The organism is Ensifer sp. ENS06, assembly GCF_014852205.1.
Classification (GTDB): Bacteria; Pseudomonadota; Alphaproteobacteria; order Rhizobiales; family Rhizobiaceae; genus Ensifer; species Ensifer adhaerens.
This window is the reverse complement of sequence record NZ_JACVBC010000006.1, coordinates 222,017-277,361: the sequence shown is the minus strand read 5'-3', so window position 1 is coordinate 277,361 and position 55,345 is coordinate 222,017. Positions and strand designations below refer to the sequence as shown.

Sequence of the window (55,345 nt, the reverse complement as noted above, 5' to 3'; positions counted from 1 at the left end):
GTGGTTGGGGCCCGGCGAGCAATCGCCGGGCTTTTCTTTTGGTGATGCTCGGCGCAGCGGTCTATTATTTCAATAGCGTGTCTCTGAGCGACGAGACTTCGGCGCGCAGTCGCTCGAGATCGTCGGGGCCGAGCTTTGTCGCTTCGCCAAGGTTGCGGGGTACGTCGATTGCCTTCTGCCGCAGCGCCTTGCCCATCTCGGTCAATTGTACCCGGACCTGCCGCTCGTCCGCCTTATCGCGCACGCGGGCGATGTAGCCGGCGGCCTCCAGGCGCTTCAGCATCGGGGTCAAAGTGCTCGATTCCAGGAAGAGCCGCTCGCCGAGGCTGCCGACCGTCTGGTCGTCCTTTTCCCACAACAGCACCATCACCAGATATTGCGGATAGGTGAGATCGAGCTCTTCCAGCAGCGGCTTGTAGATGCGCGTGAAGGCGTGGTTTGCGGAATAGACCGCAAAGCACAGGAAACTATCGAGCGCCAGCATTGCCTCATCGCCCTTGGGATCGGTGTCAATCATCGCTTTCTCCTGTCATGCTCTCAAAATAAATCGTTCACGATATAATCGCAAGACATTGACTATAGCGCGGCTACGGTATAAATATTGTGCACGATCTAATCGGTAGCGACATAAATCCACATAAGTCGCGCACGATTTAAACGCTAAGTATTTAACAGCGGTGTGACCGCAGGGAAGAAGGAGCGTTTCCATGAGCAAGGCAATCAGCAAGACCGAAGCCAACGGCATCTCCCGCCGCACGGTTCTCTCGGCCGCCTTTGGCGCTGCCGCCACCGCAGCCGCGGTCAATGCCATGAACACGTCGGCCAAGGCCGCATCCACCACCGCAGCAACCGCCGGCGCCTCCGGCACTAAGGGAGAAAACACCATGGGCAGCCGCATCATCACCCGCGATGGCGTCGAGATCTATTACAAGGACTGGGGTCCGAAGGATGGCCCGGTCGTCGTGCTCAGCCACGGCTGGCCGCTGTCGTCCGACAGCTGGGAGGCGCAGGCCTTCCACCTTGCCGCCAACGGCTTCCGCGTCGTCACCCATGACCGCCGCGGCCACGGCCGCTCGTCGCAGCCGTGGGACGGCAACGACATGGACCACTATGCCGACGACCTCGCGGATCTGATCAACGCGCTCGATCTCAAGGGTGTCTTCCTTGCCGGGTTTTCGACTGGCGGCGGCGAAATCAGCCGCTATATCGGCCGCCACGGCACCAGCCGGATCGCCAGGGCCGGTTTGATCTCGGCCGTGCCGCCGCTGATGGTCAAGACCGACAGGAACCCCGGCGGCCTGCCGAAGGAAGTCTTCGACGGCCTGCAGGCGGCAAGCCTGAAGGATCGCTCGAAGCTCTACCGCGACATCGCGTCCGGTCCGTTCTTCGGCTTCAACCGCCCGGGCGCGATCGCCTCTCAGGGCATGATCGACAGTTTCTGGCTGCAGGGCATGATGGGGGGACACAAGAACACTTATGACTCGATCGTCGCCTTCTCGCAGACCGACTTTACCGAGGACCTGAAGAAGTTCGACGTGCCGACCTTGATCATCCATGGCGACGACGATCAGATCGTGCCGATCGATGCGGCTGCACGGGCCTCGAAGACGCTGGTGCCGCATGCGGAGCTCAAGGTCTATGCCGGCGCACCGCACGGCATTACCGACACCCACAAGGACCAGCTCAACGCCGACCTGCTCGCCTTCGCCAAGGCCTGACATGTCCGAAGCCCGAGAAGAGGCGCCCGCAACGGCGCCTCTTTTTTGCTTTTCGTGATAGGTGTTTCGCTTGTCGAGATAGCTGTCGCGTCGCGCCGTTTCGTGCACTATCTCGCAGCGATTCTGATCCGGAGGCAGGCATGAGCTCGAAACCCCGCATTCTCCTCACCCGTCGTTGGCCGGCGGCGGTGGAGCAGGTGCTTGCCGAACGCTTCGACGTCACCTTGAACGAAGGGGACGTGCCTCTGACGGCTGCAGAACTGGCTGAAGCACTCCGGACCTATGACGCCGTTCTTCCGACAGTTTCTGATCGACTTCCGGCCGACCTCTTCGCCGGTGGCGGCCTCCGCGCGAAGATCCTCGGCAACTATGGCGTCGGCTACAATCACATCGACGTCGCGGCCGCCAAGGCTGCCGACATCGTCGTCACCAACACGCCCGGCGTTCTCACAGATTGCACCGCCGACATCGCCATGACGTTGCTGCTTGCGGTCGCGCGGCGGGCAGGCGAGGGCGAGCGGCAGGTACGGGCCGGCGAATGGAGTGGATGGCGGCCGACCCACATGATCGGCGGCAAGATCACCGGCAAGACGCTCGGCATCATCGGCTTCGGCCGCATCGGCAAGGCCATGGCCAAGCGCTGTCATTTCGGCTTCGACATGGATGTCGTCTTCTACAATCGCTCGCGCATCGACCCGGCCGAGGCAAGCCGCTACGGTGCACGTCAACTCGACACGGTCGAGGACGTATTGAAGGTTGCAGACTTCGTGTCGCTCCATTGCCCCGGCGGCGGCGAAAACCGTCACCTGATCAACGCCGAACGGCTGGCGCTGATGAAAAAGGGCGCCTACCTCGTCAACACGGCGCGGGGTGATGTGATCGACGAGCCGGCGCTGATTGCGGCGCTCGAAAACGGCGTCATCCGCGGCGCCGGGCTCGATGTCTTCGAGGCGGAGCCGAACGTGCCGGAACGTCTGCGCGGGTTGGAAAATGTCGTGCTGCTTCCACATCTCGGCAGTGCCACGGAGGAGACGCGCGTCGCCATGGGCATGAAGGTGGCCGACAATATCACGGCGTTTTTCGACGGTCGCGAACCGCCGGATCGCGTGGCGTAGGCGGCTGCCCGTTTTCTGCGCAAGGCCTGCACGGAAATGCGGCATGCTGACGATTTTCTTTGCAAAACAATAACTTGACTTGTCGTGCCGCGATGCGGACGATAGCGCCAAGATAAGGCGATCGCGCCTATGGGGCGCCGCGTCGAAAATGAAGGACGCCGCTTAGCGGTCTGACATGGACAAGGCAGCACGCATCGCCCCGCAGCGGGCCTGGGGCAAGGGACGGGTGGTCGCCAAGGCGGCGCTCGGCCACAGCCGCATTGCCGAACTCTACCAGGAAGGCTGCGCCAAGATCCGCCTGCCAAAGACCTTCGACACCTCGATGGAGGCAGTGCTCATCAATTCCTCCGGCGGCCTCACCGGCGGCGACCGCATGGTCTGGGAGGTTGCGGCAGGGGCTGGAACGGACGTGACGGTGACGACGCAGGCCTGCGAGAAGATCTATAAGGCGAGCGCCGATACCGTCGAAGTGAAAACGCGCATCGAGGTTGCCGCCGGCGCGCGTGTCGACTGGTTGCCACAGGAGACGATCCTCTTCGACCGTGCCTCGCTGTCGCGCTCGCTGGAGGTGGAGCTTGCTGCCGACGCGACGTTTCTCGCGGTGGAAGCGGTTCTGCTCGGTCGCAAGGCGATGGGCGAGGCGGTTGAAACCGGGCTCTTCCGCGATCGCTGGCGTATCCGCGTCGAGGGCAAGCTGCTGCATGCGGACAATCTGGCGCTATCAGGAGAGGTCGCGCGCCTCAGTCAGCGCAAGGCGGTGCTCGATGGTGGGGCCGCCTTCGCCACGCTGCTCCATGTCGGTCCCGACTGCGAACCCTTGCTGCCGCGTCTTCGGTCGCTCGTCGATGGCGCAGCGTGCGTCGGCATCAGCCATTTTCAGGTCCATGGCCGCGACAAGCTGGTTGCCCGTTTCGTGGCGCCGGATGGCTTCGCGCTCAGAAAAATCCTCATCCCGGTTATTTCGCACTTGCGCATGCAGAAGACTGTGCCGAAAGTCTGGGTTCTCTAGCTCGTTTCACATTTTTATTTGAAACAGTGAAATGATCTAACGCATTGAAACTTTGTAATTCCTGGCGGAAGACCGCTTCGCAGATTTCCAGGAAATTGCTTCACGAACAACCGGTGGCGACGCATGAATCTTACCCCGCGCGAGAAAGACAAACTGCTGATTTCGATGGCGGCCATGGTCGCCCGCAGGCGCCTGGAGCGCGGCGTGAAACTCAACCATCCCGAAGCGATCGCGCTGATCACCGATTTCGTCGTCGAGGGCGCGCGCGACGGGCGCTCGGTTGCCGAACTGATGGAGGCGGGCGCCCAGGTGCTGACGCGCGATCAGGTGATGGAGGGAATCCCCGAGATGATCCACGACATCCAGATCGAGGCGACGTTTCCTGACGGGACCAAGCTCGTCACCGTGCACGAGCCGATCCGCTAAGCGTGAGGTGAGTACGTGGCTTGTTGGCGCAGGGTGCCTGAGGCCTGAACGCGGGATAAAAGCATGCGGCCGGCCGAGGGCGGCTTGAGGAGAAGACCATGATCCCAGGAGAAATCATTGCTGCGGCCGGAGAGATCGAGCTCAATGCCGGTCTCGACACGGCGACGATCGAGGTTGCCAACACCGGCGACCGCCCGATCCAGGTCGGCAGCCACTATCACTTCGCCGAAACCAATGCGGGGCTGCAGTTTGACAGGAAAGCAGCCTACGGCTGCCGGCTCGACATTCCCGCCGGCACGGCCGTGCGGTTCGAGCCGGGCCAGACGCGCCAGGTGACGCTGATACCGCTTTCCGGCAAGCGCGAGGTCTATGGCTTCCGCCAGCAGGTGATGGGCAAGCTATGAGAGTGCTGCCGGTTCTCGGTTTGCTTCTGGTGCTTGCCACCCCGGCGCTCGCCGAGGATGAGCCGGACGTGGATTGCGCGAATGCGATGGCTCAGCCGGATCTGAATGACTGCGCCTACCGGGAATACGAAGCGGCGGACGCGGAACTGAATGCGGTCTACAGGCAGGCGATGACGGCGGCGCAGAAGGTCGACAAGGAGCTGGAAGGCGCCGATATCGGCGCGGTCGAGGCGCTGAAGACGACGCAGCGCGCCTGGATCGGCTATCGGGACGGACAATGCGAGCTGGCCGGTTTCCAGGCCCGTGGCGGCCAGGCCGAGCCGATGCTGGTTTCAGGCTGCCTTGCCCAGCTCACGCAGAAGCGTACCGCCGAACTCAACGAATTTCTCGAAGCTCAAGGGAACTGACCATTGCAGGCTCGCCGCGTCATCATGATCGTGGGCAATGGCGAGGTGCCTGACGGCGCCGGCGCAACGATCGATGCCGCCGATCTCGTCGTGCGCTTCAACGATTGCCGCTCTGTCGGCGCCAGCGGCCACAGGACCGATATCGTCGCGGTCTGCAATACCGGACGCCCGGGGATTTCCATGCTCGGCGGTGGTCGCTGGAAGACGAATGCCGCCGTGCGCCAGGCGCGGGAGATATGGTGCGTTCGCTCCGGCGCGAAGTTTGCCGCCATGCGCGCCGGGCTTGCGGAAACGCATCCGGACCTCGACGATTTCTGCGACGATTACACTGTCGGTTTCGAGAGCTTCGCCCGTTCGACCAACCGCGGCTTTCGCGTCGTCCCGGTCGATGTGCACGACCAGGTGGAGCAGGATCTCGCCGGCTTTTCGCCGGCCCCTTATGTCGTTCCATCGAGCGGGATGATCGTGATTGCCGATGTGCTCGCGCATCTAGCGACACCCGACGACGAGGTCGTTCTTGCCGGCTTCGGCCATGTCGGTTGGGAATGGCATCCCTTCGCCGCCGAGCGCCGCCATGTCGATGCGCTTGCAGCCAGCGGCCGTCTTCGCCGCCTCCATCCCATTTCTACTTCGTCCCAAGGAGCCTGAACCATGCCCTACAAGATGTCGCGCGCGGCCTATGCCAACATGTTCGGCCCGACGGTCGGCGACAAGGTGCGGCTCGCTGACACCGAACTTTTCGTCGAGGTGGAGAAGGACTTCACGACCTATGGCGAGGAGGTGAAGTTCGGTGGCGGCAAGGTCATTCGCGACGGCATGGGGCAGAGCCAGGCGACACGCGCCGAGGGCGCCGTCGACACCGTCATCACCAATGCGCTGATCGTCGATCACTGGGGCATCGTCAAAGCGGATATCGGCCTCAAGGACGGACGCATCGCCGGCATCGGCAAGGCCGGCAACCCGGACACGCAACCGGGCGTCACCGTCATCGTCGGTCCCGGCACGGAGGTCATCGCGGGCGAAGGCAAGATCATCACCGCGGGCGGCATGGACAGCCACATTCATTACATCTGCCCGCAACAGATCGAGGAAGCGCTGGTGAGCGGGCTTACGACCATGCTTGGAGGCGGCGCCGGGCCGGGCCATGGCACGCTCGCCACCACCTGCACCTCCGGTCCCTGGCATCTCGCCCGCATGATCGAGGCGGCCGATGGCTTCCCGATGAACATCGCCTTTGCCGGCAAGGGCAATGCGTCGCGGCCGGGCGCGCTGGTGGAAATGGTGCTCGCTGGCGCCACCTCGCTGAAATTGCATGAGGACTGGGGCTCGACGCCGGCGGCGATCGATTGCTGCCTCGGTGTCGCCGACGAATACGACGTGCAGGTGATGATCCATACGGACACCTTGAACGAGAGCGGCTTCGTCGAGGATACGATCGCGGCGATCAAGGGCCGCACCATCCATGCCTTCCACACGGAAGGGGCCGGCGGCGGCCACGCGCCCGACATCATCAAGATCTGCGGCCAGCCGAACGTCATTCCGTCCTCGACCAACCCGACGCGGCCCTACACCAAGAATACGCTTGCCGAGCATCTGGACATGCTGATGGTCTGCCATCACCTGTCGCCGTCGATCCCCGAGGACATCGCCTTTGCCGAGAGCCGCATCCGCAAGGAAACGATCGCGGCCGAGGACATCCTGCATGATATCGGCGCCTTCTCGATCATCTCGTCTGACAGCCAGGCCATGGGCCGCGTCGGCGAAGTGGCGATCCGCACCTGGCAGACCGCCGACAAGATGAAGCGTCAGCGCGGGCCGCTGCCGCAGGAAACCGGCGACAACGACAATTTCCGGGTGAAGCGCTATATCGCCAAATACACGATCAATCCGGCGATCGCCCACGGCCTCAGCCATGAGATCGGCTCCATCGAGGTCGGCAAGCGCGCCGATCTCGTCCTCTGGAACCCAGCCTTCTTCGGTGTGAAGCCCGACTTCGTGCTTCTCGGCGGCTCGATCGCGATGGCACCCATGGGCGATCCGAATGCCTCCATCCCGACGCCGCAGCCGGTGCACTACCGGCCGATGTTTGCCGCCTACGGCAAGAACCGCACGAGTTCGTCTGTAACCTTCGTGTCGCAGGCCTCGCTCGACGCCGGCCTTGCCGCCAAGCTCGGCGTTGCCAAGCAGCTTGTGGCGGTCCGCAACACCCGTGGCGGCATCGGCAAGGCATCGATGATCCACAACAACCTGCTGCCGCATATCGAGGTCGATCCGGAGACCTATGAGGTGCGCGCCGACGGTGAGCTTCTGACCTGCGAGCCGGCGACGGTCGTGCCGATGGCACAGCGCTATTTCCTGTTCTGAACAAGCAGGGACAGGGAATGAAGCGTGGCCTGAAATGGGCTTTCTTCGGCTTACTGGCGGCGATACTTGCCATCGTTGCCGGAACCTTGCTGCCGCGGCCGCTCCTGCCGGTTTCCGCCTCTGCGGCGGGAGCAGGGGGCACGCGCATCCTTCTGCTTTCCGGCCCGATCCACACGGACATCGCCATACCCCTGACGGACGAGATTCGAGCGCGGTTCGGCTTTGTCGAGGCGGCCGGCGTGCCGCTTGCGCATCCGCAGGCTGAATGGCTGATCTTTGGCTGGGGCGGGCGGGCCTTCTATCTGGAAACGCCGACCTGGTCTGAGCTGAAGCCCGGGCCCGTGTTCAAGGCGCTGACCGTCGACCGCTCGGTGATGCATGTGGATATCGCCGGTCGGATCGTCGAGCCGCGGGCTGCCGTCACCGGCTTCGAGCTGGACGAAGCGGGATACGATCGGCTGCTCGGCTTTATTGCCGAAAGCTTCACCCGCGAGGCCGGAGCTGTCGTTTCGATCGAGGGTTTTTCCTACAATGGCAACGACCGCTTCTTCGAGGCCGGAGGCAGCTTCAACGCGCTTTTCGGCTGCAACACATGGACGGCGCGGGCGTTGCGTGAGGCGGGCTTGCGAACGGGCCTGTGGAACCCGGTCCCGCCAAGCCTCGGGCTGTCGCTGCGGCTCCACAATTGAGCAATGATTGGCAGGCAGTGATTGGCAGGCGGCAGCCATGCGGCCACCGCATGGCTGCCATGCTCGCATGTGAATTGGGGCCTTTCGTGCTGCGTCGCAGCGCAATATCCGATAGGAAGACGGCTGACCTTCCTCGGTTGCCAGCAATCCTCCCAAGACCTGCCGACCGAGAGCTGCGCCAGAGCGGTTTGCGGTTCTCCGCATGTATCCCGCTCTAACTTACAAGAGACGATCACGTTCATGATTTTGGTCGAACCGATCCAAATCATCGTGGTCCAAAGGAGATGACGATGCTTGGCAGAAAAGTACCCGCTGTAACGTTCCGCACCCGCGTTCGCGACGAGGCCGTTGGCGGCTCGAACCCGTTCCGCTGGGAGGACGTGTCCTCCGACGATTACTTCGCAGGCAAGCGCGTCGTGCTGTTCTCGCTGCCGGGCGCGTTTACGCCGACTTGCTCGACCTTCCAGTTGCCCGATTTCGAAAAGCTGACGGCCGATTTCCGCGCCGAGGGCGTTGACGAAATCTACTGCATCTCGGTCAACGACGCTTTCGTCATGAACGCCTGGGGCAAGTCCCAGGGCCTCGAAAACGTCAAGCTGATCCCGGACGGTTCGGGTGAGTTCACCCGCAAGATGGGCATGCTCGTCGCCAAGGACAATCTCGGCTTCGGCATGCGCTCCTGGCGCTACGCTGCCGTCGTCAACAACGGCGTTGTCGAGCAGTGGTTCGAGGAAGAGGGCTATTCCGACAACTGCGACAGCGACCCCTATGGCGTTTCCTCGCCGCAGAACATTCTGGAGACGCTGAAGTCCCAGAAGCTTGCCGCCTGATGGCAGCGACCTATCGTTCCTGATTGGAAAGAGCCCGAAGATCGGATCCGGTCTTCGGGCTTTTTCTTGCGCGGTACAGCCGCCGCAAGCGCCTGAAAAGCCGCACCCGCCGCTGGCGCCAGGGCTTTTTCTTGCTAAAGTAGCCGGCAGAAAAGATATCGAGGGTTCAATGGTTTACATTATCGCCTACCTGACCGCACACCCCGGCAAGGGGGATGAGGTAGTGTCGCTCGCAGCACCGCTGATCGAGGCCACCCGGCGCGAGGCCGGCTGCATCACCTATGATCTCTACCGCAAGCCGGCCGAGCCCGACGCGCTGGTTTTTGTCGAAACCTGGAAGGACAAGGCAGCCGTCGACGCGCATTTCGAGGAACCACATCTGAAGGCCTTTCAGGCGGCGATGGCCGACCTGCTCGTCGAGGCGCGCCTCGAGCTCGTGACGCCGGAAAAGGTCGAGGTTCTCTGACGATGCCCTATCGTTCGACAGAGGTTCTCTCGCCGGGGCCGACCGATATTGCGCCGCTTCATAGCGTGACATTGACGCACGACGCGCGGCATCTGCGCCGCAAGTTGCTGCATCTCGAAAACGACGATGTGGTGATGCTGGATCTCAAGGAAGCGGTTGTGCTTGCCGATGGCGACCTCCTGGTGCTCGAAGGCGGCGGCCATATCCGCATCGCTGCCGCGCCCGAGGCGCTCTACGAGATCCGCCCGCGCGACGCGATGCATCTGATCGAGCTTGCCTGGCATCTCGGCAATCGCCACCTGCCGGCACAGTTCGAAGAGAGCCGCATCCTGATTGCCCGCGATCCGGTGATCCGCCAGATGCTCGAAGGCCTGGGCGCGGCGGTGAACGAGGTTTCGCTGCCTTTCCATCCGCTGCGCGGCGCCTACCATGCCGGCGGCCACAATCATGGCCATAATCATCACCACCATGGCTGAGAGGGTCGACACGCAAGCGCTGCTTCGCCTCGTGACATGGATGTCGCCGGCCTTTCCGGTCGGCGCGTTTTCCTATTCCAGCGGGCTTGAGCAGGCGGTTCACGACCGTCTGGTGAGCGACGCCGGCGAGCTTCGCAACTGGCTGGAGGCGGTCATCTCTCTGGGCTACGGCTGGAACGATGCGCTGCTTCTGGCCGAGAGCTATCGCGCCGTGAACGACCATGCCCGGCTGGCTGCGGCGGCAGAGCTTGCCGAAGCCCTGGCGGGAGGCCGCGAGCGCCATCTGGAAACGATGCTGCAGGGCCAGGCGTTTCTGGCAGCGGCGCGCTCGTGGCCGCATCCGGTTCTCGATGCGCTGCCTGAGAGTGTCGCCTATCCGGTCGCAGTCGGTGCCGTCGCCGGCGCTCATGAAACGGGCCTCGAGCCGGCGCTTGCCGCCTATCTTAACGCCTCTGTCTCGAACGCCGTCTCGGTGGCGATCCGTTGCGGCGTGACCGGCCAGCGCGATGGCGTCGGCATCATTGCAGCACTCGAACCGGTCATCGCGGCGACAGCCGTCAAGGCCGCCGGCGCCTCGCTCGACGATCTCGGCTCGGCCACAATGACAGCGGATATTTCGTCGCTCAGACACGAGAGCCTGCATTCGCGGCTCTTCCGTTCGTAACTCATAGAACTGCGCAATTTCGGACGGAAACTGTCTCACGCTTCCCTGGAATTGCTTCCACCTTGAAAGGATATCCAGATGGCATCGAAGAACGGTCCCCTTCGCGTCGGCATCGGCGGGCCGGTGGGCTCGGGCAAGACGGCGCTGACCGACAAGCTCTGCAAGGCGATGCGGGAGAAGTACTCCGTCGCCGTCGTCACCAACGATATCTACACCAAGGAAGATGCCGAGGCGTTGGTGCGCATGCAGGCGCTGCCCTCCGATCGCATCGTCGGGGTGGAGACCGGTGGCTGCCCGCATACGGCGATCCGCGAGGACGCCACGATCAATCTGCAGGCGATCGCTGATCTCAACCGCCGCATCCCCGATCTCGATGTCGTCTTCATCGAATCCGGCGGTGATAATCTCGCGGCGACCTTTTCGCCTGATCTCGCTGACCTGACGATCTATGTCATCTCGGTCTGCCAGGGCGAGGAAATCCCGCGCAAGGGCGGGCCGGGCATCACCAAATCGGACCTTCTGGTCATCAACAAGAAGGATCTGGCGCCCTATGTCGGGGCCGATCTCGACGTGATGCAGCGGGATGCGACGCGCATGCGGGCGGAAAAGCCCTTCGTCTTTACCGACATGAAGCGCGGCGACGGCATCAACCGGATCGTCGATTTCCTGACGCTGCACGGCGGCCTCTGACGCCGTCCGCTTTTGTTGCTTCTGGCGCCGGCCCCTTCGTCAACGCGTCAGAAGCGCTCCAGCGCCTGCCGGTCATGGATCTCGATGACGCGGCCCTTGACGGTGACGCCGGAGCGGCGAAGGGCCGAGAAGGCGCGCGACAGTGCCTCGGGCGCCAGGCCCAACTTGCCGGCCAGCACATTCTTCTGGAAGGGCAGGCGGAAGGAAAAGTTGGTGATGCCATCGGGGCAATTGCCGAGGATATAGCTCGCGACCCGCTGCGGTGCCGTGAGCAGCCGGTCTTCGGCCAGGCAATCCTCCGCCATTTGTGCGTGCCGGCACAAAAGCTGCATCAGTGCGTCGGCGATCTCGGGCGTCTGTTCGGCCAGCTTGCGAAGCCTGCGGCTGTCGATGCGCGCAAGCATAGTCGTCTCGATCGCCTGGGCGTTGGCGGTGGCGCGGTTGCCAAGGAACATGGCGCTTTCGCCGAAAAGTTCGCCTTTCGGGAAGACGGCGATATCCGCCTCGCGCCCGTCCTTGCCCAGCCGGTAGAGCCGCACCAGACCGGAGAGGACCAAGAAGACTTGGTCCAGTGCCTCGCCCTGGCCAAAGAGGATGTCGTGCTCCTCGTGGGTGGAAACCACGACATCATCGAGAATGGCGCTCGACGCCGCCGCCGGCAGCTTTTCGAAAAAGCAGGAGCCGAGCAGCACCGCCCTGTCGTTCGAGTTCAATCGCAACGTCTTCATCGTACCCGTCCTGAGTAAAATCCAGTGCTAGGGTAGAGGGCTTTGCAGATCGTGGTTTGACCTCGATCAAATAGAAATAACAAAAAGCCCGCGCTTGCAGGGCGCGGGCTTGCTTTAGAATTGTGGCCGCCCAGGGCGGAGAGCCCCTTCGGCGATGACCTACTCGGCAGCGAGCGCTGGGTGGTTGATGACCTTGCCGCCGGACCGTCCCTTGGTCTGGTCCGTTTCCAGCGTCTTCAGCCGGTCTTCCAGGCCTTCGATCGTCTTGCCTTGCTCGTGCACCAGATCCGTGAGGGCCTCGCGGTCGAGCGGCAGGTTTTCCTCGTCCTTCTTGCCGACGAAGCGGCCGAAGATGCGGGCGAGCAGTCGCGAGAGGTCGTCCATGATCAGGAAGAACGACGGCACGATCACGAGGCTCAACACCGTCGAGACGATGATGCCGCCGATCACGGCGATCGCCATCGGGGCGCGGAACGAGCCGCCTTCGCCGACGCCGAGCGCGGAGGGCAACATGCCCGCCGACATGGCGATCGAGGTCATGATGATCGGGCGGGCGCGCTTGCGGCCGGCCTCGATCATGGCGACCTGCCGGTCCATGCCGTGATGCATCATCTCGATACCGAAGTCGACGAGCAGGATGGCGTTCTTCGTGACGATACCCATCAGCATCAGGATGCCGATCAGAACCGGCATGGATAGCGCGTTCTGCGTCAGGATCAGCGCGGCCGCCACGCCGCCGATTGCGAGCGGCAGCGAGAACAGGATCGTGAAGGGCTGGATCACGTCCTTGAACAAGAGGATCAGCACCACCAGCACCAGCATCAGGCCGAGCAGCATGGCGTTGCCGAAGCTCTGCTGCATTTCCGCCTGCACCTCGGCGTCGCCGCTTTCGAGGAACTGCACGGACTTCGGCAGATCGGCCTGGCCGGCGATCTGCTTGAAGCGCTCCGAGGCGGTGTTGAGCGCAACACCGACCGGGAGATCCGCGCCGAGCGATACGACGCGGTTGCGATCGTAGCGCTTGATCGAGCTCGGGCCTTCCGAATAGTTGATGTCGGCAACGCTCGACAGCGGCACGGTGGCGCCGGCGGCGGTCGTGATCTTCAGATTGCGGATCGCGGCGATATCCGTGCGGAAGTCGCGGTTGATCTGCACGCGGATCGGGATCAGCCGCCCGTCGAGGGCGATCTTGGTCAGCGCCGCGTCGATATCGCCGATGGTGGCGACACGGATCACCTCGGAGATCTGCGCGGTGGTGATGCCGAGGCGCGACATCTGCTCGTCCCGCGGACGGATCTGCAGTTCCGGACGGGGAAGGGCGCCATCCGGGCTGACATTGGCCAGCAACGAGTCGCTCCTCAACTTGCCTTCCAGCGTCGCCACAGCCTGATCGAGATCGGCCTCGTTGTTGGAGAGCAGGTTGAAGGAGAGGTCACGCTCACCGCGGTCGTTGAGCTTGATCACCCGCACATCCGGAATGTCACGGACGCGAGCGAAGATTTCCTTCTCGATCTGCGACTGCGGGATGATGCGGCCGGCAGGCGGCATCTTCGGCAGGTACGCGCCGATCACCGGCGTGCGGCCGATGACGTCATTGACGATCTTGTTGACGAGCGACTGGTCGAGCTTCTTGAGAAGCACCGTCACCGTCGCGCGGCGCAGTTCCAGGTCGCCCTTCGGCGAGGCACCGCCGAGTACGAAGATGTTGTCGACGCCTTCGATATCCTTGATCCGATCGTAGATCTCGGTGGTGGTGCGGTCGGTGTCCTCGAGCATGGCGTCCGGCGGCAGCTCGATCGACAGGCTGACGCGCGAGGCGTCTTCCGGCGGCAGGAAGCTGCCGGGCACGAAGAGGACGAGCGCGAAGACAGAGCCGATCGAGAAGACGATGGCCGCAAGCAGCGTCAGGTAGCGGGTGTACCAGTGCTTCGTCGTGGCGACCACGAGGCGCGTATAGTTGCGCATCATGAAGCCGTCCCGGTCATGATGATCACTGCCGGCGTCCGATGGGCGCATCAGATAGGCGGCCATCACAGGCGTGATCAGACGCGCGACGAGCAGCGAGAAGAACACCGCGACGGCGACCGTCAGACCGAACTGGATGAAGTATTGGCCGGGAATGCCCGGCATGAAGGATACGGGCACGAAGACCGCGATGATGGTGAAGGTCGTCGCGATAACGGCAAGGCCGATTTCGTCCGCCGCTTCGATCGAGGCGCGATAGGGCGATTTGCCCATATGGATGTGCCGCTCGATGTTCTCGATCTCGACGATCGCATCGTCGACGAGAATACCGGTTGCGAGCGTCATCGCCAGGAAGCTGACGAGGTTCAGCGAGAAGCCGAGCAGGTCCATGACCCAAAAGGTCGGGATCGCCGACAGCGGCAGGGCCACGGCGGAAATCAGCGTTGCCCGCCAGTTGCGCAGGAAGAGCATGACGACGATGACGGCGAGCAGCGCGCCTTCCATCAGCGTGTGCAGCGCCGCCTCGTAGTTGCCGTAGGTGAAGTAGACGGAATCGTCGACCATCTCGATGGTGACGTCGGGGTTCGCCGCGCGGATCTTTTCGAGCGACTTGGCGACCGTCTCGGCGACGCTGACTTCCGAGGCGCCCTTCGCGCGGAAGACCGCGAAGGTCACGCCGGGGTTGCCGTTGAAGCGCGAGAAGGAACGCGGTTCCTCATAGGTATCGGTGACCGTGCCGAGATCGGACAGGCGCACGAAGCGGCCGCTCGGCACCGAGATCATCGTGTTGGCGAGCTGCTCGACATTGCGGGTATCGCCCAGCGTACGGATCGCCTGCTCGCTGCCGCCGACCTGACCACGGCCGGAGCCGAGGTCCATGTTCATGCGGCGCAGCTGGCCGTTGACGTCGGCGGCGGTGATGCCGAGCGAATTCAGCTTGTCTTCGTTGAGTTCGACCCGGACTTCGCGGTCGGCGCCGCCGTAACGGTCGACGCGGCCGATGCCCTTCTTGCCCTGGATCTCACGCTTGATGACGTCGTCGACGAACCAGGAGAGTTCTTCGAGCGACATGCCCGGCGCGGACACGGAGAAGGTCTGGATCGCCTGGCCCTCGACGTCGACCTTGGAGACGATCGGTTCTTCGATCGAGGTCGGCAGGTCGCTGCGGATACGGTCGATCGCGTCCTTGACGTCCTGCACCGCCTGGGCCGTAGGCACTTCCATGCGGAAAATGACGGCGGTGGTCGAGGTACCGTCGTTGATCGTCGACTGGATATGATCGACGCCGGTGACGCTTGCGACCGCGTCCTCGACTTCCTTGGTGACCTGGGTTTCGAGCTCGGCCGGAGAGGCGCCGCTCTGCGTCACGTTGATCGAGACGATCGGGACGTCGATATTGGGGAAGCGGGTGATCGGCAACGACACGAAGGACTGGTAGCCCAGCACCATCAGGACGACGAAGAAGAGGATCGGAGCGATCGGATTGCGTATGGACCAGGCTGAGAAGTTCATGGTCACGGTTCCTGTCAGTTGGTCGCTGATGCGGCGGACTTGACGGGGTTGATGCGGTCACCGTCGCGGACATAGGCGCCGGCTCTCGCTACCACTTCCTCCCCGGCCTTCAGGCCCTCGAGGACTTCGATAAACTTGCCGTCGGAAATCCCCGTCTTGACCGGCAGGATGCGGATGACGCCGTTTTCGACCTTGCGAACGATGGTGCGGCCGTTCTCATTGGTAACGGCCGTTTGCGGCAGGACCACCGTCTGCTTCTGTTCGGCGGTGATCAGCGCGCTCGCATACATGCCGGCGCGTGCCTTCTCGGTGTCCATCAGGCTGATGAAGACGGTGCCGAGGCGGCTGACGGGATCAACCGTCGGAGCGATCAGGCGGATCTTGCCTTCGACCTTGGTGTTGCCGCCGGCAAGCGTCACGACGGCCGGCTGGCCGACAGCGAGCTTGATGATATCGGCTTCGGCGACGTCGGCTTTCATCTCGATGGCACCGTCGCGGATCATGGCGAAGAGCGGGTCGCTGTTACCGGTGGCGATCGCGCCGACCTTGGCATTCTTGGCCGAGATGACACCTGCGACCGGTGCCTTGACCTCGGTTCGGGCGAGGCGCAGGTCGATGTCGTCGATTTGCGCTTCAGCGACCTTGATGTCGGCACTCGCCACGGCAACGGCCTGTTCGGCCGAAAGCACACGGGCATGCGTCGCGATCGCGAGCGCCCGGACGCGATCGGCCTCGGCCGTCGAGACGGTGCCGTTCTTGGAGAGTTCGGCTGCGCGGTCGCTGACCCGTTTGGCCTCGTCGTTGTTGGCTTTGGTTTCGCTGAGCTGTGCGTTCAACTGGGCAAGCCCGGCCTCGGCCTTGGCAAGCGAGGCTTCGAGTTCGCTCTTTTGCAGGCGAAGCGCGTCGTCGTTGAGGACCACGAGAACACTGCCGGCTTCAACCGTGTCGCCGACATCGACATTGAGCGTGCGGATGGAGAGGCCGTCGACCATCGGGGCGACATAGACCTGCTCGACGGCCTGGATGGTGCCGGTCGCAACCACCCGGTCGCTGATCGACTGGTCGACCGCCGTCGTCACGACGATGGAGGGCAAGCTCGGTGCTGGTTTCGGTTGCGCTGCTTCCTCCGCCCGGGCGAAGGAAAGCGAACCAAGGGTCATCGCAGCGCACACGCTGAGGACAGGCAATACTTTTTGAGCCATCGGCTTCACAGTCCCGGCAATGGAAACAATATCGAGCGGATCTCCGCTTGATGCAGGATCCACGGGCAATCAGGCTATTTTACCGCACCGCCACAAGGTCCCGGCAAAGTGCTCGGGAACAGGAGATGGCGTATTCCTCACTTCGCGCTCCGCGTGCACGGTATCAGACCGTAGACGCGGGCGGAACTGGGACCGGTTACCGCAGGCAAGGCACTGGAAAAAAGACGTCCCCCGTCATGCCTGCCTCCAACAAACATCGTGGCCTATGTAATCTCGGCCTTCGACGCTTACAAGGGTGCACGAAGCGATGGTGCCTCAATATTCCGTTCGTTCTGCGGTTATGGTTGCGATCTTGACACGATCTTGACAATGGCAAGCAAAGGTAGCGCCGTTGTTCGCCGGATTACCACCCCCACGCCCGGTACCCGGCAGCAGCTTGGCGGATGCGAACGACCGCTAAGAAAACGGAAGAGGGCCGCACGATACTGAGCCGTGCGACCCTCTTTTGCGTTGCGGAGACAGGCCTATTTCAGCGCGGCGTCGGTGATCTCATGTGTCCAGGCGCCCTCGGGCTCCTTGGAAATCACGGGATCGGAACCACCCGAAAGCAGCGACTGCACGGTGCGTTTGTAGTCTGCTTCGTCGAGCGAGCCGTTGGAGCCGGCGGTGAGCTTTGCCACTTCGCTCATCATGCGCTTCTGGTGCTTCTCGGTCTGGGCGCCGGTGGAATCGTTTTCAAGAACGATATCGGCGGCCTCGTCCGGGTTCTGCTCGGCATATTTCCAGCCCTTCATCGAGGCGCGGACGAACTTGACCATCTTGTCCTTGAAGGCGGGATCCTTGAGTTTGTCCTCAAGTACGTACAGGCCGTCTTCGAGCGTCGCTACGCCCTGGTCTTCATACTTGAAGGTCACCAGGTCGTCCGTCTTGATGCCGGCGTCGATGACCTGCCAGTACTCGTTATAGGTCATGGTGGAGATGCAGGCGGCCTGCTTCTGGATCAGCGGGTCCACGTTGAAGCCCTGCTTCAGGACGGTCACGCCGTTCGGGCCGCCGTCGGTCGGGATCTTCAGGTGCGCCATCCAGGAGAGGAACGGATACTCGTTGCCGAAGAACCACACGCCCAGCGTCTGACCCTTGAACTTGTCCGGGCTGGTGACGCCGGTTTCCTTCAGGCAGGTCAGCATCATGCCGGATTTCTTGAACGGCTGGGCAATGTTGACGAGCGGCACGCCCTTTTCGCGGGTGGCAAGGGCCGAGGGCATCCAGTCGACGATAACGTCGGCGCCGCCGCCGGCGATCACCTGGGCCGGGGCGATGTCCGGACCGCCGGGCTTGATGTCGACGTCGAGGCCTTCTTCTTCGTAGAAGCCCTTGTCCTTGGCGACGTAGTAGCCGGCAAACTGCGCCTGAGTCACCCACTTCAGCTGCAGCGTCACCTTTTCGGCAGCTTCAGCCTGGAACGCTGCGAGCGAAAAGACGCCTGCGGCGAGAAGCGATGCAAGTCTTTTGTTCATGTCAGTTCCCTCTTGTTTTTACTTCGTTTTATTTAAGTTCTTCAAGCAGGCTCAGGCGCGCCCTCCGCGAATGGAGGGATGCCAGAAGGTGACGGCGCGCTCGATGAGTGCGACCACGCCGTAGAAGGCGGAACCGGCGACCGCCGCAACGGCGATCTCGGCCCAGACCATGTCGACATTCATGCGTCCCACTTCCGTGGAAATCCGGAACCCCATGCCGACGATGGGGGTCCCGAAGAACTCGGCGACGATGGCGCCGATCAGCGCCAGCGTCGAATTGATCTTGAGCGCGGTGAAGATGAACGGCCAGGCGGCCGGCAGGCGTAATTTGACCAGCGTCTGCCACCAGGAGGCGGCGTAGGTGCGCATCAGGTCGCGTTCCATGTGGCTGGCGGCGGCAAGGCCGGCAACCGTGTTCACCAGCATCGGGAAGAAGGTCATGATGACGACGACGGCGACCTTCGACTGCCAGTCGAAGCCGAACCACATGACCATGATCGGCGCTACCCCGATGACGGGAAGGGCCGAGACGAAATTGCCGAGTGGCAGAAGGCCTTTCTGCAGGAAGGGCGAACGGTCGATCAGGATCGCAACGGCGAAGCCGAGGCCGCAGCCGAGCGCATAGCCGATCAACACTGCCTTCAGGAAGGTCTGGCGGAAATCGGCGCCGAGCGTCGGCAGCGAATTGATCAGCTTTTGCCAGATCATCGAGGGTGCCGGCAAAAGCACGGAGGGGACCTGGAAGCCGCGGACGATGCCTTCCCAGAGAACCAGGATGGTGATGCCGAAGATCACCGGTACGGCGAAGCGGGCGGCGCTGTTTGCGGCCGCGCTCTGGAAGTTCTGGCGCACCAGCCATTCGTTGAAGGCCCAGGCGGTGAGCCAGAAGATGATCGCGGCGGCAAGGACGGGAAGGTTCATGGTTTGGCTCCCATGCGCTTCAGGACGGCGGTGTGGGCAAAGCCGACGATCATGACGAGAACGGCCGCAAGGGCTGCCGCCATGAAGAGAGCGGCCCAGATCTGCACCGTCTGGCCATAATAGGAGCCGGCCAGCAGCCGGGCACCAAGACCTGCGACCGCACCGGTCGGCAATTCGCCGACGATGGCGCCGACCAGCGAGATGGCGACGGCAACCTTCAGCGAGGTGAAGAGGTAGGGCATCGACGACGGCCAGCGCAGCTTCCAGAAGGTCTGCGACGGGGAGGCATTGTAGGTGTGCATGAGGTCGAGCTGGATCGTCTCCGGGCTGCGCAGGCCCTTCACCATGCCGACGACGACCGGGAAGAAGGAGAGATAGGTCGAGATCAGTGCCTTCGGCAAAAGTCCGGAAATGCCGATGGCGTTCAATACGACGATGATCATCGGCGCAATCGCGAGGATCGGGATCGTCTGGCTGGCGATGACCCAGGGCATCAGCGAGCGGTCCATGGCGCGGTTGTGGACGATGCCGACTGCCAGGAGGATGCCGAGGGCGGCGCCGATGCCGAAGCCGAGAAGGGTTGCCGAAAGCGTGATCCAGGCGTGGTAGACGAGGCTGCGCTTCGAGGTGATTGCCTTGTTGAAGGTGGTGTCCCAGATCTCGGCGATCACCTGGTGCGGTGCCGGCAGTACCGGACGTTCTTGCGCCATGGTGTTGCGCACGATCTCAGAGAAGCTGATCTCGGTGCCGGCGCGGGCTGCTGTATCACGCTCGAAGGGGGCGTTGAGGAAGACGACCGCGACATACCAGATGGCGATCAGCAGCAGGACGACGGTGCCGACCGGCACCAACTTGTCCCTGAAGAAACTTGGTTCCTGCATCGTCACGCCTTTCCGCTTGCGGGGAACAACATCAGGCCCATTGCGACGATGCCGAGAAGCACGCCGGCGGCCTGCGTGAGGCTCAATCGTTCGCCGAACACGGTGAAGGCGATGACATTGACCATAACGAGCTGCACGATCGCCGACAGCGAGATTGCCAGGCCGAGGCCGCCCTCGCGCATGAGCTTCACCATGATGATGTTGCCGATCACGTAGAGCCCGAGTGCAAGCAAGAGCATGCCGAGGTGGTTGTTGGAGACATAGGCGCGCGAGGCGGTGGCGCCGCCAAGGAAGATCGTCGTCGCCAAGAGCATCCAGAGGCCGAAGGCAAGGTTCATGCCCGCACCTTTCTGCCGCGCCAGCGATAGAGGATATCCGGCAGTTGCTCCTCGTTGTCGCCGTCGGTCCGCCGCACAGCCTCGAAGCCCTGGTGCTCGTAGAAGCGCTGGGCATCACGATTGTGTTCGAAGGTCCATAGGCTCAATTCATCCGGTGACATCGCCTTGGCGCTGTCGATCAGCCGGGCGCCAATGCCTGCGCCACGATGCCACTCATCGATGTAAAGCGCGGTGACGTGGTGGTCGTCAGAGAGGGAAAGGAAGCCGGCGATCTCGCCGTCGTCCTCTGCCAAGAGCACGATGCGTTCGGCAAAGACGGTCTCGGCATAATAGCGTTCGACATCGGCATGCTCGTGCACCCGCGGCATCCAGGCCGTCGCGTCGATCCAGCGGTTGAGAATGCCGGCGCAGGCGGCCATGTCGGTCTGTTCGGCCCGGCGGATGCCGATGCTATTCGTCATAGCTGTGTCCCGCGCGCAGGCCTTCGCGGACGCGATGGGCGATTTCGAGGAACTCGGGCGTTTCGCGAATGCCGAGCGGCCGTTCGCGCGGCAGCGGCGATTCGATCACATCGGTGACGCGGCCGGGGCGGGGGCTCATCACCACGATCTTGGTGGAGAGGTAGACAGCTTCAGGGATCGAATGGGTGACGAAGCAGATCGTCTTGTTGGTGCGGGCCCAGAGCTTCAAGAGCTGTTCGTTGAGGTGGTCGCGAACGATCTCGTCGAGCGCGCCGAAGGGCTCGTCCATCAGAAGCAGGTCGGCATCAAACGCCAGTGCGCGGGCGATGGAGGCGCGCTGCTGCATACCACCGGAGAGCTGCCAGGGATATTTCTTGCCGAAGCCGGAGAGGTTGACGAGGTCGAGCGTGCGCTCGATGCGGGCCTTCTTCTCTTCCTTCGAATAGCCCATGATCTCCAACGGTAGAGCGATGTTGTTTTCGATGGTGCGCCAGGGATAGAGCGCTGCGGCCTGGAAGACGTAGCCATAGGCGCGCTTGTTGCGCGCTTGCTCAGGCGTCATGCCGTTGACGCTGATCGTGCCGGAGGTCGCTTTTTCCAGATCGGCGATCACGCGCAAGAAGGTCGTCTTGCCGCAGCCGGACGGACCGATGAAGGAAACGAAGTCACCCTTGGCGACATCCAGGTTGACGCCGGTCAGTGCATGCACCGGGCCATCGGCGGTTTCGAAAGTCAGGCAGAGGTCCCGGGCCGAAACCACGGATGCGGTATTGGACGTCATCGGCGAATACTCATTCTGGCTGGTCTGTGTCAGACTGCTATCCGGACCGGCAACATGCAATCGCGGATTTGGGTGCGAAGCCGTTTGTTGCTGGTTTTTCAGGGAATTCTGGAGAACGCTCATGTCTCGATCATCCAATCCGGGCTGTCGCGTGGTTCGTCCTGAAGGCGCCGTGGCCGGCCAGCAGGGGCTCAACTATTTCGAGGGCATTGCGGCGGAGACCGTCGGGGCAACCGGGCTCTGCATGCACATCGTCACGATCCCGCCCGGTGCGCGCGCCAAGGCGCATCTGCATGAGAGCCACGAGACGGCGATCTACGTGCTTTCCGGGGAGGCCTGGACCTGGTTTGGCGAGAGGCTTGAGGAGCACGTCGTCGCTAGGGCCGGTGAGATGGTCTACATCCCCGCCGGCATGCCGCATCTGCCGGAGAACCGCTCGAACGCGCCCTGTTCGGCCGTCATCGCGCGCACGGATCCGAACCAGCGCGAAAGCCTCGTGCTGCTGCCCGAGCTCGATCAGTTCGTGCCCGCCTGACGCCGCCCGCGCCGAACTGCCCCGCCATAGTGGTGGGACATGTCCGGTGGGACAGAGCGGCGCGAAGACGTGCAAGCCGCGAAACATGAGGCCTCAAACGCCCGTGGCCGGAATGCCGGTGCGCTGGACGGCGCGGGGGGCGGTGACTTCCTTCCAGTTGGAAAGGGCTGAGCTGACCGCCGGGAAGGGATCGCGGCGGACGAATTCGCCATGGCCTTCGCGGGTCTTGACCGTGCCTTCCTCGATCGCGACGACGCCGCGGGTAAGGGTAAAGCGCGGCAGGCCCTTGACCTCCTTGCCCTCGAAGACGTTGTAGTCGATCGCCGACTGCTGGCTCTTGGCGGAGATCGTCTTGGTGCGCTTCGGATCCCAGACGACGAGATCGGCATCGGCGCCGACGAGGATCGCGCCCTTCTTCGGGTAGATGTTGAGGATCTTGGCGATGTTGGTCGAGGTCACGGCCACGAACTCGTTCATGGTGATGCGGCCGGTGTTGACGCCATGGGTCCACAGCATCGGCATGCGGTCTTCAAGGCCACCGGTGCCGTTCGGGATCTTGGTGAAATCGCCGACGCCGAAGCGCTTCTGCTCGGACGTGAAAGCGCAGTGGTCGGTCGCCACCACCTGCAGCGAGCCCGAGGCAAGGCCGGCCCAGAGACTGTCCTGATGCAGCTTGTTGCGGAAGGGCGGCGACATCACGCGGCGGGCCGCATGGTCCCAGTCCTTGTTGAAATACTCGGTTTCATCGAGCGTCAGATGCTGGATCAACGGTTCGCCGAAGACGCGCATGCCCTTGGAGCGGGCCCGGCGGATCGCCTCGTGCGCCTGCTCACAGGAGGTGTGCACGATGTAGACCGGGCAGCCAGCCATGTCGGCGATCATGATCGCGCGGTTGGTCGCTTCGCCTTCGACCTCGGCCGGGCGCGAATAGGCGTGCGCTTCCGGCCCGTTGTTGCCCTCGGCAAGCAGCTTTGCCTGCAACTGCGCGACGACGTCGCCGTTTTCGGCGTGCACCAAGGGCAGCGCGCCGAGGGCGGCGCAGCGCTGGAACGACGAGAACATCTCGTCGTCATCGACCATCAGTGCGCCCTTGTAGGCCATGAAGTGCTTGAAGGTGTTGATGCCCTTGTCTTTGACGATGGTCTCCATCTCGTTGAAGACCTGCTCGCTCCACCAGGTGATCGCCATGTGGAAGGAATAGTCGCAGTTGGCGCGGGTGGACTTGTTGTCCCACATGGTCAGCGCTTCGAGCAGCGACTGGTTGGGCGAGGGCAGTGCAAAGTCGACCACCATGGTCGTGCCGCCGGCAAGGGCTGCGCGCGTGCCGCTTTCGAAGTCGTCCGAGGAATAGGTGCCCATGAAGGGCATTTCGAGATGGGTATGCGGGTCGATGCCGCCGGGCATGATGTAACAGCCGCTCGCATCGAGCGTTTCGTCGCCCGACAGGTTCGGGCCGATCTCGACGATCTTTCCGCCCTCGATCTTGACGTCCGCCTTGTAGGTCAGGTCGGCCGTGACGATGGTTCCACCCTTGATGACAGTGCTCATGATTGTTCCTCGCGATTGCGCTTCCGGCGGCCAGGCAACCGCCACGAAAAAGGGCGGAACTTTCGTCCCGCCCGCAAACTCATTCGACGATTTCGGCCGTTTCGACGACGGCGTGGAAGAGGACGTCGGCGCCGGCGCTGGCCCACTCCCTGGAGATGTCCTCCGCCTCGTTGTGGCTGAGGCCACCGACGCAGGGGCACATGATCATCGTCGTCGGCGCCACCTTGGCGGCCCAGCAGGCATCATGCCCGGCGCCCGAGATGAGGTTCATGTGGCTGTAGCCGAGATGCTCGGCGGCGTTACGCACGGCGCTGACGAGCTTTGGATCGAAGGTGACCGGCTCGAAATGGCCGATCGCCTCGATGGAACAGCCGACGCCAAGCGCGTCAGTGATCTTCGGTGCCTCGGCCTCGATCTTTGCCCGCATACGGTCGAGCTTGGCCTTGTCCGGCGAGCGGATGTCGACGGTAAAGACCACCTTGCCCGGCAGCACGTTGCGGGAATTGGGCGAGAAGAACACCTGGCCGACGCCGCCGACGGCGCCCGGCTGGTTTTCCATCGCGACGCCCTGGACCATTTCCAGAATGCGGGCCATGGCAAGGCCGGCGTTAACGCGCATGTTCATCGGGGTCGAGCCCGTATGGGCTTCGCGGCCGGTGAGCGTGAACTCCAGCCACCATAGGCCCTGACAGTGGGTGACGACGCCGATGTCCTTGCCCTCGGCTTCGAGGATCGGGCCCTGCTCGATATGGTACTCGAAATAGGCGTGCATCTTGCGGGCGCCGACTTCCTCGTCGCCGACCCAGCCGATGCGTTTCAGTTCGTCGCCGAAGGTCTTTCCTTCGGGATCCTTGCGGCCATAGGCGAAATCCTGACTGTGCACGCCGGCAAAGACGCCCGATGCGAGCATGGCCGGCGCGAAGCGCGCGCCTTCCTCGTTGGTCCAGTTGGTGACGACGACGGGATGCTTGGTCTTGATGCCGAGATCGTTCATCGAGCGAACGACCTCGAGGCCCGAGAGCACGCCGAGCACGCCGTCATACTTGCCGCCGGTCGGCTGGGTATCGAGATGCGAGCCGATATAGACGGGCAGCGCATCCGGGTCGGTGCCGGGCCTTGTGAAGAACATATTGCCCATGGTGTCGACGCCCATGGTGAGGCCGGCCTTTTCGCACCAGGACTGGAACAGCCGGCGCCCTTCGGCGTCCTCGTCGGTCAGCGTCTGGCGGTTGTTGCCGCCCGCGACACCAGGGCCGATCTTGGCCATTTCCATAAGTGAATCCCACAGGCGGTCGGCATTGACGCGCATGTTCTCGCCAGGTGCAGCCACGGCGGTCTCCTCATCTCTTCAGGGCTTTGCCTGGATCGGCGCGCCCTCATGTTCCCGTGGTCAAATCCAGGCTTGGTTTTTTCTGGTGCCCTTCGATCAGCCGTTGCCTTTGGCGGTGAACTGGCTGATAATTTGACCGGTTGGTAAACATTACAACTTCCGTTGCGGCACTCAAGCCGGAAAAACAAAAAAACGAAGTTGTTGCCCAATAAGATGGCGAGGCCGGAAATTGGGCAGCCGGTTCCTGCGCGACGAGCTGCGCAGGCATGGCCAGGGGGAAAGATGGTATTACCGAGAGCGGCCAGGACCCAGAGGCGGACCCGCATACAAGGGGAGAAGGAAGAGCGCATTCTCGAGGCCGCGCTCGAAGTCTTTTCCGCCAACGGTTTCCGCGGCTCGACCGTCGACCAGATTGCCGAAGTGGCGGGAATGTCGAAGCCCAATTTGCTCTATTATTTCCGCACCAAGGAAGCGATGCACCGGGCGCTGATCGACCGGGTGCTCGACACCTGGCTCGACCCCTTGCGGGAGTTCAACGCCGAGGGGAATCCGGTCGCCGAAATCCGCAGCTATATTCGGCGCAAGCTCGAAATGGCCCGTGACTATCCGCGCGAAAGCCGGCTCTTCGCCAACGAGGTGCTGCAGGGCGCGCCGCATATCGAGGACGAGCTCAAGGGGCCCTTGAAGTCGCTGGTCGACGAGAAGGCCGAGGTAATCCGGGCCTGGGCCAAGGCCGGCAAGATCGCCAAATGCGACCCCTATCACCTGATCTTCGCGATCTGGTCCACCACCCAGCACTACGCCGACTTCGACGTGCAGGTGCGCGCCGTGCTCGGCCAGGGCAATGCTGGCGATGGGCGCTTCGAGGATGCGGCGCGCTTCCTCGAACGGCTCTTCGTCGACGGGCTGCAGGTGAGCGAGCAGCCGGCGGCTTGAGCCGCCTTTCAATCTGGCAGCAGCGCCATCAACAGCAGGCCGCAGGCCGTGGTCAGCGCGCCGGCAAGCACCGGCAGGCTGGTCCAGCCATGACCGAGCAGACCCTCGAGCAGGATGATGAAGCTCGGCGTCAGATAGCCGTAGCCAAGCACTTTCGATGCGGGTAGCCGCATCGAGGCGTATTGCAGGAGCAGGAAGGTGATCGCCGTGGTCACAACGGCCAGATAGAGGACGGCGAGCCAGACGACCGGTGGTAGGCTGGCGAAATCGGCCGTGACGAGACCGGCCGCGCCCGGTACCAGCAGCCAGGGCACGGTGAAGACAGCCACCCAGAAGCCGAAGGCGAATGGACTTTCCTCTCGGCCGAACTTGCGGATCAGCGGCACATAGACCGCGTGGCAGACGACGCCGACGAAGAAGATCAATTCGCCCTGGCCGACGTCGAAGGCAAGGATCGCGCCGACATCGGCGCGAAAGATCACCCAGACGGCGCCAAGGGCAGCGATGATGAGCCCGGCGAGCACGCCCGGGCGCGTATGCTGACCGAGCAACACAAACGCGAAGCCGGCGCTCAAGAGCGGCATCAGCGTGAAGACCGCGCCTGTCGAAACAGGGCTGGTGAACTCCAGCGCCTTGAACATCGTCAGCATGTAGACGGCGATCAGCCCGCCGAGGATCACGAAGCGCCACGCTTGCTTGGGAAAGCGAAAGGGAACGCGCGCATAGCCGAAGGTGAGCAGGCCAAGGACGACGACGGTCAACAGATAGCGCCAGAGCGTCAGCGGCCCGGCGCCCATATGTTGGGTGGCAAGGCCGCCGAAGGAAAAGGAGCCGGCGATCAGGACGGCGAAGGTCATCATCGCCAGATGCGCCTTCAGCTTCTCGGCGCCCTTCGCATGAACCTGGTGCGCGGTTTTCGGGGAGACGTCCTGTTTCATGCGGGCTTCCGGATTGGATCGGCGGCGAGGGCGGGAAGGATCTCCACTACTAGATCATTTCAGCGCTTCATTGAAACCGTGAAAAGATCGAAAGCCTTGAAGGTATGCAACTTCGGGCGTGAAAACTGTTTCACGCTTTCAAGGGGTTGCACTACGCGTTCGACGGTGCCGGTTGCAAGGCCGTGGAGATACCGGCTGCATTCCCGACGATCCAGGTTTCGAGCGTCGCCTGCCGGCCGCGCAGGCCGATGTCCAGCCGCTCATGCCCTTCGATCACCAGGCCCGCGCGGTTGACGAGCTCGGCCGAGACGGCCAATTGTACGTCGTGTTCCTTGGCGAGGCCTTCCAGACGGCTCGCCGTGTTGATCGTATCGCCGACCGCGGTCAGCGACGTCGCCTGGCCGTAGCCGATCTCGCCGATGATCGCGGGGCCGGCGTGCAGGCCCATGGCGATGCGCAGCGGCTCGTCGAGTTCGCCGCGGAAGGTCTGGTTCAGCGTCTCGAGGCCCTTGGATATGCGCACTGCGGCGGCAAGCGACTGCCGGCAGGCCTCCGTGTAGGTGCTCTTCAGCCCGAAGATCGCCAATGCGCCGTCGCCGATGAACTTGTCGATGACGCCACCGGAATCCTCGACCGCTTCGCCCACCATCTCGAAGTAGCGGTTGAGCAGGAACACGGTGTCGAAAGGCAGCTTGTGTTCGGCAATGCTGGTGAAGCCGCGCAGGTCGCAGAAGAGCACGGCGATGCGCCGTTCGCGACCTTCGCCGCCCTCGCGGCCGATCTGCTTCTTGATGCCGAGGCTGTCGCTGTCGAGGATCGGCACGACGGTGACGTTGTGGACAGGGCGAAACTGGCAGGCGAGGCGGACATTGTCGGGTGCGCCGATCCGGGTGAGTGTCGCGAGCTCCGCATCCTCGGGTAGCGGCTGGTCTTCAAGCCCCTGGATGATGCGCACCCGGCAGGTCGAGCATCGGCCACGGCCGCCGCAGACCGAGACGTGGGCGATGCCCGCGGCCCTGCTCGCCTCGAGCACGCTGAAGCCGAGATTGACGGTGGCCACCCGACCGTCGGGATAGCGCACGCGAATGCGCCCGCCCTTTGGCATGGCCCGCAGCAGGAACGTGCCGGCGATCAGGCCGCCGAAGCCGAAATAGAGGCCGAGCCGAATATCCTCGAGAAGCGTGAGGTCGAACTGAGGCTTCGAATAGGAACGGTCGCCGTAGCCGCCATGTTCGGCGTAACCGTCCTCGATCGAGCGGGCGCCGCTGACGAAGCCGAGCAGCGCGAAGATCGGCACGAGGATCGCGACCGTGTAGAGCAGGATTTCGTAGCGCGGGAACCAGGCTCGGCCGCGCATCCAGAACCAGGCTCCGAGGCAGCCGTGGCCCCAGACGAGCAGCAGGGCGAGCGATTGTCTCGTGGCATTGACGGAATTCGACCAGAGCATGCGGAGCATGTCCGGATAATCCGCGTCGACCTCGGTGAGAAGTGGCTCGACGCGTGCGGCGGTGACATGACCGATCAAAAGGAAAGGCAGGCTGAGGCCGAAGACGATCTTCAGCGCCTCGCGCGCCGGCATTCTGAGCGTCTGCCGACGATAGATGCTTTCGAGCGCCATGGCGAAATGCAGCAGCAGGGCGCCGTAGAGCAGCACCGTGCCGGGCAGGCTGTGCCAGATGAGATTGAAGCCTTTGCGGGCGGTTTCCATCGCTTCGACGGAGATCAGGCCGAGCGAGTGGTTGAAGAAATGCGCCAGAACGAACGTACCGAGTATGGCCCCGGAGACGAGGTGCATTCGCTTGCGTCGGTTGGCCGAAATGATCGTCAAGCAGCAAGTCCGGCTCTGCCGGAGCTTCGTCCGGCTGCAGTGTCAAAACCGTCGGAGATCGCGTTGCGGCCCTGATCGAGCCCGCGGGGCACCCCGTATGAGTTCTCCCTTATTATCCAGATCGTACGAGCCGACAACTTACCATTTTTACACAATCTGTTTCGTTTTCGTGTCCTGTTCGTTATCGGCGCAGCACGCTATTCAACCGAATCCGGCCGCAGGAACGCGCTCGGGTGCGGGCGGGATCCGCAGAGCCGGGCGAAGCGGTCGCCAATGCCGGCCATTATCCGCACGCCGCCGCCTTCGGACGCAGGAATGCTCCGCGGATCATTGCATCATGGGGGCCAGTCGATCGGCCAGCGTGTCGATCATCAGCCGCAATTTCGGCGGCATGTATTGCGTGCGCGGCCACACGACATGGGCTGCGAAGGAGAGGGCTGGCACATCGGTAAGAATGCGGACGAGCCGTCCTGAGTCGATGTGGCTGCGCACCAGCCAGCACGGCAGCCATGCAAGGCCGAAGCCGTCTGCCGCCGCATCGGCGATCGAGGTCAGGTCGTCCAGTTTCAGCCGTGCCGGCGGCGTCACCTGCCGGGGTACCGCTCCCTTGACCGGGAAGGACCAGGAAAGCGCATCGCTGCTGCGCCGATAGAGGATCGCCTGATGGTGAAGAAGGTCATCGATGCTGCGCGGCGTGCCGTGCCGCTGCAGGTAGGCGGGGGAGGCGCAGACCGTCATGGGCTGGTCGGCAACCTTGCGCGCCATCACATCGGGTTCATCGGGCAGTGGACCCGTGCGAATGGCGAGATCGAAGCCATCCTCGACAAGATCGACCCTGCGGTCGCTGAAATTGACGTCGAGTTCCAGGAGCGGGTGCTGACCCAGCAGTTCCGACAAGAGCGGCATGACGCATTGCCGTCCGAAAACCACGGGCAGGGACATGCGCAGCCGACCTCTGATCTCCTGCTTGCCCGATTCCAGCAGTGCCTCGCCGGCACGAATCTCACCAACGGCTCTGAGACAACTTTCATAATAGAGCTGGCCTTCGGCCGTCAGGCTTTGTGTGCGGGTCGTGCGATGGAAGAGCCGGACGCCAAGTCTTTGTTCGAGCTTGGCAATCGTCTTGCCGACAGCGGAGCGCGAGAGGTTCAGCCGTTCGGCCGCCGCTGAAAATCCACCAGCTTCGACCGCCTCGACGAAGATCGAAATGCCTCCCAATCGCTCCACGATTGTCTCCTTTCAAGAACCAATATGGCGAATTCTTATCGCAACTGGAGAGATAAATTCAACGCTATGCTTCCTCCATCAGATCAATCCAGTGAAAGGAACGGACCATGGCAAGACTGATGAAGGAATGGACGATCGACGCGCTTGGAGCCGAAAACCTCAAAATTACCGAGCGCCGTGTTCCGGAGCCGGGCCCAGGTGAGGTGCTGGTTCGCACGACGGCCGTGTCACTCAATTTTCGTGACAAGCTGGTCCTGGATAACGGCATGGGCATGCCGTTATCCTTCCCCTTCGTGCCGGGCTCCGACATGGCCGGTGTGGTCGAAGCGGTCGGCCGGGGCGTGTCCCGTTTCCAGCCCGGCGATCGGGTCATCTCCGTTTTCGATCCGACCTGGATCGACGGTCAAAAGCCGGGAACGGCTCGTCACCCAACGTCGTTTGCCCTTGGCGGCCTGAACCCGGGTGTCGCGTCGCAATATGTCGCTTTCCCTGAGGACTGGTTCGTCGCAGCACCCGAGAGCCTCGACGACGGCGAGGCGAGCACCTTGCCCTGTGCCGGGGTGACGGCCTGGTTCGCCCTGGTCGAGAAGGGGCATCCCAAGGCCGGCGACCGCGTCGTCGTGCAGGGCACCGGCGGCGTATCGCTGTTCGGGTTGCAGATCGCCAAGGCGCATGGCGCCGAGGTCATCGTCACGTCGGCCAGCCAGGAAAAGCTCGAGCGCGCGCTTGCTCTGGGCGCCGACCATGGCATCAACCGCGTAAAAGAGGATTGGGCGGAGCGGGTTCTTGAGATTACCGGCGATCACGGCGCCGATCATATTCTGGAGATGGCGGGTGGTACCAATCTTGGCAAGTCGCTGCAGGCGGTTGCCGTGCAGGGACGGATATCGGTGATCGGGGTGTTCGAGGGCGCGGAGATCTCGGCGCCGGTCACGCCGGTCCTGCTGAAATCGCCGGTCATCCAGGGCATTGGCGTTGCCCATCGCCGGGCACTCGAGGATTTCACCGTGGCGATCGACCGGACCGCGATCAAGCCAGTCATCGATGCGCGCTATTCGTTCGAACAATTCCGCGAGGCTTTGGCGCATCTCGACCGCGGCCCGTTCGGCAAGGTCGTCGTCGAGTTCTGAGGGCACATGAGAAAACGCCGCCGGATTTGTGGTCCGGCGGCGTTTCGATGAAGTGACGAGATCCGCTACTCAGCGGCCTGGCGGGCCATCGGGTTGTTCGGATGGGTCGTCCAGTTGGCGTAGTTTGGATCGACCGGCTTGCCGGTGCGCTGGTCGAGCGTGCCGGCCGGCAGTTCTTCCATGGTGATGCAGTTTTCGACGGGACAGACGTTGACGCAGAGATTGCAGCCAACGCACTCGTCTTCCATTACCTCGAAGTGACGTACGCCGTTGACGAACTGCGTGATCGCCTGGTGCGAGGTATCCTCGCAGGCGATGTGGCAGCGACCGCACTTGATGCAGGCATCCTGGTCGATCTTCGCCTTGGCGATGTAGTTGAGGTTCAGATACTGCCAGTCGGTAACGTTCGGGACCGCGCGTCCGGTGATATCATCGAGGTTGCGGTGCCCCTTGGCGTCCATCCAGTCGGAGAGGCCCGAGATCATTTCCTGGACGATCTTGAAGCCATAGGTCATGGCTGCGGTGCAGACCTGGACGTTGCCGGCGCCAAGTGCCAGGAACTCGGCCGCGTCGCGCCAGGTGGTGATGCCGCCGATGCCGGAGATCGGCAGGCCGTAGGTTTCCGGATCGCGAGCGATCTCGGCGACCATATTGAGCGCGATCGGCTTCACCGCCGGGCCGCAATAGCCGCCGTGGGTGCCCTTGCCGCCGACCGTCGGGTTGGGGGCGAAGTTGTCGAGGTCGACCGAGACGATCGAATTGATCGTGTTGATCAACGACACCGCGTCGGTGCCGCCGGCCTTGGCGGCGCGGGCGGGCTTGCGGATGTCGGTGATATTGGGCGTCAATTTGGTGATGACAGGCATGCGCGTGTACTGCTTGCACCAGCGCACGACCATCTCGATGTATTCCGGCACCTGGCCGACCGCAGCACCCATGCCACGTTCGGACATGCCGTGCGGACAGCCGAAGTTGAGTTCGATGCCGTCGGCGCCGGTTTCCTCGACCAGCGGCAGGATCGCCTTCCACGCCTCTTCCTCGCAGGGCACCATGATCGAGGCGATCAGGGCGCGATCCGGCCAGTTCATCTTCACCTGCTTCATTTCGCGCAGGTTCACATAGAGGTCGCGGTCGGTGATGAGCTCAATGTTGTTCAGCCCGAGCAGCCGGCGGTCGGCGCCCCAGATCGCGCCGTAGCGCGGGCCGTTGACGTTGACGACCGGCGGGCCTTCCTCGCCGAGCGTCTTCCAGACGACGCCGCCCCAGCCCGCCTTGAAGGCGCGCTCGACGTTGTAAGCTTTGTCCGTCGGTGGGGCGGATGCCAGCCAGAACGGGTTCGGGGATTTGATGCCGACAAAATTGTTGCGAAGATCAGCCATTGGTTTCTCCTCCCGATCCCTTAGGCAACTGCGCTCGCGCGCGGCGCTGCCGCGGCGAAGGCCCGATTGATCGATTCAGCCGCGTCGCGGCCCATGGCGACGGCCGAGACCGTGAGGTCTTCACCGCCGAGCACGCAGTCGCCGCCGGCCCAGACGTTGGGCAGCGACGTGCGCCCCTCGGCGTCCGCGACGATCCGGCCGCCTTCGAGTTGCAGCGCGCCGAGGCCTGCTCCGAGGAAGCTCTGGCCGATCGCCTTGAAGATCTGGTCGGCAGCAATGATACCGGTTTCGCCGGTCGCCGTCAGCTTTCCGTCTTCGAGCGTGGTGTATTCCAGCTCGATGCCGGCGACCTTGCCGTCCTTCTCGGCGATGCGCTTCGGCTGCAGCCAGTGGCGGATGGTGACGCCCTTGGAGGCCGCCAGGTCCTGCTCGAACTCGGAGGCGTTCATGTGCTCCTTGCCGCGGCGATAACAGATCGTCACTTCTTCCGCGCCGAGCAGCTTTGCCTGCACGGCCGCATCGATTGCGGTCATGCCGCCACCGAGGACGACGACGCGACGGCCGACCGGGATATCGGCCTTGGTCTTCGACTGGCGAAGGGCGGCGATGAAGTCGACGGCATCGTCAACGCCTTCGGCACTTTCGCCTTCGAGACGCAGCGCGTTCACGCCCGCAAGGCCGAGGCCGAGGAAGACGGCGTCATACTGTTCCGAGAGGTCGGCGAGGGTGAAATCGCGGCCGATCGCCTGGCCCTGGCGCACTTCGATGCCGCCGATCGCCAGCACGTAGTCGACTTCCTTCTGCGCGAAGTCGTCGACCGACTTGTAGGCGGCAATGCCGTACTCATTGAGGCCGCCGGACTTCGGCCGGGCATCGTAGATCACGACGTCGTGGCCCTTGACGGCCAACCGATGGGCAGCAGCAAGGCCGGCCGGGCCGGCGCCGACGACGGCGATCTTGCGGCCGGAGGTTTCAGCACGGGTGTAGAACTGCTTGTTCTCTTTCATCGCCACGTCGGTCGCATAGCGCTGCAGGCGGCCGATCTCGACCGGGCGCTCCTCGGCGGTGTTGCGAACGCAAGCCTGTTCGCACAGCGTTTCGGTGGGACAGACGCGGGCGCACATGCCGCCCAGGATGTTCTGATCGAAGATCGTCTTGGCCGATCCGATCGGGTTTCCGGTCGATATCTGCCGAATGAACAGCGGGATATCGATGGAGGTGGGACAGGCCGTCATGCACGGCGCGTCATGACAGAAATAACAGCGGTCGGAAGCGACGAGGGCCTCGTGCTTGTCGAGCGGTGGATGCAGGTCGGAGAAATTGCTCTCGTACTCCCCGAGCGGCAGGCGGCCGCCGAGGATCCCAGATTGTGTCGTTCCCATTTTTGGCTCCCAATGTTTTCTCAGGATGATGGAACGGTAACACGCTTTATTTTTTTATCAAACGGTAAAAATTTAAGGTCGAAACGGCCGAAAAGCCTTGTGATCCCGGGCCTTGCGGCAGACCTGCCAAGCCCTTGTTCTTGGCCGATGTTTGACAGGGCGGGGCAATAGTGGCAGCAGATCAGAGCGGGGTGAGGAAAAGTGTGCGCGGTTTTCCGCCCGCACCCCGCTCTGCTTATGAGGATCGATCACGATACTTTTGGATCGACAGGATCCAAAAGTATCGTGATCGGGGGGGATGGAGAACAGCGATGGCACGCAGGGGCGAGGCGAACAACAGGCTTGACGATGCTGCCCGGGCAGGCTGGCTATACTATGTCGCTGGCCGCACCCAGGATGAGATCGCCACCGTCATGGGAATCTCGCGCCAGTCGGCGCAGCGGTTGGTTTCGCTCGCCATGTCCGAGCGGCTGATCAAGGTTCGGCTCGACCATCCGATTGCCGCCTGCCTCGAGGCGGCCGCAGGTCTTCGCGACAAATACGGACTGAAACATGTGGAGGTGGTGCCGAGCGATCCCGGTTCGACCTCGACGACCGTTGGCATCGCGGAAGCCGGGGCCGCCGAGATCGAGCGCTGGCTGAAATCGTCCGAGCCGCAGGTGCTGGCGATCGGTACCGGGCGCACGCTGAAAGCGGCGGTCGATCAGTTGCCGCCGATGGAATGTCCGCAGCACCGCATCGTGTCGCTCACGGGCAATATCGGCCTTGATGGTTCGGCCGCCTATTACAACGTCATCTTCAGCATGGCCGATGCGGTCAAGGCCCGGCATTTTCCGATGCCGCTGCCGGTGCTCGCCGCTTCGGCCGAGGAGCGGGAGGTGCTGCACAGCCAGAGCCTGGTGCAGGTGGCTCTGAAGCTAGGCGCCGAAGCCAATGTCGCCTTCGTTGGCGTCGGCGAACTGGGACCTGATGCGCCGCTCTGCCAGGACGGGTTCCTCGCCCAGGACGAGATGGCCGGTCTGGCCAAGGCGGGTGCCGCGGGCGAGATCTGCGGCTGGATGTTCGATCATGATGGCGCGTTGCTCTCGGGCAGCTTCAACGAGCGCGTCGCCTCCGTTCCCTTGCCGCCGCGCGACCGGGCGTCTGTCATCGGACTTGCCAAGGGGCAGCGCAAATATGAGGCGCTGCGGGCGGCCGTAAAGGGCGGCATTATCAACGGCCTTATCACCGATGAGGCGACGGCGATCTATCTGCTCAACGCATGATCGTTATGCGAAACGATTGAAAAGGCCGGCCCCAGCGCCGGCCTTTCGCATTTGCGAAACGAAAAAATCGGCAATCAAAACAATCTTCTAATGTTTCTGTGTGCGCCGCAGCAACGAATGCGCATTGACAATTTGTCATGAGAAGTGAGTAATTGCCCATGAGCGAGGCAAATGCTCAATTTCTTCTGGGAGGAAGTCGATGAACTTGAGAACTTTCCTGCTGGGCACGTGCTCGGCAGTCGCACTGTCGGGTCTGGCCCAAGCAGAAACCCTGACGATCGCGACCGTGAACAACGGCGACATGATCCGGATGCAGAAGCTGACGGAAGATTTCACGTCCAAGAATCCGGACATTCAGCTCGAGTGGGTAACGCTTGAGGAAAACGTGCTGCGCCAGCGCGTGACGACCGATATCGCCACCAAGGGCGGCCAGTACGACATCATGACGATCGGCACCTATGAAGTGCCGATCTGGGCGAAGCAGGGCTGGCTGCTGCCGCTCGACAATCTCGGCGCCGACTACGATGTCGACGACCTCTTGCCGGCGATCCGCTCCGGCCTCACCATCGACGGCAAGCTCTATGCGGCACCTTTCTACGGCGAAAGCTCGATGGTGATGTACCGCAAGGACCTGTTCGAGAAGGCCGGGCTGACCATGCCCGACGCGCCGACCTGGGACTTCATCGCCGACGCGGCACGTAAGATCACAGACAAGAACGCCGAAGTCTACGGCATCTGCCTGCGCGGCAAGGCCGGCTGGGGCGAGAACATGGCCTTCCTGACGGCGACCGCGAACGCCTTTGGCGCCCGCTGGTTCGACGAGAACTGGAAGCCGCAGTTCGACCAGCCCGAATGGAAGAACGCGCTCGACTTCTACGTCAAGCTGATGAACGACGCCGGACCGCCCGGCGCATCCTCCAACGGCTTCAACGAGAACCTGTCGCTGTTCCAGACCGGCAAGTGCGGCATGTGGATCGATGCGACCGTGGCCGCTTCCTTCGTCACCAACCCGAAGGAATCGACCGTTGCCGATAAGGTCGGCTTCGCGCTGGCGCCGGACACCGGCCTCGGCAAACGCGGCAACTGGCTCTGGGCCTGGAACCTCGCGATCCCCGCAGGCTCGCAGAAGGTCGCCTCGGCCGAGAAGTTCATCTCCTGGGCAACCGGCAAGGACTATCTGAAGCTCGTCGCAGACAAGGAAGGCTGGGCGAACGTTCCTCCGGGCACGCGCACCTCGCTCTACGCCAACCCCGAGTACCAGAAGGCAGCACCCTTCGCGAAGATGACGCTCGACTCGATCAACGCGGCCGACCCGAAGAACCCGGCGGTCAAGCCGGTTCCCTATGTCGGCGTGCAGTTCGTGGCGATCCCGGAATTCCAGGGTCTCGGCACGGCGGTCGGCCAGCAGTTCTCGGCGGCTCTTGCCGGCCAGATGAGCGTCGACGACGCGCTTGCCAGCGCCCAGAAGCTGACCGAACGCGAAATGACCAAGGCCGGTTACATCAAGTAAGGCTCCCAAGGGCCCGGGGTGCTGGCCGCAAATGGCTGGCGCCCCGGTAAATCCCGAAGGTAGCCGCAGGGCTCGCGCGGAAAAACGCGCCGCCCGACCCGATCTCGAAACAGCGTTGAATTCCGTCATTTGGGGGGACGCCATGGCGACCTTGCACACCCGCTCCGCCGCGCGTCTGATGATTGCGCCTTCGGTGCTTCTGCTTCTGGCCTGGATGATCGTTCCGCTGGCCATGACGATCTACTTCTCGTTCCTGCGCTACAATCTTCTGATGCCGGGGATGGAGGAGTTCGCGGGCTTTTCCAACTACAGCTACTTCCTGACCGATCCCGCTTTCTTCCAGGCGCTCTTCAACACGCTGGCGATCGTGCTCGGCGTGTTGTTCATCACTGTCATCGGCGGCATCGCGCTGGCGCTTCTGCTGGACCAGCCGATGTTCGGGCAGGGGATCGTGCGCATTCTGGTCATCGCGCCGTTCCTGATCATGCCGACGGTCGCGGCACTCGTCTGGAAGAACATGTTCATGAACCCGGTCAATGGGCTCTTTGCCTGGATCGCCAAGCTCTTCGGGCTGCAGCCTTTCGACTTTCTCGCCAACGCACCCCTGATGTCGGTGATCCTGATCGTCGCCTGGCAGTGGCTGCCGTTCGCGACACTGATCCTTCTGACCGCGCTGCAATCGCTCGACGAGGAGCAGAAGGAAGCCGCGCAGATGGACGGCGCCGGCGCCTTGAGCCGCTTCATCTACCTGGTGTTGCCGCATCTTTCTCGCGCGATCACCGTCGTCATCCTCATTCAGACGATCTTCCTGCTCTCGGTCTTTGCCGAAATTCTGGTCACCACCAATGGCGGCCCGGGCACGCAGAGCACCAACCTGACCTTCCTCGTCTATGCGCAGGCCCTGCTGCAGTTCGACGTGGGCGGTGCTTCGGCCGGCGGCATCATCGCGGTCATCCTCGCCAACATCGTCGCATTCTTCCTGATGCGCATGATCGGCAAGACGCTGGAGGCTTGAGAACCATGGCACGCAACGTCTCCACCCAAAGAAAGATCGTCGTGACCGTCGTCGCCTGGACGATCGGCATCCTCATCTTCTTCCCGATCCTCTGGACGTTCCTGACGAGCTTCAAGACCGAGGCCGAGGCGATCGCATCGCCGCCGTCGCTGTTCTTCTTCGACTGGACGACGGAGAACTATCATGAGGTGCAAAGCCGCTCGAACTACTTCCTGCACTTCATGAACTCGGTCGTCGTCTCCTTCGGCTCGACGCTGATCGGCCTGATCATCGCCATCCCCTCCGCCTGGGCGATGGCGTTCTCGCCAACCAAGCGCACAAAGGACGTGCTCATGTGGATGCTCTCCACCAAGATGATGCCGTCGGTCGGTGTGCTGGTGCCGATGTATCTGTTGTTCCGCAACACCGGCCTGCTCGACACCCGCACCGGCCTCGTGATCGTACTGACGCTGATCAACCTGCCGATCATCATCTGGATGCTTTACACCTACTTCAAGGAGATCCCCGGCGAGATCCTGGAGGCCGCGCGCATGGACGGTGCATCGCTCTCCAAGGAGATCATCTATGTGCTGACGCCGATGGCGATCCCGGGCATTGCCTCGACGCTGCTCTTGAACATCATCCTCGCCTGGAACGAGGCGTTCTGGACGCTGAACCTCAGTGCCGCCAAGGCAGCACCGCTGACGGCGTTCATCGCCTCCTATTCGAGCCCTGAAGGCCTGTTCTACGCCAAGCTCTCGGCCGCCTCGACCATGGCGATCGCCCCCATCCTCATACTCGGCTGGTTCTCGCAGAAGCAGCTCGTACGCGGCCTCACCTTCGGCGCGGTCAAATAAGGGATACGACAATGGGAAGCATTACACTCAGCAAGGTTTCGAAGGTCTTCGGCGCCCATGCCGTCATCCCCTCGATCGACCTCGACATCAACAATGGCGAGTTCGTCGTCTTCGTCGGACCGTCCGGTTGCGGGAAGTCGACGTTGCTCCGGCTGATTGCCGGCCTCGAAGACGTCAGTGACGGCGACATCGTCATCGACGGCAAGAACGCCACCGAACTGCCACCGGCACAGCGGGGCCTGTCGATGGTGTTCCAGTCCTATGCGCTCTATCCGCATATGAGCGTGCGTTCCAACATCGCCTTTCCCCTGAAAATGGCGGGCGAGGACAAGGCCGTCATCGACAAGAAGGTGTCGGATGCAGCCCGCGTGCTGAACCTCACCGACTATCTCGACCGCAAGCCGCGTCAGCTTTCGGGCGGCCAGCGCCAGCGCGTCGCGATCGGCCGAGCGATCGTGCGCCAGCCGAAGGCGTTCCTGTTCGACGAGCCGCTGTCGAACCTCGACGCGGCGCTGCGCGTCAACATGCGGCTCGAAATCAGCCAACTTCACCAGGACCTGAAGACGACGATGATCTACGTCACCCACGACCAGGTGGAGGCGATGACCATGGCCGACAAGATCGTGGTGCTCAATCGTGGTCGCATCGAGCAGGTCGGCTCGCCGCTCGACCTCTACCACAAGCCGGACAACCTGTTCGTCGCCGGCTTCATCGGCTCGCCGCGCATGAACATTGTCAGCGGTGCGGCGGCTTCCGCCTATCAGGCGCACACGATGGGCATTCGGCCTGAACATCTGGCGCTTTCGAAGGAAAGCGGAACCTGGCAAGGCACGGTCGGTGTCGCCGAGCATCTCGGCTCCGACACCTTCCTGCACGTCAATGTCGACAATGTCGGCACGGTGACGGCGCGGGTCAGCGGCGATTTCGCCGTGACCCATGGTGACCGGGTCTTCCTGACGCCCGATCCGCAGCGCGTCCACAGGTTCGACGAAAAGGGGCTGGCGGTTCGATGAAGAGGCTCGACGGGAAGAGCGCGCTGATCACCGGATCTGCGCGAGGGATCGGTCGTGCCTTCGCGGAGGCCTATATCCGCGAGGGCGCCACGGTCGCGATCGCCGACATCAACATCGAGCGGGCGCGTGAGACAGCGTCCGAGATCGGCGCCGGCGCCTATGCGGTGGAGATGGACGTGACCCAACAGGCGTCGATCGACGAGGCGATCGCCGCCGTCGTCCGGCAAGCGGGTGGGCTCGACATCCTCGTCAACAATGCCGCGCTCTTCGACCTTGCGCCGATCGTCGAGATCAGCCGTCAGAGCTACGACCGGCTGTTTGCGATCAACGTATCGGGCACGCTGTTCACGATGCAGGCCGCAGCCAGGCAGATGATCGATCAGGGCAGGGGCGGCAAGATCATCAACATGGCAAGCCAGGCAGGCAGGCGCGGCGAGGCGCTGGTCGCCGTCTATTGCGCCACCAAGGCGGCGGTCATCAGTCTCACCCAGTCGGCCGGCCTCGGCCTCATCAAGCACGGCATCAACGTCAACGCAATCGCGCCCGGCGTGGTCGATGGCGAACACTGGGACGGCGTCGATGCGCTGTTTGCCAAATACGAGAACCGCCCGCGCGGCGAAAAGAAGAAGCTCGTTGGCGCCGAGGTGCCCTTCGGCCGGATGGGAACGGCAGAGGACCTGACGGGCATGGCGATCTTCCTCGCGTCAGCCGAGAGCGACTACGTCGTCTCGCAGACCTACAACGTCGATGGCGGCAATTGGATGAGCTGAACCGGCGCCAGTCGGTGAAGCCTCGAAAGGATACGGGACCATGACGACCAAACTCTCAATTGCCGCCCTCGACACGATCAAGGCCAAAGCCGGCGTGCCTGCCTACGATCGGTCGCAACTGACGGCGGGCATCGTGCATTTCGGCGTCGGTAACTTCCACCGGGCGCACCAGGCCGTCTATCTCGACGATCTCTTCAACGCCGGCCACGGCAGGGACTGGGCGATCATCGGTGCCGGCGTCCTGCCCTCCGACGCAACGATGCGGGCCAAGCTCGCGGCGCAGGATTTCCTGACGACCGTCGTCGAGCAGGACAACAACCGCACAGGCGCCCATGTCACCGGCGCAATGATCGACTATCTGGAACCGGGCGACGTCGCCGGGATCGTTGCCAGGCTCGCCGATCCCTCGATCCGCATCGTCTCGCTGACCATCACCGAAGGCGGCTATTTCATCGATCCGGCCTCGGGTGTGTTCAACCCGACCCACCCCGATATCGTTGCCGATGCGCAGAACCCGGCGGCTCCGAAGACGGTGTTCGGGCTGATCGTTGCCGGGCTGAAGGCGCGCCGCGGCAAAAACGTGCCGCCGTTCACCGTGATGTCCTGCGACAACATCCCGGGCAACGGCGAGGTTACCCATGCGGCGGTTTCGGGGCTGGCCCGTCTCCATGATCCCGCCTTTGCCGACTGGATCGACGCCAATGTCGCCTTCCCGAACGGCATGGTCGACCGGATCACGCCGGCAACCGGTGCGCGTGAGATCGGCATCGTCGCCGACGACTACGGCATCGAGGATGCCTGGCCGGTGTTCTGCGAGGAATTCAAGCAGTGGGTGCTCGAAGATCACTTCCCACTCGGTCGCCCGGCCCTGGAGAAGGTCGGCGTCCAGTTCGTGCCTGACGTGGCGCCCTATGAGCACATGAAGATCCGGATTCTCAATGGCGGCCATGCGGCGATCGCCTATCCCGCCGCCTTGCTCGACATTCATTTTGTCCACGAGGCGATGGAGGAGCCGCTGATCCGCGCCTTCCTTGCCAAGCTGGAGCATGACGAGATCATCCCGGTCATTCCGCCGGTGCCGAACACCGATCTCGGCGACTATTACAAGCTGATCGAGACGCGCTTTTCCAATCCGAAGATCGGCGACACGATCCCGCGGCTGGCCCAGGACGGCTCCAACCGGCAGCCGAAGTTCATCCTGCCTTCGACGGCCGATCGGCTGGCGCGCGGCGAGGATGTCGTCGGGCTGTCGCTCGTTTCAGCGCTCTGGTGCCGATACTTTGCCGGCACGTCGGACAGCGGCAAGACGATCGTCTTCAACGACCAGAGCGCCGACCGGCTGAACAAGGCAGCGCTTGCCGCCAAGGACGATCCCATGGCCTTCCTGGCGCTCGGTGACATCTTCGGCGACGTCGCTCGCTCCGATCTCTTCCGACGTCGTTTCGCCGATGCATTGAAAACCCTCTGGGAAAAGGGTACGCGCGCTACGCTCCAGCTTTATCTGGACGGCAAGCTTGAGGGATAAAATGCGATGGCGGATGCGGCGTCCGGGCTGGTGATCTTCGACTGCGACGGGGTACTCGTCGACAGCGAGCCGATCTCGCTGGAGGTGCTGGTGGACGTGCTCTCGGCCGCCGGCGTCTCGATGACCACCGAGGAGGCGACCGAACGCTTTCTCGGACGCAGCCTCAAGAGCATGTCGGCGATCCTGCACGACGAATACGGGCTTGCCACCGACGATGCGTTTCTCGAAGGCATGCGCCTCCGGCTTTACGACCGTTTCCGCACCGAACTCCAGCCGATCGCCGGCATCCGGGGCGCCGTTGAAGGCCTGAAGGGCGCCTGTTGCGTCGCCTCTTCCAGCCAGCCCGAGCGCATCCGCCTGTCGCTGACCGTCACGGGGCTCATCGACCTCTTCGAGCCCAACATCTTCTCCGCCACCATGGTGAAACACGGCAAGCCGGCACCGGATCTCTTTCTCCACGCGAGCCGCCAGATGGGCTTCGATCCCCACGACTGCGTCGTCGTCGAGGACAGTCCGGCCGGCATCGAAGCGGCGAAGGCGGCGGGCATGCGGGTCTTTGCCTTTGCCGGCGGCAGCCACGCGCGCACCGACAAGCACCGGCAGAGTCTTGCCGCTCTCAGTCCCGACGCGCTGTTTGACGACATGGGCGAATTGCTACAGTTTGTCGGCCGATAGCAGCAGGGACGAAACGGGAGCGGGACGAGGAACATGTGTGCGGTTTTCCGCCCGCACGTCCGCTCTCCTTCATGACAATCGATCTCGGTTGTGATTGGGTCGGGCAGATCCTAAATCATCGTGATCTTGGGGGCGGGGACTTTCTTTGATGCGTGAATTCGTCGTTGCGGTCGATGTCGGTACCGGCAGTGCGCGCGCCGGTATTTTTGACGGCAAGGGCAGGTTGCTTGCGCGTGCCGACCTGCCGATCGCCATGAACCGGCCGGAAGAAAACCACGCGGAGCACGATTCCGAAGATATCTGGCGCGCCGTCTGCGGCGCCGTCAAAGCGGCGAAGGAAAAGGCCGGGATCGCTGCGGAGGATATTGGAGCGATCGGCTTCGATGCCACCTGCTCGCTGGTGGTGCGCGACCGCGAGGGCAAGCCGCTTTCGGTCAATCGCAAGGGTGAGGCGCGCTGGGACACGATCGTCTGGCTCGATCACCGGGCGCTCGCCGAGGCGGATTTTTGCACGGCGACCGGCCATCCGGTGCTCGATTTCTCCGGCCGCGTGATGTCGCCGGAAATGGAAATGCCGAAGCTCATGTGGCTGAAGCGCAATCTGCCGCAGCAATGGCAGAAGGCTGGCTTCTTCTTCGATCTTGCCGACTATCTTTCCTGGCGGGCGACCGGCAGTGCTGCGCGTTCGCGCTGCACGCTGACGGCCAAGTGGAATTACCTGGCGCATGAGAAGCGCGGCTGGCAGCCGGACTATCTCGCAAAGATCGGGCTCGAGGAACTCATTGAGCGCGGCGGGCTGCCGGAAGAGACCCTGCCGATCGGAAGCTCTGTCGGCCGTCTGAACGCTGCGGCCGCCGCCGAGCTTGGCCTCGACGAGGCCTGCCAGGTAGCTCCCGGCATGATCGATGCCTATGCCGGCGCGCTCGGAGTCGTCGGCGGCTTCATCGGCAAGCCGGAGAAGCTCGAAAAACAGCTGGCCCTGATTGCCGGCACGTCGAGCTGCATCGTCGCCTTTTCCAAGGACATGAAGCCGGGTTTCGGCATGTGGGGCCCCTATTACGAGGCGGTGCTGCCCGGCGCCTGGCTGATCGAGGGCGGGCAATCGGCGACCGGCGCGCTGCTCGACCATATCGTGCGGCTCCATGGCGGCGGTCTCGAACCGACCGCTGAAACCCATGGCCGGATCATCGCCCGGGTGCAGGAACTGCGCGCCGAGCAGGGCGCGGCCTTTGCCGATCGCCTGCATGTCTTGCCGGATTTCCACGGCAACCGCTCGCCGCTCGCCGATCCGCATGGCCTCGGCGTCATCAGCGGCCTGCCGCTTGATTCCTCCTTCGACGCGCTCTGCCGGCTCTACTGGCGCACCTGCGTCGCGATCGCGCTCGGCATCCGCCATATCCTGGAGATGATGCGCGAGGTCGGCTACCAACTCGACACACTGCACGTCACCGGTGGCCATGTGCGCAACGCGCTGCTCATGGAACTCTATTGTGACGTTACCGGCTGCCGGGTTGTGGCGCCGGAAGCGCCGGATGCCGTCCTGCTCGGAACGGCAATGGCGGCAGCGGTTGCCGGCGGCATGCACGCGGATCTCGCCGCGGCCGGCGCCGAAATGGCGTCAGGTGGGCACGAGCGCCTGCCGAACACGGCGGTTCGCGATGCCTATGATCGCGAGTATCGCCGCTTCCTGGCGCTCTATCGCCACCGTGACGAGCTCGACAAGATGGCGTGACGGCTGCTGCCGAAAAGGTTGTTGCGGGGTCATGGAACCTTTTTCCGTGTCGCGCATTCTGTTGTTGACCGGACGGTGGCGCGCATAGCCCCCAATGCGGCGCCGGAGGCAGACCGCCGGCCTACAACTCACACTCCCCGAGTGAGTTGCACATACCAGCCAGTGCCTTCCCTCGGCACTGGCTGTTGTGTTTTCAGGGGCTTCCTTTGCGAGAAACCTGGCGAAGTGTGGTGGTACGCGCAGATTGGCAGAAGCCGCCGGTGAATGCGCAGGTCCAGTGACGAAATTGCTGATGTCACCTCAGAGAGTTCTCGTCCGGACGTTCCGGCAATCTTGCCAAACAACCCCCGAAACGACCTGCAGCGGCCTACGCGCCGTAAGACGCGCGCCGCTGCAAGATCTGGATCGACGCATGCCCCCTCGACTGCTTACAGTCGAGGGGGCATGCAGTCGCGCTCAGGCCGCCGCCTTGGTGGATTCGTTGAAGAACAAAGCCTGGCTGATCAGCGCCTTGACCATGTCCGGGTTGAACGGCTTGGTGACCAGGAAGGTCGGTTCCGGCCGTTCGCCGGTCAGGAGCCGCTCCGGGAAGGCGGTGATGAAGATCACCGGAATGGCGCTCGTCTTCAGGATGTCGTTGACCGCGTCGATGCCGGAGCTGCCATCGGCAAGCTGGATATCGGCAAGCACCATGCTCGGCCGTGTCTTCTTGTAGAGCGCGATCGCTTCGTCGCGCGTGCGGGCGATCCCGGTGACGCGATGGCCAAGGCTCTCGACCATCTGCTCGATATCGATGGCGATCAGCGGTTCGTCCTCGATGATCATGATATCGGTCGCGACCTGGCGCGAGATTTCCTGCGAGGCGCGATCGAGCAGGCCGCCGACCTTGTCGATGCTGACATCGAGAACTTCGGCCGCTTCCTCCGGCCGGAAGCCTTCGACCGAGACCAGAAGGAATGCCTGGCGGGCAAGCGGCGAGACGGTTGCGAGATTGATCGACGCGCGCTGCTCCCATGCAAACGGAGAAACTGGTTCAGGCACGAGCACGGACGACGAGCCGAAGAGCGAGGTGAACAGGCGGAACAGGCCAACGCGATCATTGCTTGCTTCGGGGAAAATCGACGTGTCGGCGATCAGCGCTTCGAGAACGGCGGCAACATAGGCGTCGCCTGATGTCTGCGAGCCGGTTAGCGCGCGTGAGTAGCGGCGCAGATACGGCAGGAGCGGTGCGATCCGCGTGGACAAAGTCATAGAGGAACTCCCTCGAAAATCGTTTTACGGTGACGTTGCGAGAACGCTCCGCGTAAAAAAAGGTTCCGCGAGGGAACATTTCAATTTTCAACAGCGTTATGGCGGCTATGGACAGTTTTGGCGATTTCGACACTTGAAGGCGACAGTTTGAAAATGAAACATAAAACAGGGGCAGGGCGGACCACCGGCACGACCTTATGGACAGAAGATCCAAATGCGCAAATTGCAGCGAAGCTGAAGGCGCTCTATCAGTCCGTGCAGGAAGAGGCGATACCCGCGCGTTTTCTCGATCTTCTGGAAAAACTCGACGCGGCCGAGCAGCAATCGGCGCTGCAGGGCAGGGAGTAAGTACCGGAATGTCATCCGAAAAGAATGATTTCAAGCGTGAGATGCTGGCCGCGTTGCCGAGTCTGCGTGCCTTCGCCATGTCGCTGATCGGCCGTCACGACCGTGCCGACGACCTGGTTCAGGACACGATCATGAAGGCCTGGGCGAAGCAGGACCACTTCGAGATGGGCACCAACATGAAGGCCTGGCTCTTCACCATCCTGCGCAACGAACTCTACAGCCAGATGCGCAAGCGCGGACGCGAAGTTCAGGACAGCGACGGACATTTCACCGAGTCTCTCGCCCATCATCCTGAACAATACGGCTCGCTGGACCTGCAGGATTTCCGCAAGGCGCTGGAGATGTTGCCGCCCGACCAGCGTGAAGCGATCATCCTCGTGGGCGCTTCCGGCTTTTCCTACGAGGAAGCGGCCACGATCTGCGGCTGCGCGCTCGGAACGATCAAGAGCCGTGTCAACCGCGCGCGCCAGCGCTTGCAGGACATTCTTCAGGTGAAGGGCGAAAACGACTACGGCCCCGACGAGACGTCGGCCCCGATCACGTCGCGCGCCTTTGTTTCCTGAGGAAAGTTTCGAGCCGGACACCGTTGCAAAAGCGGCGGTGTCCTGCTTTCACTGACGCCTGTGCCCGAGGGGGCAGGCGGGTGGTGGAGGCAGAGCGCAAATCATGACGATTTTGGGTCGATATGCCCAGAACCGAGCGAGATGCGGGTGCAGCCTGCAAGGGCTCCCCAAGCCGCTCAGATTGGGAATTGAGACCGAATGCGCATGAGGACTGAAAGGACAGACCCGCCCGTCATGACGCTGCTCGACGCGCCTGAACGTCTGAGCGTCTTGCACGCGACCGTGCCCGACATGGCGGTGCCGGATCGGGACTTCGACGGCATCGTTGAAATTGCGGCCGGCCTGTTCGACGCGCCGATTGCGCTGGTGACCTTGATCGACCGCGAATGGCAATGGTTCAAAGCGGCCGTCGGAACCACGGAGAGCCGGGCGTCGTCGGAGGAGTCCTTCTGCGTGCAAGTGGCGGCCGAAGCCGACGCCAGTCTCGTCGTGCTCGACGCGTCGACTGATCCGCGGTTCATGCGACGTTCGCGGGTCGTAGGGCCGCCGTTCCTGCGATTTTATGCCGGCGCGCCGATCATGCTCGACGGGCAGGCCGTCGGCACGGTCTGCGTTCTCGACGACAAGCCGCGCGCCGACGTGCCACAGGCACTGATGGACCAGCTGAGCCGGCTCGCCGGGCTGGCCGCTTCCCTCTTCAAGATCAAGGACGAAGCGCGCCGGCGCGCGCTGAAAGAGGCGGCGCTGTCACGCGAGGAGCAGCGCCACGCAATGGCGCTCGAAGCAGCGAACATCGGCAGTTGGTTGTGGGATATCCGCTCCGGGGTCATTGCCGGTAACAGCGCGATGAAACGCATGTTCGGACTGCCGGCCGACAGCTTCGTCGGCGCCCGCGAGATCTTCGGAGCGATCCATATCGACGATCGCGGCGCGACTTTTTCCAAGCTACGCCAGGCGATGAAGGCCGACGACGAGTACGACGGCATGTTCCGCGTCGGCGACACCGGCCGCTGGCTGCTCGGGCGCGGCCGCGTGCATGATCGCGACAACAAGGGCAATCCGTTGACGTTCATCGGCGTCACGATCGATGTCACCGACCAGCAGGCGTCGGTACAGCGCACGCGGCTGTTGCTGAAGGAGCTCAATCACCGGGTCAAGAACACGCTCGCGATGCTGCAGTCGCTCGCCCGCCAGACCTTGCGCCAGACCAGCGATCCGGCGGAATTCATGACCGCCTTTGCCGGGAGATTGCAGGCGATCTCCGAAGCGCACGGCCTGCTTTCCGATCACGAATGGGGCACCATCCGGCTCGCCGACCTCATCGCCAAGCAGCTGCTGCCGCATGTCAACTGCTATGCCGAGCAGATCGAGATCCACAAGGACGAGATATCGCTCGGGCCTGACCAGGCGGTCGGCCTCGGTCTGGTTCTGCACGAGCTTGCCACCAACGCCGTCAAATATGGGTCGCTGTCGGTGCCGAAGGGGAAGGTGGTTCTGACGGCGCGCAACATGATCGAGGATGGCGACAACGTTCTGCATCTCACCTGGACCGAAGTCGGCGGGCCGCCGGTGCGCGAGCCAAAACGGCGCGGCTTCGGCTCGATCCTGATCGAGCGGAGCCTCGACAAGGTCTTGGGCAGCTCGGTCAAGGTGGAATATCTGCCGGCAGGCGTCACGGCGCTCATTCGCCTGCCGCTTTAAGGCGTTGATCGCAGTCGCGGCGGACGAGTCCGTAACTGGTTTGGGACGCTTGTTTAAGCGTCAGTCGTCGCGTCAGCGCTCGCGCCGTTTGCCAGTTCCCACGAGTGCCCCGATCGCCAGAGCGGTGGCGACCGCAAGCAGCGGCTGTTTGCGCAGGATGCCCGCCGCGGCAAGCAGTGTCAGGTTGGTTTGCATCTGTCTGCGGCGGCGACGCTCCTCGGCCAGGCGGCGGTCGCGTCCTTGCAGCATCGCAATGATGCCGAACAGCCCCAGCGCGGTCACGAAAAACGCGATCGCGATCGCGGCGGAGGCTGTGACCGGACTGTAAAGTGCGCTGAGATACAGGAACGCGGCTGCGAGGCCGAAGACATAGGCCGTGGCAAGCAGCAATCCTATAATGCCCCATAAGATCGCATTGCGTTTCACGCGCGCAGTGGCCGCGCCGATATCGGCACTCATGAGCGCGGTCAGGGCTGCCGTCAATGGTCCCATGAATTGCCCCCGATCATCTTCCCCTCGATCTCAGCGGATGGGCGCAACCCATCCGCCTCACCGGCTTGCATCTTCTTCAGCGACGAAGAAGCGCGGCTATGGCCAGACCGATCAGGGCCGCGGCGCCGAGGGTTGCGACGGGATGTTCGCGCACGGCGTGCCGAACCTGCTTTTCCGTGCCGGCGTAGCGATCACGAAGCTCGGCCAGCAGATCTTCACCGCTTGCCAACAGTTCGCTGAGGCCCGCTTCAGCCTGTTCGCGGGCATCCTGTGCCTTGCTGCGCGCCTGCTGCGAAGCCGTCGATCCGCGATCGGCCAAGAGGGCGACAAGCGTCGCCACATCATTGCGCAATTCGCCCAGTTGTTCCTCGATGGAGATGTCGGCGAGCTTGCCGTTGCTTTTTGTCGAACGCGAGCTCGAACCGGAGAAGAGGCCTGACGCCATGACGAATACTCCCTTTCACACATGCGCCGGCCGCGAACGGTCGGCGCTTCCTGATCAAACCGGCGGGCACAACTGCAGGCCTACGCCGGCGCTTCGGGAGAACAACGCGCAAGTGCGGAAATTGTTTCGATAAATCTTGGTGTTGGCTCTCGGAAGAATCCGGACGTGCGCTTGCGTCAGCGCGATGCGGTTTGCGGCAGCACGAAGGGCACCGGCGCTGGCGGAGCCACGCCCACCCGCATGCGGCAGCCGAAGACCGCTTCCATCGTCTCGTCCGTCAGTACCTCGGCCGGCGCGCCGCTGGCGCGGACCTTTCCGGCCTTCATCATCACCATATGGTCGGCGAACATGGCGGTGAGATTGAGGTCGTGCATGACGGCAACGACACCGCCGCCGCGTTCGCAGAAGCTGCGTGCGAGCTGCATGATGCCCAGCTGGTGGCGGATATCGAGGCTGGAGACGGGCTCGTCGAGCAGAAGGTAACGCGGTTGGCCATCGGCAACGGGTTCTGAGATCTGGCAAAGCACGCGGGCAAGCTGCACGCGCTGCTGCTCGCCGCCGGACAGTTCCTGATAGAAACGCCCGGCAAAGCCGCCGAGATCGACCGCTTCGAGCGCTTCTGCCGCGATCCGGTCGTGCAGGGCGGCGTCGGCGTTTGCGCCGGCGGCAAGCCCGAGCCGAACCACTTCTCGCACCGTGAACGGGAAGGAGATGACGGTCGATTGCGGCAGCACGCCGCGCATCGACGCGAGTTCCCAGGGCTTCAGGCCGCGCAGGTCGCGGCCGTTGATGCGGATCGTCCCGCCTGCTGGTGCAAGCTCTCCGGAAATGGCCTTCAGCGTCGTGGTCTTGCCGCAGCCGTTCGGGCCGACGATCGCCGTCAGCGCGCCGGGTCGGGCCTCGAGCGAAACGCCGTGGATGACCGGTCGCCCGCCGAGGCGGACGGAGAGATTGGAAACGTTGATCATGGCTTCGCTCACAATCCCATGTTCGAACGGCCGCGCAGCAGGATCCAGAGGAAGAACGGTGCGCCGATAAAAGCGGTGACGATGCCGATCGGCAGTTCCGCCGGGGAAACGATGGTGCGGGCGATCATGTCGGCAAGGATCAACAGCGTGCCGCCGAGCAGAGCCGAGGCCGGCAGCAGGTAGCGGTGATCGGGACCGATGACGAGGCGCAGCAGATGCGGCACGACGATGCCGACGAAGCCGATGCCGCCGCTGACGGCAACCGACGCGCCGGTCGCCGCAGCAACGCTGACGATCGCGACGTTCTTCAGCCGCTGGACGGGAATGCCCATGTGGAAGGCTGCCGCCTCGCCGAGCGTGATCGCATTAAGGCCGCGGGCGAGAAAAGGGGTGACGGCGAGCGAAAGCAGGATGATCGGCGCCGAGGCAAGGATCTTCGTCCAGTTGGCGCCGGCAAGTGAGCCGAGGCCCCAGAAGGTGAGGTCGCGCAATTGCTTGTCGTCGGCCATGAAGACGAGCACGCCCGTGACGGCGCCGGTCAGCGCGCCAAGCGCGATGCCGGCCAGAAGCAGGGTGGCGATCGAGGTCTGCCCGCCGCGCGTGGCAATGCGGTAAAGCAAAAGCGTCGTGACGAGGCCGCCGAAGAAGGCAGCTACCGGCAGCGCGTAGAAACCGAACAGGGCAAACAGCGGCCCGAAGGCGGCGGTTCCAAGCACGATCAGCAGCACGGCGCCGAGACTCGCGCCCGAGGAAACGCCGACGAGGCCGGGATCGGCCAAGGGATTGCGGAAGAGCCCCTGCATGACCACGCCGGAAACCGCAAGCGACGCGCCAACGAGCATGCCGAGCACGGCGCGAGGGAGCCGGATATCGAGAATGATGATGCGGTCGCGAATGCTCAGGGCCTGGTCTGCCTCGCCGATCAGCCAGCGCCAGACATTGGCGAGCGACGCGTCGGCCGCGCCGGTCATGATCGAGCCGACGAAGGTGGCGATGGCGATTACCACGAGGGCGACGACGAGAAGCCGGGCCAGCCGCGAGCGGTTGCCCGCACGCCATTCGTTGCGGATGTCGGCGGCCAATCCGGTCAGGCGCATGCCGCGGCCCAACGCCTCACTGCGAGGCATTGGCCTTCTTCCCGTAGATGGCGGCATTCAGTTCGCGAACGGCGCTTGCTGTGCGCGGGCCGAAGCCGAGCAGGTGCAGGCCGTCCATGCGCACCAGCGCCTTGTTCTGGGCAGCAGGGGTCAGGCTCAATGCCGGCATGGCGAAGAGCTCTTCCGCCTTGGCGGCGTGTTCGCCACCGCGATCCATCATCAGGATGACGTCGGGCTTGGCTTCGACGATCGCTTCGTCGGTGAGTGCCTTGTAACCGGGGAAGGTGCCGACGGCGTTCACCGCGCCGGCGAGTTCGATGATGCCGTTGGCGGCGGTACCCTGACCGGAGGCCATGACCTTGCCGCCCTGGGTGCTCAGGATGAACAGCACGCGCTTGCGCTCACTGTCGGCGCGCGCGGCACCCTCCGCCACGGCTGCATCGAGATCGGCTTCGACGCTCTTGGCGAGCGTTTCTGCCTTGTCCTCGACGCCGAGAAAAGCGCCAACGGCGCGGATCTTGGCGGGAATGCCGGCCTTGTCGAAGGTCTCGGGCACGCTGGTGAAGGCGATGTTGGCCTCCTTCAGCACCGCCAGCGCCTCCGGCGGGCCGCTGCCTTCGACAGCGACGATGGCGCTCGGATTGACCGCAATGATGCCTTCGGGCGCGAGCTGGCGCATATAGCCGACATCCGGAAGCGTCTTTGCTGCTTCCGGATAGGTGCTGGTGGAATCACGCCCGACGAGACGGCCTTCTTCGCCGAGCGCATAGATGATCTCGGTGACGGCGCCGCCGACCGAAACGACGCGCGAGACGTCGGCCTTCTGCGTGTCCTCGGCGATGGCCGTCCGGATGAAGGCGGGGGCATCGGGTGCCACTGCCGGCAGCAGGAAGGTCGCCGAAAGGGCGAAGGCGCCGAGCGCCAGCCCCGAGCGGCGAAGGCGACGGAAGTCGAGACCGTTGATCATCTTGCGTATCCTATTCTCTCGCTCAGGCGGCAACCGTCGTATCGAGGCGCGGCAGGCCTTCGGCGATCGAGCGCCATTCGGGACGTTCCGCAAGGCCCTCTTTGCGCTTGCCGAAGAACTGGATGATCATTTCGCCCTTGGCGTCGAGCGCCTCGATCGAGGTGACATGGCCATCAGCTGTCGGCTTGCGCACGGCCCAGAGCTCGGCAATGTGGTCGGTGCGCAGATGCAGGTGGAAGGTCGGATCCATGACGTTGAGCCAGGGGCCCATCGTGGCGATCTTGGCGATCGGGCCGGAATGGATCTGAATCATGCCGCGGTTGCCGACGAAGCACATGATCGGCAGTTCGACTTCGGCGCTTGCCTGCATCATCGCTTCGACGCTCTGCGGGTCGAGCTGCCAGGCGAAATCGTCGCCGATGTTGCTCAGCGCCTGGCGGCGGCCGATCTTCAGCTTGCGCAACATGCCGTGGAACTGATGGGTGTCCGTCATCTTCGTCCAGCGCTCACGCAGCTCGACGACGTCGACGAGGGTTTCCGGCTTGTCGTCGGTCGGCTGAACGCTCGTGTCGGCGACAAACTCTTGCGTCTGATCGTCGAGGCGGAAATCCGCGACGAGCTTTTCATAGGCCGCGTCGTTCGATGCGGCGCGCAGATGCACCTTGTGCACGGCGTTGCCCCACTTGTCGAAGAACTGCAGGCTCTTGCGGACTTCGCCCTTGTCGTCCGTCTTCGTCACGGCGAAGGCGTGTGCCCAGGCGCTCGGGAAAACACGAAGGTCGATCTGTTCGCCAAGCACGATGCTCGCCATCTCGCCGGTGGTGATCTTCTCGTAGACGCCGATCTTTTCGTGGACGGCGCTTTCGTTGCGGGTCAGCGCCATGACTTCACCGAGCTCTTCGACCCGCGACAGGAAGCGGTTGGCGTCGGCATCGATGCGCACGGCGGTCAGCCCACATTCGGCAGCGACCAGCGCGGCTTCGGAAACGCCGAGCTGGGCTGCGACATCACGCTCGCGCAACTTCGGGTTTTCGGCGCGGTAGGCGCGGATTTCAACGGGAGTGGGGCGAAGGCTCTCGGTCATTTTCATCTGCCTATTTGTTCAGGATCAGCTTGCCTTGGCGGGTGATCTTCATGCGGTAGATCGCGCCGTCGTGGGAAATGAGAATCTCGTTTTCGGTGCCGAAGAGTTCGCGACTTTCGATGATCCGTTGCGCCCGTCCGGTCAGCACCGGAGGCTCCGAGGGGCGTGCGAGATTGTTGTCGTTGGTCACTGTGTTTCGGCCGTTTCGAGTGGGCAGGCCGCGCTGATTTCCCCGCATTTCCCGCCGTGCAATTCGATTACTATCTTGACTTCATTACTCATATTTATTTATGGACGCAATACCGGACTTATAAACTCAAGTTAGTTGCTGCCGGCTTGTGGACAAGGGCGTGCGGCCGGCGTTCGGTGGTGTGCTCGATCCTTTGGAGTGGTGTCGTCATGAAGTTTCCCAGCCTTCCGATTGTTTCCGTTGCTCTTGCGGCTCTCGTTGCCGCAACCGCTGCCAAGGCGCAGGAGACCGCAGCGGCTGGGGGGCTGACGATCGAGCTCAACGAGGTGGCGCCGTCCCAGAAGGGCTGCAAGCTCACCTTCGTTGCCGGCAACGAATTCGCGCAGTCGTTGAGCAAGGTTTCCTTCGAGTTCGTCATTTTCGACCAGAAGGGGCTGGTCGAACGCATGGCCGTGCTCGATTTCCGCGACCTTCCCGCCGGCAAGACCAAGGTTCGCCAGTTCGATCTGCCCGGCACCAACTGCGATGCGGTGAAGAGCCTGCTGATCAACGACGCGCCGGCCTGTGTCGGCGACGGGGTTCAGCCGGGCGCCTGCATGAGCGGGATCAAGACCGGCTCTAAGTCGGCGGTCGAACTCAAGGGGTGAGCGGGACTGGGGCTTAGCGCGTCCGGCAATCCGAGCATGAGGTTTGCGTCGCCCTGGTGCGACGAAGGTAAGGCTGAAATGAAGCGTATCGTCATCTGGAGCGGGGCCGCCGTCTTATCGCTTGCAACACACGGCGTCGTGCTCGCGACGCTGTTTGGTAGCAACCCGCCCGAGACGCAACTGGATCTGATCCAGGGTGGCGAAAGCGTCGAAGTGGCGCTTCTCGGCGATGCATTCGAGGAAACGCTTCAGTCCGGTGAAGTGTCCGAAATCGTCGAGCCCACGGAAGATCTGCCCGAGGAGGTTCAGCCCGCCGAGATCCAGCCGGTCGAGGATGTTGCCCCCACGCAGGAGATCGCTGCAGAGCAACCCCACGACCTGACGGCGACGGAGGCAGACGTGATCTTGCCGGCGGAGGAAATGCCTACCCTGCAAGTCGCCGAGGCTGTGGTGACGGCGAGCGTCGCGCCGGTCGAGACTGTCGTGCCGGAAGAAAAGCCCGAGGAGCCGAAGAAGGAAAAGGTCGAAAAGCCGGAGCCGAAGAAGGAGCCGGTGAAAAAGAAGAAGGTCACCCGCAAGAAGGCGGGCGATCAGGGCGAGCAGGCGCAAAATCAGGTCAAGGGCAAGCAGGACGGCCAGGAGAATGGCAGTTCGTCCGCTGCGAATGGCAACAGCCGCGCGTCCGAGGTCGGCAACGCCAACATGGAGAATTATGGCGGCAAGATCCGCAAGCGGATCACACGCCGGTTCAAGGTTCCGTCGGCTGCAAGACGCGACGGCGTATCCGGCACGGCGACCGTTCGTTTCACCTTGACGTCGAATGGAAACCTGACGCGTGTCAGCCTCGCGGGCAGTTCCGGCTCGCCGGCGATCGACGAGGCCGCCATCGATGCGGTTCGCCGCGCTGCGCCATTCCCGGCGTTTCCGGCCGGAGCGCCAAGCTCCGAATCCTTCATCGTGCCGATGGTTGCGACCGTCCGCTGACCTTCTCCCCTTGCTGGGGGGATTCGCGCAGAAGCTGCAAGAAAAAATATGATTAGAAAACTCATGTTTATACTTTACTCTGTTTATCAAGTTTAATAGGTTGCCCTCGTCACGCAGCCGAAGGGTGTGTGTCGAGAGGATATCCCGATGCGACCGGCTGCCTGACGAAGGCCCTTGTTGCGCGACCAGACGGAGAAGATTGCATGCGCGGCAAGCGTCACCAGAATGCGGCGAAGAACGGCAAGGGTTGCTCGGGTTCGGAACCGGTCGAGGCCCGCCAGGAGGCCGGCAAGGCGACGCTCGAAGGGCGCAGCTTCCTTTATGTCGGTGGCCGTGATTGCCAGGTGGCGCACTTGCGCGAAATCGCCAGCTCCTTCGGCGCCGAGTTGCTGCACCACGACGGTGGCCTGCGTGAGGCCGTTTCGCGTATCGACCGCGTGCTGCCGTCTGTCGACTGCGTCTTCTGCCCG

At 63.2% G+C, this 55,345-nt stretch carries 57 protein-coding genes (1 of these 57 only partly in view); 32 read left to right on the top strand and 25 right to left on the bottom strand.

Annotated features, from left to right (window positions below):
• Positions 1-64: 64 nt before the first annotated feature.
• Entirely contained in the window at positions 65-517 is a 453-nt protein-coding gene (locus tag IB279_RS22315; protein ID WP_034798821.1) for a MarR family winged helix-turn-helix transcriptional regulator, read from the bottom strand.
• Positions 518-707: 190 nt separating this feature from the next.
• Here IB279_RS22315 and IB279_RS22310 point away from each other — a divergent pair, with 190 nt between their 5' ends.
• The 14 genes from IB279_RS22310 (at position 708) to ureG (ending at position 11,258) form a co-directional block, all read left to right on the top strand.
• On the top strand, positions 708-1,718 hold the full coding sequence (locus IB279_RS22310; protein ID WP_064817005.1) for an alpha/beta fold hydrolase: 1,011 nt from the start codon (positions 708-710) through the stop codon (positions 1,716-1,718).
• A 140-nt stretch (positions 1,719-1,858) separates the two neighbouring features.
• Entirely contained in the window at positions 1,859-2,833 is a 975-nt protein-coding gene (locus IB279_RS22305; RefSeq protein WP_034794191.1) for a D-glycerate dehydrogenase, read from the top strand.
• 175 nt (positions 2,834-3,008) lie between these two features.
• The gene (locus tag IB279_RS22300) at positions 3,009-3,842 is read left to right on the top strand and encodes an urease accessory protein UreD (protein ID WP_034794188.1); all 834 of its coding nucleotides are present in this window, start codon (positions 3,009-3,011) and stop codon (positions 3,840-3,842) included.
• A 123-nt stretch (positions 3,843-3,965) separates the two neighbouring features.
• The gene (locus tag IB279_RS22295) at positions 3,966-4,268 is read left to right on the top strand and encodes an urease subunit gamma (protein ID WP_034794185.1); all 303 of its coding nucleotides are present in this window, start codon (positions 3,966-3,968) and stop codon (positions 4,266-4,268) included.
• Positions 4,269-4,366: 98 nt separating this feature from the next.
• Positions 4,367-4,672 (top strand): urease subunit beta, encoded by a 306-nt coding sequence (locus IB279_RS22290; protein WP_034794182.1) that lies wholly within the window; start codon positions 4,367-4,369, stop codon positions 4,670-4,672.
• Positions 4,669-5,079 carry a lysozyme inhibitor LprI family protein gene (locus IB279_RS22285; protein ID WP_034794179.1) on the top strand — a complete coding sequence of 137 codons (411 nt, stop codon included), beginning with the start codon at positions 4,669-4,671 and terminating at the stop codon, positions 5,077-5,079. The genes IB279_RS22290 and IB279_RS22285 overlap by 4 nt, the downstream gene beginning before the upstream one ends.
• A gap of 3 nt (positions 5,080-5,082) precedes the next feature.
• Entirely contained in the window at positions 5,083-5,727 is a 645-nt protein-coding gene (locus tag IB279_RS22280; protein ID WP_082572800.1) for a Urease operon accessory protein, read from the top strand.
• Between the two features lie 3 nt (positions 5,728-5,730).
• Positions 5,731-7,443 (top strand): urease subunit alpha, encoded by a 1,713-nt coding sequence (ureC, locus tag IB279_RS22275; protein WP_034794169.1) that lies wholly within the window; start codon positions 5,731-5,733, stop codon positions 7,441-7,443.
• Between the two features lie 17 nt (positions 7,444-7,460).
• A complete protein-coding gene (locus IB279_RS22270; protein WP_112771950.1) occupies positions 7,461-8,132 on the top strand; it encodes a TIGR02117 family protein in 672 nt (223 codons plus the stop codon).
• A gap of 290 nt (positions 8,133-8,422) precedes the next feature.
• Positions 8,423-8,962, top strand: coding sequence for a peroxiredoxin (locus IB279_RS22265; RefSeq protein ID WP_112771951.1), 540 nt, complete (start codon positions 8,423-8,425; stop codon positions 8,960-8,962).
• Between the two features lie 169 nt (positions 8,963-9,131).
• Positions 9,132-9,428, top strand: a complete 297-nt coding sequence (locus IB279_RS22260; RefSeq protein WP_034794161.1) for a putative quinol monooxygenase — start codon at positions 9,132-9,134, stop codon at positions 9,426-9,428.
• Between the two features lie 2 nt (positions 9,429-9,430).
• Positions 9,431-9,904 (top strand): urease accessory protein UreE, encoded by a 474-nt coding sequence (gene ureE, locus IB279_RS22255; protein WP_112771952.1) that lies wholly within the window; start codon positions 9,431-9,433, stop codon positions 9,902-9,904.
• Positions 9,897-10,568, top strand: a complete 672-nt coding sequence (locus IB279_RS22250) for an urease accessory protein UreF (RefSeq protein WP_112771953.1) — start codon at positions 9,897-9,899, stop codon at positions 10,566-10,568. The genes ureE and IB279_RS22250 overlap by 8 nt, the downstream gene beginning before the upstream one ends.
• Before the next feature lie 78 nt (positions 10,569-10,646).
• Complete coding sequence (ureG, locus tag IB279_RS22245) at positions 10,647-11,258, top strand: urease accessory protein UreG (protein WP_034794155.1); 612 nt, start codon at positions 10,647-10,649, stop codon at positions 11,256-11,258.
• Positions 11,259-11,305: 47 nt separating this feature from the next.
• Here the strand turns inward: ureG and IB279_RS22240 are convergent, their stop codons facing one another.
• The 9 genes from IB279_RS22240 to IB279_RS22200 form a co-directional block, all read right to left on the bottom strand.
• Positions 11,306-11,986: a Crp/Fnr family transcriptional regulator gene (locus IB279_RS22240; protein WP_034794150.1), complete on the bottom strand. Its 681-nt coding sequence runs from the start codon at positions 11,984-11,986 to the stop codon at positions 11,306-11,308.
• A gap of 159 nt (positions 11,987-12,145) precedes the next feature.
• Positions 12,146-15,463 (bottom strand): efflux RND transporter permease subunit, encoded by a 3,318-nt coding sequence (locus IB279_RS22235; protein ID WP_192339809.1) that lies wholly within the window; start codon positions 15,461-15,463, stop codon positions 12,146-12,148.
• A gap of 14 nt (positions 15,464-15,477) precedes the next feature.
• Complete coding sequence (locus IB279_RS22230) at positions 15,478-16,665, bottom strand: efflux RND transporter periplasmic adaptor subunit (protein ID WP_034794147.1); 1,188 nt, start codon at positions 16,663-16,665, stop codon at positions 15,478-15,480.
• 524 nt (positions 16,666-17,189) lie between these two features.
• Positions 17,190-18,182 carry an ABC transporter substrate-binding protein gene (locus tag IB279_RS22225; RefSeq protein ID WP_034794145.1) on the bottom strand — a complete coding sequence of 331 codons (993 nt, stop codon included), beginning with the start codon at positions 18,180-18,182 and terminating at the stop codon, positions 17,190-17,192.
• A gap of 51 nt (positions 18,183-18,233) precedes the next feature.
• Complete coding sequence (locus tag IB279_RS22220) at positions 18,234-19,103, bottom strand: ABC transporter permease (RefSeq protein WP_089045639.1); 870 nt, start codon at positions 19,101-19,103, stop codon at positions 18,234-18,236.
• Complete coding sequence (locus tag IB279_RS22215) at positions 19,100-19,984, bottom strand: ABC transporter permease (protein ID WP_034794141.1); 885 nt, start codon at positions 19,982-19,984, stop codon at positions 19,100-19,102. Before IB279_RS22215 ends, IB279_RS22220 begins: the two co-directional genes overlap by 4 nt.
• A 2-nt stretch (positions 19,985-19,986) precedes the next feature.
• Positions 19,987-20,322, bottom strand: coding sequence for a membrane protein (locus IB279_RS22210; protein ID WP_034794138.1), 336 nt, complete (start codon positions 20,320-20,322; stop codon positions 19,987-19,989).
• A complete protein-coding gene (locus IB279_RS22205; RefSeq protein WP_112771954.1) occupies positions 20,319-20,783 on the bottom strand; it encodes a GNAT family N-acetyltransferase in 465 nt (154 codons plus the stop codon). Before IB279_RS22205 ends, IB279_RS22210 begins: the two co-directional genes overlap by 4 nt.
• Positions 20,773-21,564 carry an ABC transporter ATP-binding protein gene (locus IB279_RS22200; protein ID WP_034794266.1) on the bottom strand — a complete coding sequence of 264 codons (792 nt, stop codon included), beginning with the start codon at positions 21,562-21,564 and terminating at the stop codon, positions 20,773-20,775. Before IB279_RS22200 ends, IB279_RS22205 begins: the two co-directional genes overlap by 11 nt.
• Positions 21,565-21,685: 121 nt before the next feature.
• Here IB279_RS22200 and IB279_RS22195 point away from each other — a divergent pair, with 121 nt between their 5' ends.
• Positions 21,686-22,099 carry a cupin domain-containing protein gene (locus tag IB279_RS22195; RefSeq protein ID WP_112771955.1) on the top strand — a complete coding sequence of 138 codons (414 nt, stop codon included), beginning with the start codon at positions 21,686-21,688 and terminating at the stop codon, positions 22,097-22,099.
• Positions 22,100-22,192: 93 nt separating this feature from the next.
• Here IB279_RS22195 and hydA read toward each other — a convergent pair whose 3' ends face one another.
• Together hydA and IB279_RS22185 are read right to left on the bottom strand one after the other, a co-directional pair.
• Positions 22,193-23,647: a dihydropyrimidinase gene (gene hydA / locus IB279_RS22190; protein WP_112771956.1), complete on the bottom strand. Its 1,455-nt coding sequence runs from the start codon at positions 23,645-23,647 to the stop codon at positions 22,193-22,195.
• Between the two features lie 79 nt (positions 23,648-23,726).
• A complete protein-coding gene (locus tag IB279_RS22185; protein WP_090298213.1) occupies positions 23,727-24,977 on the bottom strand; it encodes a Zn-dependent hydrolase in 1,251 nt (416 codons plus the stop codon).
• Between the two features lie 282 nt (positions 24,978-25,259).
• On the opposite strand from IB279_RS22185, the gene IB279_RS22180 reads away from it, so the two are divergent.
• Positions 25,260-25,913, top strand: coding sequence for a TetR family transcriptional regulator C-terminal domain-containing protein (locus IB279_RS22180; RefSeq protein ID WP_034794116.1), 654 nt, complete (start codon positions 25,260-25,262; stop codon positions 25,911-25,913).
• A gap of 8 nt (positions 25,914-25,921) precedes the next feature.
• On the opposite strand, the gene IB279_RS22175 is transcribed toward IB279_RS22180, so the two are convergent.
• The 3 genes from IB279_RS22175 to IB279_RS22165 form a co-directional block, all read right to left on the bottom strand.
• On the bottom strand, positions 25,922-26,851 hold the full coding sequence (locus IB279_RS22175; RefSeq protein ID WP_051659304.1) for a DMT family transporter: 930 nt from the start codon (positions 26,849-26,851) through the stop codon (positions 25,922-25,924).
• A 151-nt stretch (positions 26,852-27,002) separates the two neighbouring features.
• On the bottom strand, positions 27,003-28,679 hold the full coding sequence (locus IB279_RS22170) for an adenylate/guanylate cyclase domain-containing protein (RefSeq protein WP_112771957.1): 1,677 nt from the start codon (positions 28,677-28,679) through the stop codon (positions 27,003-27,005).
• A gap of 327 nt (positions 28,680-29,006) precedes the next feature.
• The gene (locus IB279_RS22165; protein ID WP_034794112.1) at positions 29,007-29,906 is read right to left on the bottom strand and encodes a LysR family transcriptional regulator; all 900 of its coding nucleotides are present in this window, start codon (positions 29,904-29,906) and stop codon (positions 29,007-29,009) included.
• A gap of 107 nt (positions 29,907-30,013) precedes the next feature.
• Between IB279_RS22165 and IB279_RS22160 the strand changes: the two genes are divergently transcribed.
• Positions 30,014-31,036: an NAD(P)-dependent alcohol dehydrogenase gene (locus IB279_RS22160; RefSeq protein ID WP_090298204.1), complete on the top strand. Its 1,023-nt coding sequence runs from the start codon at positions 30,014-30,016 to the stop codon at positions 31,034-31,036.
• A 65-nt stretch (positions 31,037-31,101) separates the two neighbouring features.
• On the opposite strand, the gene preA is transcribed toward IB279_RS22160, so the two are convergent.
• Together preA and IB279_RS22150 are read right to left on the bottom strand one after the other, a co-directional pair.
• Complete coding sequence (preA, locus tag IB279_RS22155) at positions 31,102-32,415, bottom strand: NAD-dependent dihydropyrimidine dehydrogenase subunit PreA (protein ID WP_034794108.1); 1,314 nt, start codon at positions 32,413-32,415, stop codon at positions 31,102-31,104.
• A 20-nt stretch (positions 32,416-32,435) separates the two neighbouring features.
• Positions 32,436-33,797: an NAD(P)-dependent oxidoreductase gene (locus tag IB279_RS22150; protein ID WP_034794104.1), complete on the bottom strand. Its 1,362-nt coding sequence runs from the start codon at positions 33,795-33,797 to the stop codon at positions 32,436-32,438.
• A gap of 311 nt (positions 33,798-34,108) precedes the next feature.
• Here IB279_RS22150 and IB279_RS22145 point away from each other — a divergent pair, with 311 nt between their 5' ends.
• From IB279_RS22145 to IB279_RS22105, 9 genes are all read left to right on the top strand, one after another.
• Entirely contained in the window at positions 34,109-35,062 is a 954-nt protein-coding gene (locus IB279_RS22145) for a sugar-binding transcriptional regulator (RefSeq protein WP_112771958.1), read from the top strand.
• A gap of 199 nt (positions 35,063-35,261) precedes the next feature.
• Positions 35,262-36,572 carry a sugar ABC transporter substrate-binding protein gene (locus IB279_RS22140; RefSeq protein WP_060582418.1) on the top strand — a complete coding sequence of 437 codons (1,311 nt, stop codon included), beginning with the start codon at positions 35,262-35,264 and terminating at the stop codon, positions 36,570-36,572.
• Between the two features lie 142 nt (positions 36,573-36,714).
• Positions 36,715-37,587 carry a carbohydrate ABC transporter permease gene (locus IB279_RS22135; RefSeq protein WP_060518902.1) on the top strand — a complete coding sequence of 291 codons (873 nt, stop codon included), beginning with the start codon at positions 36,715-36,717 and terminating at the stop codon, positions 37,585-37,587.
• A gap of 5 nt (positions 37,588-37,592) precedes the next feature.
• Positions 37,593-38,423 carry a carbohydrate ABC transporter permease gene (locus IB279_RS22130; RefSeq protein WP_034794097.1) on the top strand — a complete coding sequence of 277 codons (831 nt, stop codon included), beginning with the start codon at positions 37,593-37,595 and terminating at the stop codon, positions 38,421-38,423.
• 11 nt (positions 38,424-38,434) lie between these two features.
• On the top strand, positions 38,435-39,436 hold the full coding sequence (locus IB279_RS22125; protein ID WP_034794095.1) for an ABC transporter ATP-binding protein: 1,002 nt from the start codon (positions 38,435-38,437) through the stop codon (positions 39,434-39,436).
• Positions 39,433-40,206: an L-iditol 2-dehydrogenase gene (locus tag IB279_RS22120; protein ID WP_034794082.1), complete on the top strand. Its 774-nt coding sequence runs from the start codon at positions 39,433-39,435 to the stop codon at positions 40,204-40,206. Before IB279_RS22125 ends, IB279_RS22120 begins: the two co-directional genes overlap by 4 nt.
• Positions 40,207-40,246: 40 nt before the next feature.
• Complete coding sequence (locus IB279_RS22115; protein WP_112771959.1) at positions 40,247-41,731, top strand: mannitol dehydrogenase family protein; 1,485 nt, start codon at positions 40,247-40,249, stop codon at positions 41,729-41,731.
• Between the two features lie 6 nt (positions 41,732-41,737).
• Positions 41,738-42,406 (top strand): HAD family phosphatase, encoded by a 669-nt coding sequence (locus IB279_RS22110; protein ID WP_060518898.1) that lies wholly within the window; start codon positions 41,738-41,740, stop codon positions 42,404-42,406.
• 148 nt (positions 42,407-42,554) lie between these two features.
• A complete protein-coding gene (locus IB279_RS22105; protein ID WP_112771960.1) occupies positions 42,555-44,138 on the top strand; it encodes an FGGY-family carbohydrate kinase in 1,584 nt (527 codons plus the stop codon).
• 456 nt (positions 44,139-44,594) lie between these two features.
• Here the strand turns inward: IB279_RS22105 and IB279_RS22100 are convergent, their stop codons facing one another.
• On the bottom strand, positions 44,595-45,389 hold the full coding sequence (locus IB279_RS22100; protein ID WP_034794073.1) for a response regulator: 795 nt from the start codon (positions 45,387-45,389) through the stop codon (positions 44,595-44,597).
• A 153-nt stretch (positions 45,390-45,542) separates the two neighbouring features.
• Between IB279_RS22100 and IB279_RS22095 the strand changes: the two genes are divergently transcribed.
• The 3 genes from IB279_RS22095 to IB279_RS22085 all read left to right on the top strand — a co-directional run bounded on the left by IB279_RS22095 (position 45,543) and on the right by IB279_RS22085 (position 48,001).
• Complete coding sequence (locus IB279_RS22095) at positions 45,543-45,737, top strand: NepR family anti-sigma factor (RefSeq protein ID WP_034794063.1); 195 nt, start codon at positions 45,543-45,545, stop codon at positions 45,735-45,737.
• Between the two features lie 8 nt (positions 45,738-45,745).
• Positions 45,746-46,300: an RNA polymerase sigma factor gene (locus tag IB279_RS22090; RefSeq protein WP_034794051.1), complete on the top strand. Its 555-nt coding sequence runs from the start codon at positions 45,746-45,748 to the stop codon at positions 46,298-46,300.
• A gap of 198 nt (positions 46,301-46,498) precedes the next feature.
• A complete protein-coding gene (locus IB279_RS22085) occupies positions 46,499-48,001 on the top strand; it encodes a sensor histidine kinase (protein ID WP_112771962.1) in 1,503 nt (500 codons plus the stop codon).
• 72 nt (positions 48,002-48,073) lie between these two features.
• On the opposite strand, the gene IB279_RS22080 is transcribed toward IB279_RS22085, so the two are convergent.
• From IB279_RS22080 to hemP, 7 genes are all read right to left on the bottom strand, one after another.
• Entirely contained in the window at positions 48,074-48,493 is a 420-nt protein-coding gene (locus tag IB279_RS22080) for a hypothetical protein (RefSeq protein ID WP_192339807.1), read from the bottom strand.
• Between the two features lie 76 nt (positions 48,494-48,569).
• Positions 48,570-48,938 carry a DUF883 family protein gene (locus IB279_RS22075; RefSeq protein WP_034794036.1) on the bottom strand — a complete coding sequence of 123 codons (369 nt, stop codon included), beginning with the start codon at positions 48,936-48,938 and terminating at the stop codon, positions 48,570-48,572.
• 176 nt (positions 48,939-49,114) lie between these two features.
• Complete coding sequence (locus IB279_RS22070) at positions 49,115-49,906, bottom strand: heme ABC transporter ATP-binding protein (RefSeq protein ID WP_112771986.1); 792 nt, start codon at positions 49,904-49,906, stop codon at positions 49,115-49,117.
• Positions 49,907-49,914: 8 nt separating this feature from the next.
• Positions 49,915-51,033 (bottom strand): iron ABC transporter permease, encoded by a 1,119-nt coding sequence (locus IB279_RS22065; RefSeq protein WP_060605132.1) that lies wholly within the window; start codon positions 51,031-51,033, stop codon positions 49,915-49,917.
• Positions 51,020-51,970 (bottom strand): hemin ABC transporter substrate-binding protein, encoded by a 951-nt coding sequence (locus IB279_RS22060; RefSeq protein WP_112771963.1) that lies wholly within the window; start codon positions 51,968-51,970, stop codon positions 51,020-51,022. The genes IB279_RS22065 and IB279_RS22060 overlap by 14 nt, the downstream gene beginning before the upstream one ends.
• A 22-nt stretch (positions 51,971-51,992) precedes the next feature.
• Positions 51,993-53,054, bottom strand: a complete 1,062-nt coding sequence (locus IB279_RS22055) for a hemin-degrading factor (protein WP_162744766.1) — start codon at positions 53,052-53,054, stop codon at positions 51,993-51,995.
• Between the two features lie 10 nt (positions 53,055-53,064).
• Positions 53,065-53,202, bottom strand: a complete 138-nt coding sequence (gene hemP, locus IB279_RS38190) for a hemin uptake protein HemP (RefSeq protein WP_034794249.1) — start codon at positions 53,200-53,202, stop codon at positions 53,065-53,067.
• A gap of 251 nt (positions 53,203-53,453) precedes the next feature.
• Between hemP and IB279_RS22045 the strand changes: the two genes are divergently transcribed.
• The 3 genes from IB279_RS22045 to IB279_RS22035 form a co-directional block, all read left to right on the top strand.
• Positions 53,454-53,891, top strand: coding sequence for a hypothetical protein (locus IB279_RS22045; RefSeq protein ID WP_034794025.1), 438 nt, complete (start codon positions 53,454-53,456; stop codon positions 53,889-53,891).
• A 78-nt stretch (positions 53,892-53,969) separates the two neighbouring features.
• A complete protein-coding gene (locus tag IB279_RS22040; protein WP_060605125.1) occupies positions 53,970-54,875 on the top strand; it encodes an energy transducer TonB in 906 nt (301 codons plus the stop codon).
• A 203-nt stretch (positions 54,876-55,078) separates the two neighbouring features.
• Positions 55,079-55,345: the 5' portion of a DUF2325 domain-containing protein gene (locus IB279_RS22035; RefSeq protein ID WP_112771964.1), read on the top strand. Its footprint extends 147 nt past the window's final position; 267 of the gene's 414 nt are visible here — the first part of the coding sequence; its start codon is at positions 55,079-55,081; the stop codon falls past the right edge of the window.

Excerpts from the sequence above, each read along its gene's own strand:
- IB279_RS22295 (WP_034794185.1), top strand. The coding sequence starts at position 3,966 with ATGAATCTTACCCCGCGCGAGAAAGACAAACTGCTGATTTCGATGGCG.
- IB279_RS22175 (WP_051659304.1), bottom strand. The coding sequence starts at position 26,851 with ATGAAACAGGACGTCTCCCCGAAAACCGCGCACCAGGTTCATGCGAAG.
- IB279_RS22260 (WP_034794161.1), top strand. The coding sequence starts at position 9,132 with ATGGTTTACATTATCGCCTACCTGACCGCACACCCCGGCAAGGGGGAT.
- IB279_RS22215 (WP_034794141.1), bottom strand. The coding sequence starts at position 19,984 with ATGCAGGAACCAAGTTTCTTCAGGGACAAGTTGGTGCCGGTCGGCACC.
- IB279_RS22150 (WP_034794104.1), bottom strand. The coding sequence starts at position 33,797 with ATGGGAACGACACAATCTGGGATCCTCGGCGGCCGCCTGCCGCTCGGG.
- IB279_RS22125 (WP_034794095.1), top strand. The coding sequence starts at position 38,435 with ATGGGAAGCATTACACTCAGCAAGGTTTCGAAGGTCTTCGGCGCCCAT.
- ureE (WP_112771952.1), top strand. The coding sequence starts at position 9,431 with ATGCCCTATCGTTCGACAGAGGTTCTCTCGCCGGGGCCGACCGATATT.
- IB279_RS22115 (WP_112771959.1), top strand. The coding sequence starts at position 40,247 with ATGACGACCAAACTCTCAATTGCCGCCCTCGACACGATCAAGGCCAAA.
- IB279_RS22055 (WP_162744766.1), bottom strand. The coding sequence starts at position 53,054 with ATGACCGAGAGCCTTCGCCCCACTCCCGTTGAAATCCGCGCCTACCGC.
- IB279_RS22305 (WP_034794191.1), top strand. The coding sequence starts at position 1,859 with ATGAGCTCGAAACCCCGCATTCTCCTCACCCGTCGTTGGCCGGCGGCG.
- IB279_RS22140 (WP_060582418.1), top strand. The coding sequence starts at position 35,262 with ATGAACTTGAGAACTTTCCTGCTGGGCACGTGCTCGGCAGTCGCACTG.
- IB279_RS22085 (WP_112771962.1), top strand. The coding sequence starts at position 46,499 with ATGCGCATGAGGACTGAAAGGACAGACCCGCCCGTCATGACGCTGCTC.
- IB279_RS22235 (WP_192339809.1), bottom strand. The coding sequence starts at position 15,463 with ATGAACTTCTCAGCCTGGTCCATACGCAATCCGATCGCTCCGATCCTC.
- ureG (WP_034794155.1), top strand. The coding sequence starts at position 10,647 with ATGGCATCGAAGAACGGTCCCCTTCGCGTCGGCATCGGCGGGCCGGTG.
- IB279_RS22065 (WP_060605132.1), bottom strand. The coding sequence starts at position 51,033 with ATGCCTCGCAGTGAGGCGTTGGGCCGCGGCATGCGCCTGACCGGATTG.
- IB279_RS22095 (WP_034794063.1), top strand. The coding sequence starts at position 45,543 with ATGAAACATAAAACAGGGGCAGGGCGGACCACCGGCACGACCTTATGG.
- IB279_RS22230 (WP_034794147.1), bottom strand. The coding sequence starts at position 16,665 with ATGGCTCAAAAAGTATTGCCTGTCCTCAGCGTGTGCGCTGCGATGACC.
- IB279_RS22060 (WP_112771963.1), bottom strand. The coding sequence starts at position 51,970 with ATGATCAACGGTCTCGACTTCCGTCGCCTTCGCCGCTCGGGGCTGGCG.
- IB279_RS22210 (WP_034794138.1), bottom strand. The coding sequence starts at position 20,322 with ATGAACCTTGCCTTCGGCCTCTGGATGCTCTTGGCGACGACGATCTTC.
- IB279_RS22100 (WP_034794073.1), bottom strand. The coding sequence starts at position 45,389 with ATGACTTTGTCCACGCGGATCGCACCGCTCCTGCCGTATCTGCGCCGC.
- ureC (WP_034794169.1), top strand. The coding sequence starts at position 5,731 with ATGCCCTACAAGATGTCGCGCGCGGCCTATGCCAACATGTTCGGCCCG.
- IB279_RS22205 (WP_112771954.1), bottom strand. The coding sequence starts at position 20,783 with ATGACGAATAGCATCGGCATCCGCCGGGCCGAACAGACCGACATGGCC.
- IB279_RS22110 (WP_060518898.1), top strand. The coding sequence starts at position 41,738 with ATGGCGGATGCGGCGTCCGGGCTGGTGATCTTCGACTGCGACGGGGTA.
- IB279_RS22250 (WP_112771953.1), top strand. The coding sequence starts at position 9,897 with ATGGCTGAGAGGGTCGACACGCAAGCGCTGCTTCGCCTCGTGACATGG.
- IB279_RS22180 (WP_034794116.1), top strand. The coding sequence starts at position 25,260 with ATGGTATTACCGAGAGCGGCCAGGACCCAGAGGCGGACCCGCATACAA.
- IB279_RS22265 (WP_112771951.1), top strand. The coding sequence starts at position 8,423 with ATGCTTGGCAGAAAAGTACCCGCTGTAACGTTCCGCACCCGCGTTCGC.
- IB279_RS22225 (WP_034794145.1), bottom strand. The coding sequence starts at position 18,182 with ATGAACAAAAGACTTGCATCGCTTCTCGCCGCAGGCGTCTTTTCGCTC.
- IB279_RS22290 (WP_034794182.1), top strand. The coding sequence starts at position 4,367 with ATGATCCCAGGAGAAATCATTGCTGCGGCCGGAGAGATCGAGCTCAAT.
- IB279_RS22145 (WP_112771958.1), top strand. The coding sequence starts at position 34,109 with ATGGCACGCAGGGGCGAGGCGAACAACAGGCTTGACGATGCTGCCCGG.
- hydA (WP_112771956.1), bottom strand. The coding sequence starts at position 23,647 with ATGAGCACTGTCATCAAGGGTGGAACCATCGTCACGGCCGACCTGACC.
- preA (WP_034794108.1), bottom strand. The coding sequence starts at position 32,415 with ATGGCTGATCTTCGCAACAATTTTGTCGGCATCAAATCCCCGAACCCG.
- IB279_RS22045 (WP_034794025.1), top strand. The coding sequence starts at position 53,454 with ATGAAGTTTCCCAGCCTTCCGATTGTTTCCGTTGCTCTTGCGGCTCTC.
- IB279_RS22135 (WP_060518902.1), top strand. The coding sequence starts at position 36,715 with ATGGCGACCTTGCACACCCGCTCCGCCGCGCGTCTGATGATTGCGCCT.
- IB279_RS22090 (WP_034794051.1), top strand. The coding sequence starts at position 45,746 with ATGTCATCCGAAAAGAATGATTTCAAGCGTGAGATGCTGGCCGCGTTG.
- IB279_RS22315 (WP_034798821.1), bottom strand. The coding sequence starts at position 517 with ATGATTGACACCGATCCCAAGGGCGATGAGGCAATGCTGGCGCTCGAT.
- IB279_RS22220 (WP_089045639.1), bottom strand. The coding sequence starts at position 19,103 with ATGAACCTTCCCGTCCTTGCCGCCGCGATCATCTTCTGGCTCACCGCC.
- IB279_RS22080 (WP_192339807.1), bottom strand. The coding sequence starts at position 48,493 with ATGGGACCATTGACGGCAGCCCTGACCGCGCTCATGAGTGCCGATATC.
- IB279_RS22130 (WP_034794097.1), top strand. The coding sequence starts at position 37,593 with ATGGCACGCAACGTCTCCACCCAAAGAAAGATCGTCGTGACCGTCGTC.
- IB279_RS22120 (WP_034794082.1), top strand. The coding sequence starts at position 39,433 with ATGAAGAGGCTCGACGGGAAGAGCGCGCTGATCACCGGATCTGCGCGA.
- IB279_RS22200 (WP_034794266.1), bottom strand. The coding sequence starts at position 21,564 with ATGACGTCCAATACCGCATCCGTGGTTTCGGCCCGGGACCTCTGCCTG.
- IB279_RS22310 (WP_064817005.1), top strand. The coding sequence starts at position 708 with ATGAGCAAGGCAATCAGCAAGACCGAAGCCAACGGCATCTCCCGCCGC.
- IB279_RS22040 (WP_060605125.1), top strand. The coding sequence starts at position 53,970 with ATGAAGCGTATCGTCATCTGGAGCGGGGCCGCCGTCTTATCGCTTGCA.
- IB279_RS22300 (WP_034794188.1), top strand. The coding sequence starts at position 3,009 with ATGGACAAGGCAGCACGCATCGCCCCGCAGCGGGCCTGGGGCAAGGGA.
- IB279_RS22105 (WP_112771960.1), top strand. The coding sequence starts at position 42,555 with ATGCGTGAATTCGTCGTTGCGGTCGATGTCGGTACCGGCAGTGCGCGC.
- IB279_RS22195 (WP_112771955.1), top strand. The coding sequence starts at position 21,686 with ATGTCTCGATCATCCAATCCGGGCTGTCGCGTGGTTCGTCCTGAAGGC.
- IB279_RS22285 (WP_034794179.1), top strand. The coding sequence starts at position 4,669 with ATGAGAGTGCTGCCGGTTCTCGGTTTGCTTCTGGTGCTTGCCACCCCG.
- IB279_RS22240 (WP_034794150.1), bottom strand. The coding sequence starts at position 11,986 with ATGAAGACGTTGCGATTGAACTCGAACGACAGGGCGGTGCTGCTCGGC.
- IB279_RS22160 (WP_090298204.1), top strand. The coding sequence starts at position 30,014 with ATGGCAAGACTGATGAAGGAATGGACGATCGACGCGCTTGGAGCCGAA.
- IB279_RS22075 (WP_034794036.1), bottom strand. The coding sequence starts at position 48,938 with ATGGCGTCAGGCCTCTTCTCCGGTTCGAGCTCGCGTTCGACAAAAAGC.
- IB279_RS22070 (WP_112771986.1), bottom strand. The coding sequence starts at position 49,906 with ATGATCAACGTTTCCAATCTCTCCGTCCGCCTCGGCGGGCGACCGGTC.
- IB279_RS22270 (WP_112771950.1), top strand. The coding sequence starts at position 7,461 with ATGAAGCGTGGCCTGAAATGGGCTTTCTTCGGCTTACTGGCGGCGATA.